The organism is Allobosea sp. 67-29, from assembly GCF_001898115.1.
Lineage (GTDB): Bacteria > Pseudomonadota > Alphaproteobacteria > Rhizobiales > Beijerinckiaceae > Allobosea.
The window spans coordinates 321308-373596 of the sequence record NZ_MKSQ01000008.1 but is presented as its reverse complement, the minus strand read 5'-3'; the positions used below and the strand labels follow the sequence as shown (position 1 = coordinate 373596).

Below are 52289 nucleotides of genomic sequence, written 5' to 3'. Positions count from 1 at the left end.
GTCGTCCGGTACCTCGCCGGGCATGAGTTGGCGTGGCCGGTTGAGCCGGATCAGCGGCCAGACCTGCCAGTAGGAGGCGGCGAGCAGGAGCAAGGCAAGAAGCCCGGCATTGGTCTGTCCCTGCTCGAAGGCGCGCAGCGCGAAGAACGCGATCATCGCCAGCGAGAGGAGTCCCACCAGCGTCATCGCGAGCCAGAGGGGACGCGGGCGCCCGCCGATGAAGCGGGCTCGTGGATTCGCGCGCATGATCGCTTGGGCCAGCGCCGAGACGAAGCGGTGGTAGCGGGCGTCGTCGCGCTCGAGATCGGTCAGAGAGCGCCAGGAGAGATTGCCGAAGGTGATGGTCCTGCCGTCACTGAGGCGCAACTGCGTCCGGTAGCCCTTCGCCGAGATGTTGCCCGGCGCGAACAGGAAGCGGACCTGCTCGACAGCACTCAGCCGGACGCGGTCGACAGCCCGGGTGCGGTCGATCTCGAGCGCCTCGCCGTCGAGCTTGTAGGTGATCTCGAAGCCGACGGGCTTCGGGCGCTGGCGCCAGCTCGGGGGAGGGACGTCGTCAGGGTCGTCGATCATGGCCGGCAGTTAGAGCAATCCGGTCATCGAAGGGAAGCGGGCCGATGGTCTTGCCTCGTCAGCGGGCGAGGATTTTCATCGCGCCGTCGAGGCCATCGAGCGTCAGCGGGAACATCCGCCCGCCCATCAGTGCGCCGATCTGCCGGATCGACTGCGTATAATTCCACAGATGCTGCTGGACGGGGTTGAGCCAGATCGATTTCGTGAACTTGCCGACCAGCCGCTCCAGCCAGACTTCGCCCGCCTCGTCGTTCCAGTGCTCGACCGAACCACCGGGCATCGCGATCTCGTAAGGGCTCATCGAGGCGTCGCCGACGAAGACGAGGCGGTAATCGGCGGGGTAGGTCCGCAGCACCTCCCAGGTCGGGATCTGCTGTTCGTGGCGACGGCGATTCTCCTTCCAGACGCGCTCATAGGGGCAGTTGTGGAAGTAGAAATGCTCGAAATGCTTGAACTCGGCCCGCGCCGCCGAGAACAGCTCCTCGGCGAGCTCGACATGCCAGTCCATCGAGCCGCCGACATCGAGGAAGAGCAGCACCTTGACCGCGTTGTGCCGTTCGGGACGAAGCTTGACGTCGAGATAGCCGTGCTTGGCGGTTTCCGAGATGGTGTTGTCGAGGTCGAGCTCATCGGCGGCGCCGGTGCGGGCGAAGCGGCGCAGGCGCCGAAGCGCGATCCGCAGATTGCGCACGCCGAGCTCGCGCGTGTCGTCGAAATCCTTGAACTCGCGCTTGTCCCAGACCTTCACCGCACGGAAGTTGCGATTCTTGTCCTGGCCGATGCGCACGCCTTCGGGATTGTAGCCATAGGCGCCGTAGGGCGAGGTGCCGGCGGTGCCGATCCATTTGCTGCCGCCCTGATGGCGGCCCTTCTGCTCGTCGAGCCGCTGCTTCAGCGTCTCCCAGAGCTTGTCCCAGCCGAGCGCCTCGATCTGGGCCTTCTCTTCGTCGGTGAGGAATTTCTCGGCGAGCTTGCGCAGCCATTCCTCGGGAATGCCGGCTTCCTCGATCGCCTGCTGCAGCGTCTCCAGACCCTTGAACACCTGGGCGAAGACCTGGTCGAACCTGTCGAGATGGCGCTCGTCCTTCACCAGCGTGGCGCGGGCGAGATAGTAGAACTCGTCGACCCGGTATTCGGCGAGATCGGCCTCCACACCTTCGAGCAGCGTCAGGTATTCGCGCAGGGTCACCGGGACCTTGGCGGCGCGCAGATCGGTGAAGAGGCGAAGAAACATGCCGCTACTGTGCGGGCATGGGGCGGGAGGTCAAGCGGCGTCCGCGAAGCTGCGCGAACGCCGCTCGGTCCCGAGGGTCGGCCTTACGCCACCGCGTCGGCGAGGTCCTTGGTGACCTTGAACTTCACGACGGTCTTGGCGGGCACCTTGATGGTGGCGCCGGTCGAGGGGTTGCGGGCCTCGCGGGCCTCGCGCTTGGCGGCGGAGAGCTTGCCGATACCGCCGAGCGTGACGTCGTCGCCAGCCTTCAGAGTCTTGGCGACGGTCGCACCGAGTGACGCCAGGATGGCCGAAACATCGGCCTTCGTCTTCCCGGTCTCGTCCGCGATCGCGGCGATCAGTTCGTTCTTGGTCATGAAATCCTCCTTGAGAAGGTGTGGTAGGCGTCGCGTACCGGACGGTCGTTCATGTCCGTTGCCGTCACGAGCGACCGCGGAAAACAGCTATTCGCGGCGCGCAACTCTGGCAGTTGCCATGGATATTGCGGAAAGACGATGCCCGTGGCGCTAGATACGCACAGGAAACGGCTTCGTTCCGTCGAGAAAAGCAGGAATTTTCGGGTTTTTCGCAGTTGCGGGAGCCGGGAAGCGGGTTCCGGCCCATGAAACTTCGCCGCGATTCGCCCGGGCGGCGGAGCCGGGAGCCAGCCGCCGCCCGGGAGGTTCTCAGGCTTGGATGCCGTCGACGTACCAGTCCATCTTCGAGAGCATCTCGTCGCTGGCGTGCTCGCCCGCCTTGACGCGCACCTCACCCTTCTGGTCCTTGAGCTCGCCGGTGAAGGGGTGGAGCTTGCCCGAGGCGATGCCCTCCTTGACGGCGTCCGCTGCCTTGCGGGCCTCCGGCGTCACCGCGTCGTTATAGGGGGCGAGCTTGACGAAGCCGTCCTTGATGCCGCCCCAGACCGCGCCGCTCTTCCAGGTGCCGTCCATCACGTCCTTGACGCGCTTGATGTAGTACCCCGACCAGTCGTCGACGATCGCGGTGAGATGGGCCTTCGGTGCGAAGGCCTTCATGTCGGAGGCCTGGCCGAAGGCGAAGACGCCGCGCTGCTCGGCCGCCTGCAGGGGAGCGGCGGAATCGGTATGCTGGGTGATCATGTCGGCGCCCTGGTCGATCAGCGCCTTGGCGGCATCGGCCTCCTTGGCGGGATCGTACCAGGTCGAGCACCAGATGACCTTGGTCTTGAAGTTCGGGTTCACCTTGCGGGCGGCGAGGTGGAAGGCGTTGATGCCCATCACCACCTCCGGGATCGGGAAGGAGGCGACATAGCCGGCCTGCCCTGTCTTCGACATGTGGCCGGCGATGGTGCCGATCACGGCGCGGCCCTCGTAAAAGCGCGCATCGTAGGTGGCGACGTTCTCGGCGCGCATGTAGCCGGTGGCGTGCTCGAACTTGATCTTCGGGAACTGCTTGGCGACCTGGATCGTCGGGTTCATGAAGCCGAAGGAGGTCGCGAAGATCAGCTGGTTGCCGGCCTGGGCGAGCTGACGCAGCGCGCGCGCCGTGTCCGGACCCTCGGCGACGTTCTCGATGAAGCTGGTCTTGACCTTGGCACCGTATTCCTTCTCCAGCGCGAGCCGGCCCTGGTCGTGCGTCCAGCTATAGCCATGGTCGCCGATCGGCCCGACATAGATGAAGCCGACGCCCAGCGGCGACTGCGCCGAAGCGCCGCGACCGAGGATCGGCAGCGTCGAGGCGGCGGCGGCGCCGAAGGTCAGCCTGCGGCGGGTGATGATGCTGGTCATGTCCGAAAACTCCCCGTTATGGGTTGCGGCGTCAGGGCGCCGAGAAGGGTTTGCCGAGGCAGGCAGGCGCGTCGAGCCGGCCGGTCCTCCGTCCTAGCGACATCATGGTCAGAACCGCAATGGTCGCAAGGTAGGGGGCCATCGCCAGCACCTCGGGCGCAAGCCAGTTCACGCCGGCCGCCTTGGCCTGCAGCTCCAGCGTCATCACCGCGCCGAAGAGATAGGCGCCAAGCAGCAGGCGTCCGGGCTTCCAGGCGGAGAAGACGACGAGCGCGAGCGCGATCCAGCCGCGCCCGGCGGTGAGCCGGTCGGCCCACATCGGCGTCAGCGCCAGCGAAAAATAGGCGCCGCCAAGTCCCGCCAGCGCTCCGCCGAAGGCCACGGCGGCATAGCGGATCGCGATCACCGGATAGCCGATCGCATGCGCCGAGGCGTCGTTCTCGCCGACGGCGCGCAGGATCAGACCGGCCCGCGTCCGGCGCAGGAAATAGGCCACGCACGCCACCAGCGCGAGCGAAAGATAGACCAGGATGTCCTGTCCGAAGACGAGGCGCAGGACGGGATGCTCTGACAGCGCGGCCGGGAAGATCGGCCCGAGCCGCTCTACGGTGCGGCCCACGAAACCCGCGCCGATCAGCGACGAGGCACCGGTGCCGAAGATGGTCAGCGCCAATCCGGTCGCGACCTGGTTGGCGCCGAGCGAGAGCGCCAGAACCCCGAAGATCATCGCGGCCGCCATGCCGGCGAGTGCGGCAGCGGCCAGCCCCAGCACGATGCTGCCGCTGGAAAAGGCGACGGCGAAGCCCGCGACCGCCCCGCACAGCATCATGCCCTCGACGCCGAGATTGAGCACGCCGGCCTTTTCCGCGACGAGTTCGCCGAGCGCCGCGAGGAGCAGCGGTGTCGAGGCGGCGATCAGCGTCATCAGGACGGAGACCGTGATTGCGCTGGTCATGCCGCCCTCCGCTTCCGGACGAGGCGCCATTTCACCAGCACATCGGTCGCCAGTAGAATGAACAGCAGCATGGCCTGGAACAGGCCGGTGGCCGCTTGCGGTAGCCGGACCGTCGACTGCGCGATCTCGCCGCCGACATAGGTCCCCGCCAGCACGATCCCGCCGAAGACGATGCCGAGCGGGTTGAGCCGCCCCAGGAAGGCGACGATAATCGCGGTGAAGCCGTAGCCGACCGGGAATTGCGGCGTGAGCTGGCCGAAGGGGCCGGCGGCCTCGAACAGCCCGGCGAGTCCCGCGAGCCCGCCGCCGAGCAGCATAGTCGCCCAAGTCGTGCGCGCCGCGCTGAAGCCGCCATGGCGCGCGGCGGCGGGCGCCAGACCCACCACTTTCACGGCATAGCCCGCCGTGGTCTTCTCCATCAGCAGCCAGGCGACGACGGCGATGACGAGCGCGGCGGGGATGCCGATATGGACGAGCGAGCCCTCCATCACGGCGGGCAGCGTCTGGTCGGCGGTGAACATCCGCGTCTGCGGGAAGTTGAAGCCGCCGGGGTCCTTCCACGGACCGCGCACGAGATAATAGAGCAGTTGCACCGCGACATAGGTCAGCATCAGGCTGGTCAGGATTTCGCTGACCTGCAGCTTCACCCGGAGCAGGGCGGGGATCGCCGCCCAGGCCATGCCGCCGAGGATGCCGGCCAGCGCCATGGCGGGCAGGATCCACCATCCTGTCATGTCGTAGGTCAGAAGCGCGACACCGGTGCCCGCGACGGCGCCCATGACGTATTGCCCCTCGGCGCCGATGTTCCAGACATTGGCGCGGAAGCCGATGGCGAGCCCGAGCGCGATCATCACCAGCGGCGCCGCCTTCACCCCGATATCGGCCCAGCGCTGCGACTCGACGAAGGGCGTGACGAAGATGCTGCCGACGGCATGGAAGCCGTCATAGCCCATCGCCGTGAAGACGAGCATGCCGGCGAGCATCGTCAGCCCGATCGCGATCAGCGGGCTCAGCCACAGCATCGCCATGCTCGGCTCGCGGCGGCGACGCCATTCAAGCATGGGCCGCCTCCGCGCCGTGCACCCCGCCCATCATCAGGCCGATCTCGTCGATGCCGAGGCTCGCGACCGGGCGTGGAGCGGACAGCCGGCCCTCGTTGATGACGCAGAGCCGATCGGCGAGCTCAAGCAATTCGTCGAGATCCTGCGAGATCACCACCACGGCCGAGCCCTTGGCGGCGAGGTCGACGAGCTCCTGCCGGATCGCGGCGGCAGCACCCGCATCGACGCCCCAGGTCGGTTGCGAGACGACGAGAACGGCCGGCTGCTGCCCGATCTCGCGACCCATGATGAATTTCTGCAGGTTGCCGCCGGAAAGCGAGCGGGCGAGCGCGGCATTGCCGGTGGTCCGGACGTCGAAGAGCTTGATGACACTGTCGGCGAAGCGCGTGACGCTGCTGCGGCTGATGATGCCGTGCGGCGCCAGCGGCAGGCGGTGGCGCGCGGTCAGGATGCCGTTCTCGGCCAGCGAGAAATCCGGTACGGCGGCATGGCCGTTGCGTTCTTCCGGCACGCAGGCGAGGCCGAACGCCCGGCGCGCGCCGGCGCCTTCGAGCCCGACCGCCTTGCCGTCGAGCCGAATCGCCTCGGCTTCGTTTGCGAGCTGCTCGCCCGAGAGAGCGGTCAGGAGCTCGGCTTGTCCGTTGCCCGCGACACCGGCGATGCCGAGGATCTCGCCCGCCCGCGCCTCGAACGAAACGCTCTCCAAATCGGTGCCGAAGGGTGGCTCGCCGGGCAGCGACAGACTTTTGACCTCCAGCCGGACGGCTCCTCCACCGGCCGCCTTGCCGTGCTCGATCTTGCGCAATTCCGCGCCGATCATCAGCTCGGCCATGCGCTTGGTCGTCTCGACCCTGGGATCGCAGGTCGCGACGACGCGCCCGCCGCGCAGGATGGTGGCGTTGTCGCAGAGCGCTTTGATCTCGTGCAACTTGTGCGAGATGTAGAGGATCGAGCAACCTTCGGCGGCAATCTGTCTGAGTGTCGCGAACAGGCGCTCGACCTCCTGCGGCGTCAGCACCGAAGTCGGCTCGTCCATGATCAGGAGCTTCGGCTTCTGGAGCAGGCAGCGGACGATCTCGATGCGCTGGCGCTCGCCGACCGAGAGCGTATGCACTTCGCGCTCCGGATCGAGCGGCAGCGAATAGGATTGCAGGATGGCGGCGACGCGCTGCTTCAGCTCCTCGCGATCGACAGCCTCATCGAGCCCGAGCGCGATGTTCTCGATCACCGTCATCGCGTCGAACAGCGAGAAATGCTGGAAGACCATGCCGATGCCGAGCTTGCGCGCCGCCTTGGGCGAGGGGACCGCAACCGGCGAGCCGTTCCAGGAGATGGTGCCCTCGTCGGCTTGCTGGACGCCGTAGATGATCTTCACCAGCGTCGACTTGCCGGCGCCGTTTTCGCCGAGGAGGGCGTGGATCTCGCCGGGGGCGACGCTCAGGCTGATGTCGTCATTGGCCTTCACGCCCGGAAAGCTCTTGGAGATATGGGCGAGCGCCAGCCGCGGCGGCACCTCCTGCTCACGCGGCTGATTCATGTCTCGCTTTTCTCCGTCGCGCCGGTTCCCGGCAGCCAAGCAAGCAACGCACCAGCTCGGCCGCCGTCAAGGCCGCGATCACCTCGGGGCGCTTGTCGTCCACATCCGAACCGCCGATCGGGCAGGTCAGGCGCGCAAGCGCCTCGCGTCGCCCGCCGCTGCGCAGGAAGCTCGCTTCGAAGCGGGCACGCTTGGTCGCCGAGCCGATCATGCCGACATAAGCCGCATCGCCCCGCGCCAATGTAGCCTCCGCCAAACGATAGTCGAGCGCATGGCTGTGCGAGAGCACGACGAAGGCGGCTTTCGCCGGCGCGTTCGCGACCGCATCGACGGGATCGGCCATGCGGATGCAGGTGACTGCCGCCGGCAGCCCGCTCATGACGTCGTCGCGGTCGTCGATCAGCGACACGGTGAACGGCAGGGGAGCCAATGCCTTCGCCAGCGCCCGGCCCGTATGGCCGGCGCCGAAGATCAGGACCGGTGGTCTCGTCGCGGCTTCCGCCTTCTCGCGGGCACTGAACACGGCGATCTCGCGCGCGCCGGCATGGCGCAGCGAGACGCGCACCCGCCCGCCGCAGCACTGTCCCATCTGCGGTCCGAGCGGGATGTCGAGCAATTGGTCTTCAGCGCCTTCGTTGAGCATGTGCCGGGCGAGGTCGATGCAATGGAATTCGAGCTGCCCACCGCCGATGGTTCCCGCGATGGCGTTTGGGCTGACCGCCATGCAGGCGCCGGCTTCGCGCGGGGTCGAGCCTTCTGCGGCTTCAATGCGGACGAGGACGATGCCGTCGCGCTGATGGACTGCGAGGAACGCGGCGAGGGTCATCGCGCGGCCTCCGCCCTGACGCGCTCGATCGCATCCAACACGCGCTCCGGCGTCGCGGGCGCGTCCAAACGCGGGCAGATGCGATGGTCGCCTACGCTCGCCACCGCATCCGACAGCGCATGCAGCACCGAGATCGCGAGCATTAGCGGCGGCTCGCCCACCGCCTTGGAGCGATGGATCGTCGGCTCGCGGTTCGGCGCGTTGTCCAGCAGATGCACGTTGAAGATGCGCGGGCGGTCGGAGGCGACGGGGATCTTGTAGGTCGAGGGGGCATGGGTCCAGAGCCGGCCCTTCCTGTCCCAGACCAGTTCCTCGGTTGTCAGCCAGCCCATGCCCTGCACGAAGCCGCCCTCGATCTGGCCCTTGTCGATCGCGGGGTTCAACGACTGCCCGCAATCATGCAGGATATCGACGCGCTCGACCTTGTACTCCCCGGTCAGCGTATCGATCGCGACCTCGGCCGCGGCGGCGCCATAAGCGAAATAGTAGAACGGGTGGCCGCGCCCGGCCTTGCGGTCCCAGTGGATTTTGGGCGTTGCGTAGAAGCCTGTCGCCGAGAGCTGGACGCGGGCCATATAGGCGGCCGCGACCAGGTCCCTGAAGGCGATCTCGCGGGCGCCGATCTTCACGCGGCCCGGCAGGAAGGCGATGTCCTCCGCCTCGACCTGCCAGTGTTTCGCGGCAAACTCCGCCAATCGCTTCTTGATCGTCTCGCAGGCATCGAGGGCGGCCATCCCATTGAGATCGGAGCCGGAGGATGCGGCGGTGGCGGAGGTATTCGGCACCTTGCCGGTGGTTGTCGCGGTGATCTTCACCTGATCGAGCCCGATGCCGAAGGCCTGCGCGACCACCTGCGCCACCTTGACGTAGAGCCCTTGCCCCATCTCGGTGCCACCATGGTTCAGCGCGACCGTGCCGTCGGTATAGACATGCACCAGCGCGCCGGCCTGGTTGAACCAGGTCGCGGTGAAGGAGATGCCGAACTTCACCGGCGTCAGCGCGATGCCGCGCTTGATGATGGGGCTCCTCCTGTTGGCCTCTCGGATCGCCGCCTTGCGCGCCTGATAGTCGCAGCGTCGCTCCAGCTCCGCGATGACTTCGCCCGCGATATTGTCCTCGACCGTCTGGTGATAGGGCGTCACGTCGCGGCCGGCGCCGCCATAGAGATTACGCCGGCGCACCTCCAGCGGATCGAGCCCGGTCGCGTAGGCGACTTCCTCGATGAAGCGCTCGGCGCCCACCATGCCTTGCGGGCCGCCGAAGCCGCGGAAAGCGGTGTTCGAGCAGGTGTTGGTAAAGAGCGGTTCCGAGCGGGCGCGCACCGCCGGGTAGAAATAGCAATTGTCCATGTGGAACAGGGCGCGGTCGGTCACCGGCCCCGACAGATCGGCGTTCCAGCCGCAGCGCGCCGCATAAACCGCGTCGAGCGCATGGATATGGCCGTCATCGTCGAAGCCGATCTCGTAATCGCAGACGAAGTCGTGGCGCTTGCCGGTGATCGCCATGTCGTCGTCGCGGTCGGGACGCAGCTTGACCGGTCGCCTGAGCTTGCGGGCGCAGAGCGCCGCGACGCAGGCAAAGAGATTGGCCTGCGTCTCTTTGCCGCCGAAGCCGCCGCCCATGCGCCGGACCTCGACGGTGACCGCATGCGAGCCGACGCCGAGCACGGCGGCGACCATGTGCTGGACTTCGCTGGGATGCTGGGTCGAGACCAGCACGGCCATATCCTCGTCCTCGCCGGGGATGGCGAGCGCGATCTGGCTTTCGAGGTAGAAATGCTCCTGCCCGCCGATCGCCATCGTGCCTTTGAGCCTGCGCGGGCTTGACGCCAGCGCTGCGGCGACATCGCCGCGTTCGAGCTTGAGCGGGGCGGTGACCAGCTTCCCACCGGCCTGGCGGGCGGTGGCGACATCGATCAGCGGCGCCTCCTCGGCGTAGCCGGCTTTCGCCAGCGTCGCGGCATGGCGCGCCTGCTCGCGGGTTCCGGCGACCACCGCAAAAATCGGCTGGCCGTGGAACAGGATGACATCGGTCGCGAAGACCGGCTCGTCATGCAGATGCGTCGAGGAGATGTCGTTGGCGCCCGGAATATCCGCCGCTGTCAGCACGGTGACGACGCCCGGCGCGGCGCGGACCGCATCAAGATCGAGCGAGAGCAGCCGGCCATGGGCGATGCTGCTTGTGCCGAGATAGGCGTGCAGCAGCCCTTCGGGCGCGGCGATGTCGTCGATATAGAGCGCTTCGCCCGCGACATGCTTGGGCGCGGAATCATGGATGCGGGAGCTGCCGACCGGGCCGCTCTCCAGTCCGATATCGAGCTTGCGGCGTGCGTCAGCCATGGGCGGCCTCCGCCAGCAGGCCGGCGACCCGCGTCTGTGTTTCAGCTTGCGTCGTCTCGATCAGGAAGCGGCGCAGCAGGTTGCCGGCGATCTTGAGCCGATACTGCGCCGAGGCGCGCATGTCGTCGAGCGGCGTGAAATCCTGCGGCAGGGCCGTGATTGCTGCTGTGACCGCAGCTTCGTTCCAGTGTTGACCAACCAGGGCCGCTTCGGCTGCCGCCGCGCGCTTCGGGATGCCGGCCATGCCGCCATAAGCGAGGCGGGCGTCGCTGATCCGCCCATCGCTGCCGAGCGTCAGTCGGAAAGCGCCGCAGACGGCTGAGATATCCTCGTCGAAGCGCTTCGAGACCTTGGAGGCGTGGAACAGCGCGCCGTCCGCCAGCTTCGGCACCAGCACGGCCTCGACGAATTCGCCGGGCCGCCGGTCCTGCTTGCGGTACGCGATGAAGAAGCTTTCGAGCGGGATGCTGCGGCGCTCCATTCCTGTCTCGGAACGCCTTGCCAGCACCAGCGTCGCATCGAGTGCGATCAGGGCCGGCGGCAGGTCGCCGATCGGCGAGCCGTTGGCGATATTGCCGCCGATCGTGCCGGCATTGCGCACCTGCTCGCCGCCGAAGCGCCGCATCAGCTCGTCGAGCTGCGGGGAGAGGTTGGCCAGCGCCGTGCGGACCTCGATATGACCAGCCATCGCGCCCAAGCGCAGATGGTCGCCCTCGTCGGTGATGGCGCGCAAAGCCTCGATCCGCCCGAGATAGATCACCGGGTCGAGCCGCTTCATCGCCTTGGTGACCCAAAGCCCGACATCGGTCGCGCCGGCGACCAGCGTCGCCTGCGGATGCGCCGCAACGAGTTCAGCCAGTGCTTCGACAGTCGCGGGCGCATAGAAGCTCCCGCCACCCCCTTGCAGGGCGAGCGTCTCGGCATCGCCCAGCGCTGCGAGCCGCGCGGCGACGGCTTCGCGCTCCGACAGGAAGCGATCCGCCTCGCGCGGCGCGATCTCGTCCATGCGGAGGCCGGCGGCGATGATCGGCTCGTAGCCGGTGCAGCGGCAGAGATTGCCGGCCAGCGCGTCCTCGATCCGTCCGACGCCCGGCTTCTCCTCGTTGAGCCTCAGCGCCAGCAGCGACATGACGAAGCCCGGCGTGCAGAAGCCGCATTGCGAGCCGTGGCATTCCACCATCGCCTGCTGCACCGGATGCAGGCTGCCATCAGCGGCCTTCAGATGCTCGACGGTGAGCAACTGGCAGCCGTCCAGCGTCGGCAGGAAGCGGATGCAGGCATTGGTCGCCTCGTAGCGCAGCCGGCCGCGATCCAGCCGCCCGACGACGACGGTGCAGGCACCGCAATCGCCCTCGGCGCAGCCTTCCTTGCTGCCGGTCATGCGCCGGTCGAGGCGCAGCCAGTCGAGCACGGTGAAGGTGGGGTCGCAGTGGTCGATCTCGACCAGCCTGTCGCCGAGCAGGAAGCGCAATGTCTCACGCATCGTGCCTGCTCCGCTCGCTTCGCCGTTTCATGCCGCCAGATTAGGCATGATCCGCGCTTGGCCGGAAGCTTCGATTTGGTGCAGATGTGATGTGGAATTGTGCCGGAGCCGCCGACCGTGACTGAATCCACCGCCCCGCGTGCCCTGCGCGGCCGTCTGCTCTGGTTTGTCGACGATCCGCAGATTGCCGGCGAAGCCGCGCATCGCTTCGTCGAGGACGGTTTGCTCATCATCGAGAACGGGCTGGTCAAGGCGGCCGGGGAGGCGCGCGAACTGCTGCGGACACTGCCGGCAAGCGCCGAGATCATTGACCATCGCCCGCATCTGATCATGCCGGGCTTCATCGACGCCCATATCCACATGCCGCAGACGCAGGTCGTCGCCTCCTATGGCGCCCAGCTCATGGAGTGGCTGAACAAATACACCTTCGTCGAGGAGCAAAAGCTCGCCCAGCAAGGCCATGCCGAGAAACTCTCACGCTTTTTCCTCGATGAGTTGCTGGCCAACGGCACGACCACGGCTGCGGTCTATTGTTCGGTCCACCCGCAATCGGCGGAAGCCTTCTTCGCGGAGTCGCAGCGCCGCAACACGCGCATGATCGCCGGCAAGGTGATGATGGACCGCAACGCGCCGGAAGCGCTGACCGACACGGCCGAGAGCAGCTATCGCGATTCGAAGGCGCTGATCGCCCGCTGGCACGGCAAGGGTCGGCAGCTCTATGCGATCACGCCGCGCTTCGCGATCACCTCGACGCCGGAGCAATTGGCGGCAGCCGGGAAGCTGGCAGCCGAGCATCCCGATTGCCACGTCCAAACGCATATCGACGAGAACCGGGCCGAGATCGCCTTCGCCCGCGAGCTTTACCCGGAAGCTGCTGACTACGCCGACATCTATCGCGGTTACGGTCTGCTCGGGCCGAGGAGCCTGATGGGTCATTGCATCCACATGACGCATAACGAGTGGCAGGCCTTCGCCGAGACCGGCGCGGTCGCGGTGTTCTGCCCGACCTCCAACCTGTTCCTGGGTTCAGGACTGTTCGACTGGGCCCATGCGCGGCAGCGCGGCGTGAAGGTCGCGGTCGCCACCGATATCGGCGGCGGCACCTCCTATTCGATGCTCCGGACGATGGCCGAGGCCTACAAGGTGCTGCAGCTTCAAGGGCAAAGCCTGCCGGCTTTCGAAGCCCTGCATGCGATCACGCGCGGCAATGCCGTGGCGCTCGGCCTCGATCATTGGATCGGCAGTTTCGAGCCCGGCCGCGAGGCGGATGTCGTCGTGCTCGATACGGGCGCGACGCGGGCGATGGCGCATCGCCTGGAAACGGTGCGCGACCTCGCAGAGGAACTCTTCGTGCTCGTCACGCTCGGCGACGAGCGGAATGTCGTCGCGACCTATGTGATGGGGGAGCGGGTGGGACTCCCGGAAGGAGCCATCTGACGCAACCCGTCATGGTCGGGCTTGTCCCGACCATCCACGTCTTTGCTTGGTTGATCGCGCGTGGTGTTCAAGACGTGGATGCTCGCCGCGAAGGCGAGCATGACGCCAAGGTCACAGCGGCCTATCTCAGCCCAGGACGCCGCCCTTGCGGGCGTAGTCGATATAGATCTCGCGCAGGCGTTGCGCGGTCGGGCCGGGCGCGCCGTTATGGATCGTGTGGCCGTCGATCGTCGTCACCGGCATGACGAGGCTCGTCGCGGAGGTGATGAAGGCCTCCTCGGCGTCGAGCGCTTCTTCCAGCGTGAATTCGCGCTCCTCGAAGCTGAAACCGGATTCCGCGAGATAGGCCAGCACGGCCTTGCGGGTGATGCCCGGCAGCACCTTGTTGGAGAGCGGGCGCGAGATCAGCGTCTTGCCCTTGACGATCCAGGCGGTGGAGGAGGCACCCTCGGTCACCACGCCGTCCTCGGTGAGCCAGGCCTCCTGCGCACCGCTTTCCAGCGCGAACTGCTTGGCGAGCACGGGAGCGAGCAGGTTGACGCTCTTGATGTCGCGGCGGGCCCAGCGCAGGTCCGGAGTCGAGACGACCTTGATGCCGGTCTTCGCCGCCGGCGCGTTCACGAAATTGCGGGCCTGGGTGAACATCACCAGCGTGGGCGCGACATCCTTCGGGAAGGGGAAGTCGCGATCGGCCGCGCCGCGCGAGACCTGCAGGTAGATGCCGCCCTCGTCGAGGTTGTTGCGCTTGATCAGCTCCTCATGAACAGCGACGAGCTCGGCCTTCGACCAGGGCAGGGCAAGGCGGATTTCGCCGCATGACCGCTCGAGGCGGGCCAGGTGCGCCTCGCAATCGACCAGCTTGCCGCCGATGACAGCCGAAACCTCATAGATGCCGTCGCCGAAGATGAAGCCGCGGTCGAAAACGGAAATCTTGGCCTCTTCCTCCGGGAGGTAGGCGCCGTTGACGTAGACGATGCGACTCATGGATGCGGACTCTGCTGTGGGAGGTAAGACCGGCTTCTTCCTAGCGAAGCTTGGCAATGCTTGCGAGCGCGAAGCCGGGAAATCGGCCCGGCGTCTGGCGCAGGGCGACCGGGTTCGCCGCGGAGCCGCGGCCTTCGCGCCGCCAGCACCCGATCAGGTTGCAAGGCTGAGGAAACGTGTCGGAACCACTCCGCGCAGGTTCTGCTCGAAGCCCGATAGCCTCGGCGAAACCAGGTTCTTGGTCGAATAGTGAAGCACCGGAATCCAGGGCTGCTCGGTGGTGACGATGCTGTCGGCCTCGCGCAGGATCGCGGCGCGCTTCGCGATGTCGAGTTCGTCGGCGGCGAGCTTCATCAGCGCATCGAAACGGGGATTGGCGTATTTGCCGATGTTGAAGCCGGGATTGTCGCTCTGGAACAGGAATAGAAAATTCTGCGGGTCGGAATAGTCGCCGATCCAGCCGTAGCGCGCGACGTCGAAATCCCCGCCGCTGCGCAGATAGGCGAAGTGCGCGCGGTAGTCCGTCTCGACGAAGCGCGTCTCGACGCCGATCGCGCGCCACTGCTCGGCGATGGCGGCGGCGGTGCGGCGATTGTTGTCGGTGGTGTTGAAGCGGAACTCGATGTCGAGCGGCATGCCGCTGCCGAAGCCGGCTGCGCCGAGGAGCTGCCTGGCCTCGTCCTCGCGTTCGAGCCCGGATTCATAGCGGAAATCCATTTCCGCCCGTTCGCCATAGTTGCCGATATGCGGCGGGATCACGCCATAGGCCGGCAACATCGTGCCGCCCCATATCGCATCGGCGATGAAATCCCGGTCGATCTGGAGCGACAGCGCGCGGCGCACCCGCGGGTCGTCGAAGGGTTGCTTCGAGGTGTTGAGGATCAGGAAATACGTGGCCAGATAAGGCCCGATCTGGACCTGGTCGCCGAGCTTGCGCCTGAGCTCCTTGACCTGATCGGCGGGAATATCGGTGGTCAATTGCAACTCGCCGGCCAGGAAGCGCTGCGCCGCGGCGGCGAGGTCGGGCGCGGGATAGAAGATGACGGTGTCGATCTTCACCTGGCTTGCGTCGTGAAAGTGCGGGTTGCGGTCCAGCCGGATATGCGAATTCGGCACGAACTCGCTGAGGCTGTAGGCGCCGTTGGTGATCCAGCTGCCTGTGCTGGTCGGGGCGAGGCTGGCTTTCGCGGCGCTGGCCGGATGAACCGGCAGGGCGCTCTGATGCGTCAGAAGTTCGAGCAGATAGGGCGTGGGGCGCTCCAGTTCGATCTCGAGCGTCCGATCGTCAGGCGCACGCACGCCGAGATCCTCCAGCGCGGAGCCCGTCGCGGCCTTGTGGATCGCCTCGGCATTGCGGATCGGGAACAGCAGGTTGGCGTATTTGGCGCCGGTCTCTGGATTGATGATCCGCCGGAAGGAGTGGACGAAGTCGCTCGCCCTCAACGGCTCTCCGTTCGACCATTTGGCATCGGAGCGCAAACTGAAGCGCCAGAGCCTGCCGTCGTCGCTGGTCGTCCAGCTTTCGGCGACGCCGGCAACGACCTCGCCCTTCACGTTGTTGATGACCAGCCCTTCGCGGAGGTCCCGCAGCAGATGCGCTTCGGCCACGGTAGAGGTCCGGTGCGGGTCGAGCGTCTCCGGATCGCCGTCGTTGCCGCGGTGGAAGATCGTCGCTCCGTTCGCCGCGGCACCGCGCAATGTCGCCAGCAGGGCGGCGAACGCCAGAGGGGCGCGGCGGCGCGTGACGTCGAGCATGGCAACCACTCCTTGCGCCGGGCACCGGCGCGAGCGTGGCCCGACTCGCAGAAGTAGAGACCGGCCAGGCCATTCTGCCAAGCCGGAAAAAGCGTGTGCCGACTAAGGTTTCGCGGGTGGCGCTGTCAGGAGCTGGCGGCAGGCTATCTGCCCGCCGCCGCAGCAGCGCTCTCCTGCGCCTCGACCACCGCGACCGCCGTCATGTTGACGACGCCGCGTGCTGTCACGGAGCCGGTGAGGATATGGGCGGGCTTGGCCGTGCCGATCAGGATCGGGCCGACGGGCAGGGCATCGGCCAGCACCTTGGCGAACTGGTAGGAGATGTTGGCCGCGTCGAGATTGGGAAAGATCAGGACGTTCGCCATGTCCTTCAGCGTCGAGGAGGGCAGGACGCGCTCGCGGATCAGCGGCACCAGCGCGGTGTCGGCTTCCATCTCGCCATCGCATTCCAGATTAGGCGCGCGTTCGCGGATCAGCTTCAGGGCATTGCGCATCTTGAGCGAGCTCGGCGTGTCGGCGGCGCCGAAATCCGAATGCGAGAGCAGCGCGATCTTCGGTTCCAGGCCGAAACGCTGGACATGGCTTGCCGCCAGCACGGTCATGTCGGCGATCTCCTCGGCGGTGGGATCGGGCTTCACATGAGTGTCGCCGAGGAAGAAGGCGCCCTTGTTGGTAATGATCAGCGTCATCGCCGCGATGTCGCAGACGCCCGGCGCCAGGCCGATGATGTCCTTGATGTGTCGCAGCCGCGACATGAAGCGGCCTTCCAGGCCGGTGATCATCGCGTCGGCTTCGCCTCGCGCCACCGCGAGCGCCGCGATCACGGTGTTGTTGGTGCGCACCAGCGAGCGGGCGGCTTCGGGCGTGATGCCGCGCCGGCCGGCGATGTCGAGATAGGTCTGGACGTAATCGCGGTAGCGCGGGTCGTCCTCGGGATTCACCACCTCGAAATCGACGCCGGGCTTGAGCGTCAGGCCGAAGCGCTGGATGCGGGTCTCGATCACGCTGGGGCGGCCGATCAGGATCGGAACGGCGAGCCCTTCCTCCAGCGCGACCTGGGCGGCGCGCAGCACCCGCTCATCCTCGCCTTCGGCATAGATCACCCGCTTGGGATCGGCCTTGGCCTGCTGGAACAGCGGCTTCATCAGGAAGCCGGAGCGGAAGACGAAGCGGGAAAGCTGTTCGCGATAGGCCTCGACATCGACCAGCGGCTTGCGGGCGACGCCCGTGGCCATGGCGGCTTCCGCCACCGCCGGCGCGATGCGCATGATCAGCCGCGGATCGAACGGATTCGGGATCAGCGAGGTCTTGCCGAAGGTCGAGGCCTCGCCGCCATAGGCGCGCGCCGCCACATCCGACGTCGCTTCGCGGGCGAGCGACGCGATGGCGCGCACGGCGGCGAGCTTCATCGCCTCGTTGATCGTCGTCGCCTGCACGTCGAGCGCGCCCCGGAAGATGTAGGGGAAGCACAGGACATTGTTGACCTGGTTCGGGTAGTCCGAGCGGCCGGTGCAGATCATCGCGTCGGGGCGGACGGCCAGCGCATCCTCCGGCGTGATCTCGGGGCTGGGGTTGGCGAGCGCCAGAATCAGGGGCTTCGGCGCCATGCGCCCGGCCATTTCCGGCTTCAGCACGCCAGCCGCGGAGAGGCCGAGGAAGATGTCGGCATCGCCGATCACGTCGTTCAGCGTGCGGGCCTCGGTCTGCTGCGCATAGACCTCCTTCCAGCGATCCATCAGGGCGGTGCGGCCCTTGTAGACCACGCCTTCGAGGTCGGTGATCCAGATGTTCCGGCGCTGCGCGCCGAGCTCGACCAGCAGGTTGGTGCAGGCCAGCGCCGCGGCGCCGGCGCCGGAGACGACGATCTTGACGTCGGCGATCTTCTTGCCGGCGAGGTCGAGCCCGTTCAGGACGGCGGCGCCGACGATGATCGCGGTGCCGTGCTGGTCATCATGGAAGACCGGGATCTTCATCCGGGCCTTGAGCTGCTCCTCGATCTCGAAGCACTCCGGGCCCTTGATGTCCTCGAGATTGATGCCGCCGAAGGTCGGCTCCAGCGCCGCGACGACCTCCACGAATTTGGCGATGTCCTTCTGCTCGACCTCGATGTCGAAGCAGTCGATACCGGCGAATTTCTTGAACAGGACCGCCTTGCCTTCCATCACCGGCTTCGAGGCCAGCGGGCCGATGTCGCCGAGGCCGAGCACGGCGGTGCCGTTGGTGACGACGGCGACGAGGTTCTGGCGGGAGGTGAGTTCGGCCGCTTCCGCCGGATCGTCGACGATCGCCTCGCAGGCGGCGGCGACGCCGGGCGAGTAGGCGAGAGCCAGGTCGCGCTGGTTGCCGAGCGGCTTCGTCGCCTGGATCTCGAGCTTACCGGGGCGCGGCTGCCGGTGATAGACGAGGGCGCCCGAGCGCAGATCGGTGGAGAGCGTGCTTTTCATGGCGCGAGGGTCCCTGCAGTCCGAAGGATGCTGGTCGCGCGAAAGGCCCCATGCCGTCAAGCCGTCGCAAGGCGGCCGGGTGCCTTGCTGACGCGCAAAGACATGCTGCCTGGGACGCGGTTCTCCCGGGCTTTCGACCTCCAGCGCAGCTCCGCTCGCGGCGCGGGACCGTCAGGACTTGAATCACTTTGGCAAGTCATTGAATCGGCATGAGAGGCCTCGCAGCCAAGTCACGGAAATGACTCGGGAAAGCGACGAAAGCCCGGAAAGGGCGGGACCGCGCTTTCGAAAAGCCGCCTTACGAGGAGGCGGCTCGCGACTGGGCTCGGAGACGCGAAGGGCTGCTCAGAACGCCTTGAAGGTGATGATGGTGTGCGTGTCGGCGATCTCGGGGATCGACTGCACCTTCTGGGCGACGAAATGGCCGATATCCACATCCGCCGCGACATGGAACTTCGCCAGGATGTCGTAGTTGCCGGCCGTCGAGTAGATCTCGGAAGCGATCTCGCGGTCGGCCAGTTCGCTGGCGACCTCGTAGGTCTTGCCGAGCTTGCATTTGATCTCGACGAAGAAGGTCTGCATCGCGCGCTCCGAAACTCTGATGGGTCTGGATAGAACCCCCGGCGCCCGAAGATCAAGCGCCTGCGAGAGCCGCAATCCGCCGCGTCATCGGATTCTCCGGGTCGGCCAGGCCGGCGATCACCGTGAAATGGTTCGCGCCCTCGATTTCCTCGTAGCGCGTCTGCACGCCCTCCAGCCCCCAGACATCGACGAGGCGGCGGCTCTGCTTGTGATACTCGTCGCTCTCGGCGCCGCCTACGACGGCGTCCATCGTCAGGCGCGAGGGCGCAGGCCAGAACAGCGGGCTCTCCCGTTCCGCCGCCGCCATGTCGAGGCCCAGCGCCGTGTTGATGCTCGTCTCGGTCAGAGGCTTGAGGTTGTAGAGCCCCGAGATGCCATAGGCCGCCGGGACGAGCCGGTCGGGCAGGTCGGGGTCGACATTGTGCCAGTTGGTCGCCAGCGTGCAGGCGGACAGATGGCCGCCGGCCGAATGCCCGCTCGCGACCACCGGCAGACCATAGCGGCGCCACAGCGCAGCGGCGGCCTGCTGGAGTTCCCATACGATATGGCCGAGATGGACCTGGGGGCAGAGGTCGTAGCCGACGACCGCGACGGGCAGCCCCAGCCGGTTCAGCCCGCGGGCCATGTGCGAGAAGAAGCTGCGGTCTAGCGCCTGCCAGTAGCCGCCATGGATGAACATGACCAGGGCGTTGCCGCGCGCCGCCTCGGGCTTGAACAGGTCGTAGCTCTGGCGCTCGCCCTCGCCATAGGGAATGCCGAGCTCGCACGGCGCCGTGGCGCGATAGGCTGCGGCGTCGGCCTGCCAGCCAGCGATGATTCCCGGGTGCTCCGGCACGCGGGCCCGATTGTTGTACTCGGCCTCGTAATCGGGGGCGGTCGTCGTCTGATCCATGGGCGGCACCGTGGCAGCAGTTGCGGCTTTCCGCCACCGCTTTTGACAGCTTGCGTCGCCGGCGGCAAAAGCGGCGCATCTGCCGGTCGGGCAGCGGAGGTCGCCATGGAAAACCCAGTCCTCGCCGAAGTCACGCGCGGCAATGCCGTCGAATCGCGCCATCGCGGCGCGGCGGTCGTCATCGACGCCGATGGCGGCGTGGTGTTCTCCGCAGGCGACGTCGCGCGCCCCGTCTTTCCGCGTTCCGCCGTCAAGGCGATCCAGGGGCTGCCGCTGATCGAGAGCGGCGCCGCCGACCGTTACGGGCTGACCGATGCGGAGATCGCGCTCGCCGTTTCCTCGCATTCGGGCGAGCCGCGCCATGCCGAGACGTCGCTCGCCATGCTGAAGAAGGCCGGGCGCGATATCGGCTGTCTCGAATGCGGCGCGCACTGGCCGATGAACGAGGTGGCGGCGCGCGCTCTCGCGCGGTCCGGCGCCGAGCCCAGCGCGCTGAACAACAACTGCTCGGGCAAGCATGCCGGCTTCGTCTGCCTGTCTTGCGCGCTCGACGAGGATCCCGCCGGCTATGTCAGGCAGGGCCACGCCGTCCAGCAGGCGGTGCGGGGCGCGCTGGAGGAGGTCACCGGCGCGGAGCATTCCAGCGAGCGCATGGGCATCGACGGCTGCTCGATTCCCTCCTATGCTGTGCCGCTGACGGCGCTAGCGCTCGGTTTCGCCCGGTTCGGCACGGGCCATGGCTTCGGACCGGAGCGCGCCAGGGCGGCCGCCCGCATCCGGGCCGCCGCCGCGGCGCATCCCTTCATGGTCGCCGGCACCGATCGTTTCGACACGAAGCTGATGGGCCTGCTCGGCGCCCGTGCCTTCACCAAGACCGGCGCGGAGGGCGTCTACTGCGCCGCTCTGCCTGAATTGGGCTATGGCATCGCGCTCAAATGCGATGACGGCGCCGGTCGTGCCGCCGAGGTTGCGCTGGCGGCCCTGATCGGCCGCTTCCTGCCCATGGACGAGCCGACGCAGGCCGCCTTCGCTCCGCTGCGCGAGGCGGTGCTGAAGAACTGGAACGGCATCGAGGTCGGGCGCGTGAGAGCACCGGCTGACGGCTGACGGGTGACGGCCGGCGCTGTCTGTTGCCTTGCCGCACGACCGGGCCGCGTCAGCGGCCTCTGATCGCCAGTTCGCGTCCGATGGCCGCCAGCGCCCTCGCGAGCTGGCCGATTCCGGGCCGGAAACCGGCGACGCGCGCGGCGGGACGCGCGCCGGCTGCCGGTCGCGGCCACGGCACATGCACGAAGAGCACCGGCCGTCCTGCCGTGGCGGGGTGGCGGAGCGCCGCCGCATAGCTAGCGTCGCAGAGGTAGCGCCCCGCCGAAGGCGAAAGACGGCTGACGACCGCGTGGCGGCGCAGCTGCGCCAGAGCGACCGGCGCACGGCCTCTCGTGCGGCTGGGCAGGCCGGCGCTCCCTCTCGCACCGATCTTCGCAGGGGTCCGCCCGCTCGCATCCGGATGCAGGATGCTGGAGCGGCCCCGCGCGAAGAGTTCGACCCGGACGTGACGGGCACGGGCGGCGATGCCGAGCATCAAAAGCGCGCGCGGCCTGCTTGTTTCGATGTCTCGGATCAGCTGGGGCAGTCCGGTGCCGTAGCTGGTTTCCAGAACGAGGCTGCGCACGCTGAGGCCGGACCGGCGCAGCCGTTGGGCCACCGCATGCGCAAGCACGGTGGTCGGATTGACCCTCACTCGCGGAAACGGGCCGAAGCCGGTGACGAGCAGATCGGTATGCATCACGTCCTCACAGGCCCAGCGCCCGGGCGATCTCGTCGGCGGCGAGCGTCGGCGCCAGGGTGCCGGCAGCGACCGCCGCCTCCAGCGCGGGTGTCCGCGCCTTCAGCTCCGGGTCGCTTCGGAGCCTGGCCTGCAGCCGGTCCTGCACCATCGCCCACATCCATTTCACGTCCTGCCGGCGCCGCTTCTGCGTGATGAGGCCCTTCGCCTCGAAGCGGTGGCGGTGCGCCTCGATCTTCGACCAGAGCGCCTCGAGCCCTTCTCCCGTCAGGCCGGAAATCGTGACGACGGGCGTCGACCACAGCGGTGAGGCCGGGGCCAGGATATGCAGCGCCGCCTTGTATTGCGCTGCGGCGGCGCGCGCCGCGGTCGCTCCGGCCCCGTCGGCCTTGTTGACCGCGATCATGTCGGCCAGCTCGATGATGCCCTTCTTGATGCCCTGCAGTTCGTCGCCGGCATTCGGCAGCATCAACACGAGGAAGAAGTCGGTCAGGTCGGCGACCGCGGTCTCCGACTGGCCGACGCCGACCGTCTCGACCAAGATGACGTCGAACCCTGCGGCCTCGCACAGCAGCATGGTCTCGCGTGTCTTGGCGGCGACGCCGCCCAGCGTCCCGGACGAAGGCGAGGGCCGGATATAGGCGTGCGGATCGACGGCGAGCCGCGCCATCCGCGTCTTGTCGCCGAGGATGGAGCCGCCGGTCCGGGTCGAGGAGGGGTCGACCGCGAGAACCGCAACCTTATGCCCTTTTGCGGTCAGGTGGCTGCCGAGCGCGTCGATCGTGGTCGACTTGCCGACACCCGGAACGCCGGTGATCCCGACTCGGATCGCGCCGCCGGTATGGGGCAGCAGCTGCTGGACCAGCGACCGCGCCTGCTCGCGATGGTCGGCGCGGCGCGACTCCGCAAGTGTGATCGCGCGCGCCAGCGCCGCGCGATCACCCGCCAGGATGGCACGAGCCAGCGATTCTGTGCGGGAGATGGCTTCGACCATGGCGGTCAGTTAGCAAGCCGATGGAGCCGGCGGCAAGGCGCGGCGACCGCGCCTCCGTCGCGCGCCTGTCGTAATGTCATCTTGAACATTGGCCGCTTCGGTGAGACGAGAGCATCATGATCGGCGTGGCGGTGCGGTTCCGGGTCCTCCTTCTGGCGTTGGTCGCGCCTCTGCTGCTGGCCGCCTGCGGAACCCCGCGCGTCCTCGATATCAGCGAGGCGTCCAGGCAGGAAATCGCCGGCAAGGTCGAGATTTATGTCGCGACGACGCGCGAGACCTCGCCGCCGCCGGTCTACTTCGATGGCGAGCGCGCCTCGAAGCTGGCCTTCGCCAAGCTCGAGATCACGGTGCCGCGGATCCACAAGCCGGGGCAGCTCGAATTGCCCGCATCGGGCCCCGGCGACCCCGCGAAGCATTTCGCTGCGATCAACATCCAGCGGCTCGACCTTGCCCCGGTCGTTGCCGACGTCCGGCGGGAGATCCTGCGCCGCCCGGCAGGCGAGCGGGACGTGCTGGTCTTCGTCCATGGCTACAACACGAATTTCGCCGACGCGGTGTATCGCTTTGCCCAGATCGTCTACGATTCCGGCTTCAAGGGCGTGCCGGTGCTGTTTTCCTGGCCTTCCCGCGGCCAGTTGCTCGCCTACCCCTACGACCGCGAAAGCGCCTACTACTCGCGCGATTTCCTCGAGGCCAACCTGCGGGGCATCGCGCGCGACATCGGACCCGGCCGCATGGACATCCTCGCCCATTCCATGGGCACGATCCTGACGCTGGAAACCTTGCGCCAGGCGGCAATTCGCGGAGACGGCACCTTCGGCGGCAAGCTGCGCGACGTGATGCTCGCCGCACCCGACGTCGACCTCGACGTCTTCAAGACACTGATGCACGTCATCCGGCGGCCGGTGACCGTCTTCGTCTCGGCGGACGACCGCGCACTCGACTTCTCGCGCCGCTTCGCCGGCGACAAGACCCGTCTTGGAGCCGTCTCGGCCAAGGACACCGAGACGATCGCCGAGCTCGAGAAGCTCGGGGCGCATATCATCGACCTCTCGGAGGTCTCGTCGGGCGATGGCCTGAATCACGCCAAATTCGCCTCGTCGCCAAAGGTGGTGCAGCTCATCGGTAACAGGCTGAGGCAGGACCGGGGCATCGGCTTCGCCGGTCCGCAGCTGGGCGACCGGCTGGGCGACATTGCCGGCGGCGTCGTCGGTACGGTCGGTTCTACGGTCGGGCTGGTGGTCTCGCCGGTCACGATCATCTCGGGCGCGCAATGATGTGATCCCGGCGGCACGGCTCGGCTGCTTTTGATCAAGGCGCGGGCTTTGCCGCATTCTGGCCGCCTTGGCCTGCCCTTAAGGCCGGATCGCCCCGAACCGTTCTCTCGCCTGATCCGGATGTCTGCTCCCATGCCTGTCACAAGGCGCGACTTTTCACGGGCCTCGCTGGCTCTCGCCTCGTTGTTGCCGCTGGGGCTTTCGGCCTGTGCTCAGAGCGAGGCGACCGTCTCGCCCTTTTCCGAGCCCGAGCGGTCGGACCTTTCGGCGCTCGGCAAGGACCCGCGCCTGCTGGTGATGACGACGCGCCGATCGGTCGGCAACGCCGCCCCCTTTTTCGGGAGCGATCGCGGACCTTTGACCTTTGCCGAGGTCAGGCTGTCGCCTCCCGGCCGCGGCATTGCCGGGCGGGTCTCCTCGGCGGTGGCAGGCGACTGGGCGATCCTCGGCATCGAGCGCGAGACCGCGACGGACGCCCCACGGGTGTTCTCGAACGCCGCCAACGGCCGTGACGTGCTGCTTTATGTCCATGGCTACAATGAAAGCTTCGAGTCCGCCGTCCGCAGTGCGGGCCAATTGTCGCATTCGCTGCGCTTCCAGGGGCGCACGGCGCTGTTCACCTGGCCCTCGGGTGGCAAGCTGCTCGACTATGCCTATGATCGCGAGAGCGCGCTGTGGTCCCGCGATGGTTTCGTCGAAAGCCTGCGAGCTCTCGTCGCCAACCCCACCATCGGACGCATCCATATCGTCGCCCATTCGATGGGGACCTTCCTGACGCTGGAGGGGCTGCGCGAACTGCGCGATTCGCCGGACGTCTATGCGCGTATCGGTTCCGTCGTCCTGGCCTCGCCCGATGTCGATATCGACGCCTTCGAGCAGACCGTGAAGAAGATCGCGCCGCTGGCGCGGCGCATCACGGTCATCATCGATCCGGACGACCGCGCCCTGGCCGTTTCGGCCCGTATCGCCGGGGGCGTGGCGAGGGCGGGAGCGGCCGACCGGGCCCGCCTCGACGCGCTCGGTATCCGTGTCGCCGATACGGCCGGCCGCGGCTGGAGCCTGTTGCGGCATGATCTCTTCCTCTCGGACAGCGAAGTGACGCAGGTCGTGCGCCGCGCCATGGATCGCGGAGAGAATTGAGGACGGTCCGGCATCGCGGACAGGTCAGATCGGTGGCAGGCCCGAGCGCTTCTTGATCGTCGCGAGCGCGAAGTTGGATTCGACCGACTGGATGCATTTCAGCCGCGTCACCTTCTGCTTCAGGAAGCGCTCATAGCCCTCGATGCCGTCGGTAACGATGCGCAGCAGGTAGTCCTGCGAGCCGGTCATCAGGTAGCACTCCGCCACCTCGCTCCAGCTCTCGATCGCCTTCTCGAATTCGGCGATATGTTCCTGATTTTGCTGGATCAGCCGCACCGAGACGAAGACGCTGAAGGGCAGGCCATAGGCCTTCGGGTCGACGACGGCCGTATAGCCCTGGATGACGCCGGTCTCTTCCAGCCGCTTCAGGCGGCGCAGGCACGGCGTCGGCGAAAGGCCGACCTTCTGCGAGAGTTCCTGGTTGGTGATGCGCCCGTCCTCGCGCAGCAGGGCGAGAATGCGGCGGTCGATCGTATCGAGCATCATATGCTCCATTTTGGCTCAGTGTGAGCAGAAACATGCAGATGAAGCCATAACGCGAGTGTGATCGACCAAGCAATCGCGTCCATGCAGGATTATCCTGACCGCAGGACAAAGATGCGCCGGACCGCGGGAGGACAACCATGAGCAACGACGGCTATCACAAGGACCGGATCGCCAACCGCAAGCTGCACCCCGAGACGCTGATGATGGGCTTCGGCTATTCGCCGGCCATGTCGGAAGGCTCGCTCAAGCCGCCGGTCTTCCTCACATCGACCTTCGTCTTCGAGAACGCCCAGCAGGGCAAGGATTTCTTCGATCTCACGGCCGGACGCCGCCAGCTCAAGCCCGGCGAGAAATCCGGCCTGGTCTATTCGCGCTTCAACCATCCCAACATGGAAATCCTCGAGGATCGCCTGGCGATCTGGGACGAGGCCGAGAAATGCGCCGTCTTCGCCTCGGGCATGGCCGCGATCGCGACGACCTGCTTCGCTTTCCTGCGCCCGGGCGACACGATCATCCATTCGCGCCCGCTCTATGGCGGCACCGAGACCCTGCTGAAGAACCAGATGGGGGCTTTCGGCGTCACGCCGTTCGGCTTCACCGATGGGCTCGATGTCGCTCAGATGCGCCAGGTCGCGAAGGAAGCGGCTGCCAAAGGCCGCGTCGCGATGATCCTGGTGGAGACACCGGCCAACCCGACCAACGGCCTCGTCGATCTCGCCGCCTGCAAGATGATCGCCGACGAGCTGGAGACCTCGCAGGGACACCGCCCGCCCGTCGTCGTCGACAACACCATGCTCGGCCCGAAATACCAGAAGCCGCTGAAGCAGGGCGCCGATCTCTCGCTGCTCTCGCTGACCAAATATGTCGGTGGCCATTCCGACCTCGTCGGTGGCTCGATCAGCGGCTCCGAGGCTTTGGTCCGGCAGGTGAAGAGCTGGCGCGGCTCGCTCGGCACGCAGCTCGATCCCAATTCCTGCTGGATGCTGATGCGCTCGCTCGAGACGCTCGATATCCGCATGAGCCGCGCCAACGAGAACGCCAAGCTCGTCGCCGAATATCTGGAGAGCCATCCGAAGGTGGCGAAGGTCCATTATCTCGGCAATCTCAAGGACGGCGATCCGCGCAAGGCGGTCTTCGACCGGCAGTGCACGGCGGCGGGCTCGACCTTCGCCTTCGACGTCAAGGGCGGCGAGAAGGAAGCTTTCGCCGTGCTCGACAATCTCCAGATCATGAAGCTCGCGGTCAGCCTTGGCGGCACCGAGACGCTGGTCTCGCATCCGGCGGCGATGACCCATTCCGGCGTCGCCCGCGAATTGCGCGAGGAGATCGGCCTGACCGACGCGCTGATCCGCATCTCGGTCGGCATCGAGAACATTGAGGACCTGATCTCGGATCTGGCGCAGGCCTTCGAAGCGGTTTGAGGAGGCTCAGACCCCGACCCGCCCCCAGCCCGGCAGCTTCAGCGCCGGGCTGCGCAGATCGAGCCCGGCCACCAGCCCGAGGATGTTGACCTCGATGCCCTCGACCCAGCCGACCGTGACGCCGGCCAGCCCGTAGAGCGAAGCCTGAAATCCGGTGCGGCTCGGCGTGAACCCGGCGAACAGGCCGCTCTCGCGCCAGTCTTTACCGATGGCGGTTGGCGGCAGGGCCTGACGCAGTTCCGGTACTTCGGTCAGCACATGCTGGACGAAGCTGTTGGAGTTCGGACCCGGCCATGCAAGGTAGCTGCCGGGTTGCGAATAGGCATAGCTGGCCACCGCGGCGCGGATGCGCGGGATCAGGCGCTCCGCCTCTTCGCCTCGAATCTCGGCCACGAGTTCCGGTGTATTGCCGAACCAGCGTCCGTCTGCCTCGCGATGGTTGACGCGCACCGGCATGCCCCAGCCGACGACGTCGAAGCGCGTATAGCCGGAGGCATTGGCCTCCTTCACCACGACCCAGGAATGATGCGCGAAGATGCCGCGCCAGCGGCCGACGCGGGCCGCGAAGATGTGCACGCTCGCGTCGGGTTCGATCGCGGCGGCTGGCAGGAGCCTGACGCTGGTCCAATCGGCCTGACGCCAGTCCGGCGCGTGGGTCTGCCAGAGCCACCAGCCGGCATGGCTCGCGACCGGCAGCAGGAAGACGAGGGCGAAGACCAGCAGGAAACGGCGGAGAAAGCGCATCGGGCACGGTATGTGCAAGGTCATGCAGGCCGGCAAGCACGGGGCCGATCACGCTTGCGTCAGTCTCCGGAGGCTTTCCCTGGCCGCTTGTCTGTGTGCAGGCGAGCGGTCGTCCCCGCTGGCGGTTGATGGCCGGGGGAAAGCTGGTAGCGTGCGCCGGAATGCGATGGAGGGGCAGATTGAGCAGGACGAAGAAACGTTTGGCCGGGATTATCGCGGCCTGTGCGATCGGACTGGGACTTCTCTCGGCGCCGGCCGCGGCGCAGGACAAGCAACTCCGGATCTTCAACTGGTCCGACTATGTCGATCCCGAGGTGCTCGACGCCTTCAAGAAGGAAACCGGGATCACGGTCGTCTACGATACCTTTGACCAGATGGAGACGGTCGAGACCAAGCTGCTGGCCGGCAAGACCGGTTATGACCTGATCGTCGTCACGGCCTCCTTCCTGCCGCGCCACATCCCGCTCGGCCTCTACCAGCCGGTCGACAAGGCCAAGATACCGAACCTCAAGAACATCTGGCCCGAGATCCAGACGCGGCTGGCCAAATACGACCCCGGCAACACCTACGCCGTGAACTACATGTGGGGCACCACGGGGATCGGCTACAACCTCGCGAAGATCAAGGAACGCCTCGGCCCCGATGCGGTGGTCGACAGCTGGAAGATCGTCTTCGAGCCGGAACAGCTCAAGAAGCTCTCCAATTGCGGCGTCCATGTGCTGGATGCAACCGAGGAGATGTTTCCCGCGGCGCTGCGCTATCTCGGGCTCGACCCGGATTCGAAGAAGGAAGCCGATCTCAACAAGGCCGGCGAATTGCTGCGCAAGATCCGGCCCTATATCCAGAAATTCCACTCGTCGGAGTACATCAACGCGCTGGCCAACGGCGATATCTGCCTGGCGGTCGGCTATTCCGGCGACATCCTGCAGGCCAAGAAGCGGGCCGAGGAGGCCAAGAACGGCGTCCAGATCGGCTATTCCATCCCGAAGGAAGGCGCGCTGATGTGGTTCGATTCCTTCGTGGTCCCGAAGGATGCGGCCAATGTCGATGCCGCGCTGAAGTTCATCGACTTCGTCAACAAGCCCGAGATGGCGGCGAAGAACTCGGACTTCATCCAGTACGCCAACGGCAACATCGCCTCGAAGCCGCTCCTCTCGGCGGCCCTGCGCGACAACCCCGGCGTCTATCCGCCGGACGAGGTGATGGGGCGGCTCTACACCATCACGCCCTATGACCAGAAGTCGCAGCGGCTGGTCAACCGGCTCTGGACGCGCATCAAGACCGGCAAGTGATCGCTTCCGGACAGGGCGCGGCCGTCATGAAGAAGACCTCGCCCGGCAGCGTGCGCCGGGCCTTCCAGCCCTGGAACGACCCGGCCGCAAAGCCGCTGGTCGAATTCCGGGGAGTGACCCGGCGCTTCGGCAACGTCACCGCCGTCGGCGATCTCTCGCTCTCGCTCTACCCGCGCGAGTTCTTCGCGCTGCTGGGCCCGTCCGGCTGCGGCAAGACCACGCTGATGCGCATGCTCGCCGGCTTCGAGAGGCCGGACGAGGGTGCGATCCTGCTCGATGGGCAGGACGTCACCGCCGTGCCGCCGCATCTGCGGCCGGTCAACATGATGTTCCAGTCCTATGCGCTGTTCCCGCATCTCAGTGTCGCCGGCAACATCGCCTACGGCTTGAAGCGCGAGGGCTTGCCGCGCGCCGAAATCGCCCGCCGCGTCGAGGAGATGCTGGGGCTGGTGAAGCTCTCCGGCCTTGGAGGGCGCAAGCCGCATCAGCTCTCCGGCGGCCAGCGCCAGCGCGTCGCGCTCGCCCGCTCGCTCGCCAAGCGGCCGAAGCTCCTGCTGCTCGACGAGCCGATGGCGGCGCTCGACCGCAAGCTGCGCGAGCAGACCCAGTTCGAGCTGATGGACCTGCAGAGCGAGCTCGGTCTGACCTTCATGGTCGTCACCCACGACCAGGACGAGGCGATGACCATGGCCGACCGCATGGCGGTGATGGACCATGGCAAGCTCGTCCAGATCGGCCCGCCCGACGTGATCTACGAGGCGCCGGCCAATCGCCATGTCGCGGAGTTCGTCGGTGACATCAATATCTTCGAGGGTAAGATCGCGGCCGTCGAGGGCGAGCTGGTCCGGGCCGAGGTTCCGCATGTCGGCACCGTCGAACTCGACGAGGAGGCGCGGGCGCTGAAGCCGGGCGAGGTGCTCGTCATCGGCATCCGGCCCGAGAAGATCGAGATCGCTCATGACGAGCCGGGCCAGGGCGTCAACAAGGTCGCGGGCGAGATCTGGGATATCGGCTATCTCGGCGACTTCACCATGATCCAGGTGATGCTGGGTGGGCAGGATGAACAGGGAAAAGGTGGCCAGCTCGTCAAGGTTGCGCTCGCCAACCGCACGCGCCGGATGGCTAGGCCCTTCGCCTGGGACGACAAGGTCTGGCTCTCCTGGGATGTTGAGGCCGGCGTGGTTCTGCCGCCATGAGCGCGGTCGCCTCGCTGCAGCGGCTGCGCCGGCTGGTCGTGGCCGTGCCGTATCTCTGGCTCGCGCTGTTCTTCCTCGCGCCCTTCGCCATCGTGCTGCGCATGGCCTTCTCGCAGGCCGCGACGGCGCTGCCGCCCTATGCGCCGCATTGGGAGGGTTTGGCCCAACTCGGCGATTTCCTGTCGCAGCTCGGCCTCGACAATTTTCAGTTGCTGACCGACGATCCGCTCTACTGGCAGAGCTATCTCTATTCGCTGCGGCTGGCGGCGATGACGACGCTCGTCGCGCTCGCGATCGGCTATCCGCTGGCCTATGCCATGGCCTCCGCACCGCCTCGCTGGCGCGGCGCGCTGCTTGTCCTCGTCATCCTGCCGTTCTGGACCTCCTTCCTGATCCGCGTCTATGCCTGGATCGGCATCCTGAGGCCCGAAGGGCTGCTCGATGCGGCGCTTGGGCTGCTCGGTCTGGAAGGGGAGCCGCTGCGCCTGCTCAACACCGAGACGGCCGTGCTGATCGGCATGGTCTATTCCTATCTGCCCTTCATGGTGCTGCCGCTCTTCGCCACGCTGGAGAAGCTCGATCGCGGCCTGCTCGAAGCGGCGGCCGATCTCGGCGCGACGCCGCTGACGGCCTTTTTCACCGTGACGCTGCCGTTGTCGCTGCCCGGCATTCTCGCCGGATCGGCGCTCGTCTTCGTCCCTGCCGTGGGCGAATTCGTCATCCCCGACCTGCTCGGCGGCCCCGATACGGTGATGATCGGCAAGGTGCTCTGGAGCGAGTTCTTCTCGAATCGTGACTGGCCTTTGGCCTCGGCGGTGGCGGTGGTGCTGCTCGTCGTGTTGGTCCTGCCGCTGGTGCTGCTGCAGCGCGCCCGGTTGAAGCGGGAGTTGGCGGCATGAAGCGCCTCGGCCCCGGCCTCATCCTGGCGCTGATCCTCGGCTTCGCCTTCCTCTACCTCCCGATCGTCACGCTGATCGCCTATTCCTTCAACGCCTCGCGCCTCGTCACGGTCTGGGGCGGCTTCTCGACGCATTGGTACGGCGCCCTGATGGCAAACGAGCCGCTGCTCGACGCTGCTTGGCTCTCGATCCGCCTCGGCATCGTCTCGGCGACGCTGGCGACGGCGCTCGGCACGCTGGCGGCGCTGGCGTTGACGCGTCATGGGCGCTTCCTCGGGCGGACGCTGTTTTCCGGCATGGTGCTGGCGCCGCTGGTCATGCCCGAGGTGGTGACGGGTCTTTCGCTGCTGCTGCTTTTCGTGGCTGTCGATGTCGAGCGCGGCTTCTGGACCGTGACCGTCGCGCACGCCACTTTCAGCCTGGGCTTTGCCTGCATCGTCGTGCAATCGCGACTGGCCGGCTTCGATCGTTCGCTCGAGGAGGCCGCGCAGGATCTCGGCGCCACGCCTTTCGTCACCTTCTGGACCGTGACCCTGCCGCTGATCTGGCCGGCGGTGGCGGCGGCATGGATGCTCTCCTTCACGCTCTCGCTCGACGATCTCGTCGTGGCGAGCTTCACCACCGGCCCCGGCGCGACCACGCTGCCGATGCGGCTCTATTCGGCGGTGAAGCTCGGCGTCTCGCCCGAGATCAATGCCGCCTGCACGATCATGATCGCCGCCGTGGCGGTCGTCGTGGTTGCCGCTTCGGTCCTGCTCAAGCGCGAACAGCTCTCCGCCAGTTAAACACGGGCTGAACGGCGCCCTCAAAACCCGTTCAGCGATGACCTGCGAATGTCCGATCCGTGGCGGGGATTTGCCCCGCCGGAACAGGACATCGACCATGCTTGGCCATCGCGCCCGGATCGGCTTTACCGCCCTTGCTCTCGGCGGCGTCGCGCTCGCCTTCTCTGCTTTCGTTGGAGCGGGCACCGCCCAGGCCTTCGGCGGCCGCTACGAGCGCGGCTATGAGCGCCCGGCTTACGACTACGGCTGGCGCCCGACGCCGCCCGCTGTCCATGGCTTCTGGGGCCAGCGCCGCTGGCATCGCTATTCTGACGGTTTCGACATGCGGCCGCCTCCGCCGCGCTACGGCTATGGTTACGGCTGGCGGTAAGTGTCGCCACGCCGGTCGTAATCATGGGGCGGGCGCGGCCTTCGGGCAGCGCCCGCCTTTCTTTTCATGCTATTCCGCCGCCGTCCGCTGCACATAGCCCAGCCGCTCGTTGAGCTCCTGCAGCAGCTTTTCGGCGGCGTCAGCTATGACGGTGCCGGGCGGGAAGATCGCCGAGGCGCCGGCCGCGATCAGCGCATCGAAATCCTGCGGCGGGACGACGCCGCCGACGACGATCATGATGTCGGGCCGGCCGGCCTTGGCGAGCGCGGCCTTCAATTCCGGCACCAGCGTCAGATGCCCTGCCGCGAGCGAGGAGACGCCGACGATATGGACGTCGTTCTCGACTGCCTGGCGCGCCGCCTCTTCGGGAGTGGCGAAGAGGGGGCCGATATCGACGTCGAAGCCGAGATCGGCGAAGGCCGAGGCGATAACCTTCTGGCCGCGATCGTGCCCGTCCTGCCCCATCTTGGCGACGAGGATGCGCGGGCGGCGCCCATCGGCCTCCTCGAACGCCTCGCACATCAACTGGACGCGCGTGACGGCTGGGTTCATCTCGCCGACCTCCCGCTTGTAGACCCCCGATATCGCCTTGATCTCGGCCCGGTGGCGCCCGAACACCTTCTCCATCGCCAGTGAGATCTCGCCGACGGTGGCCTTGGCCCGCGCCGCCTTGACCGCGAGTTCGAGCAGGTTGCCGTTGCCGGCCGCGCCATTGGTCAGCGCCGTCAGGGCGGCCTCGACCTCGGTCTCGTTGCGCTCGGCCTTGAGACGTTTGAGCTTGTCGAGCTGCTGGGCGCGCACCGAGGCATTGTCGACCTTCAGCACTTCGATGGCAGCTTCATTGTCCGGCTTGTAGCAGTTGACGCCGATGATCGCCTGCTGGCCGGCATCGATGCGAGCCTGCGTCTTGGCGGCGGCCTCCTCGATGCGCAGCTTCGGGATGCCGGCCTCGATCGCCTTGGCCATGCCCCCGAGCTTCTCGACCTCCTGGATATGGCCCCAGGCCTTCTCGGCCAGTTCGGCAGTGAGCCGCTCGACATAATAGGAGCCGCCCCAGGGATCGATGATCCGGGTCGTGCCGCTCTCCTGCTGCAGCAGGATCTGGGTGTTACGGGCGATGCGGGCCGAGAAGTCGGTCGGCAGGGCCAAGGCCTCGTCGAGCGCGTTGGTGTGCAGCGACTGGGTGTGACCCTGCGTCGCCGCCATCGCCTCGATCATCGTGCGCGGCACGTTGTTGAACACGTCCTGCGCCGTCAGCGACCAGCCCGAGGTCTGGCTATGCGTGCGCAGCGGCAGGGACTTCTCGTTGGTAGGGCCGAAATCCTTGACGAGCTTGGCCCAGAGCAACCGGGCGGCGCGCATCTTGGCGACTTCCATGAAGAAGTTCATCCCGATGGCCCAGAAGAAGGACAGGCGCGGCGCGAAGGCATCCACGGAGAGGCCTGCCCGTTGCCCGGCGCGGATATATTCGACGCCGTCGGCGAGCGTGTAGCCGAGCTCGAGGTCCTGCGTCGCCCCCGCTTCCTGCATGTGGTAGCCGGAGATCGAGATCGAGTTGAACTTCGGCATGTTCGCCGAGGTGAAGGCGAAGATGTCACCGATGATCCGCATCGAGGGCGAGGGCGGGTAGATATAGGTATTCCGGACCATGAACTCCTTGAGGATGTCGTTCTGGATCGTCCCCGAGAGCCTGGCCTGCGGCACGCCCTGTTCTTCCGCCGCGACGATGTAGAGCGCCAGAACCGGCAGCACGGCGCCGTTCATCGTCATCGACACGCTCATCTGGTCGAGCGGGATGCCGGAGAACAGCGTGCGCATGTCGTAGATCGAATCGATCGCGACGCCAGCCATGCCGACATCGCCGGCGACGCGCGGGTGGTCGGAATCGTAGCCGCGATGGGTGGCGAGGTCGAAGGCGACCGAAAGCCCCTTCTGCCCTGCCGCGAGGTTGCGCCGGTAGAAGGCGTTGGAATCCTCGGCCGTGGAGAAGCCGGCATATTGCCGGATCGTCCAGGGCTGGTTGACATACATGGTCGGGTAGGGGCCCCGCAGATAGGGCGGCAGGCCTGGCAGGCTGTCGACAAAGGGCAGGCCGGCGCGGTCCTCCGGCCCGTAGGCCGGCTTCACCGGAATCTCCTCCGGCGTCAGCCAGGCTTCGCCGGTGGGCACCGGGGCCGATACGGGCGCCTTGCCGCTGGCGAAGGCGAGCTTCGTGAAGTCCGGGATCGCGGTCATGGCTTGCTCCCGCTCTTGCCCCACCAATGGTGGAAATGATGCACCGGTCCGTGGCCATGGCCAACCGCAACCTGATCGGCGGCGGCAATGGCGGCCGAAATATAGCTCTTGGCGTTGCCGACCGCCTCCGGCAGCGTCTGCCCCTTGGCGAGGTTCGCGGCGATCGCCGATGAGAGGGTGCAGCCGGTGCCATGCGTGTTGCGGGTTTCGACGCGCGGCGCATTGAAGCGCTGGCGCGATCCGCCCGCCAGCCGCAGCAGGTCGCTGCTGACGTCGCCGCCACCATGGCCGCCCTTGATCAGCACATTGGCGGCGCCGAGCGCCGCCAGCCGATCCGCCTGATCCTCGACGGCCTCGTCGGTCGCGGCGGCGCTGGAACCGAGCAGGGCGGCAGCTTCCGGCAGGTTCGGCGTGATGAGCGTGGCGAGCGGGAACAGATGCTTGCGGATCGCCTCGACCGCGGAGGCTTCGAGAAGCCGCGCGCCCGAGGCGGCGATCATCACCGGGTCGAGCACGACATTCCTCGCGCCATGGCGCTGCAGCCCCGCCGCGACGGTCTCGATCAGTTCGGCCGTCGCCAGCATGCCGATCTTGACCGCGCCGACGTCGAGATCCTCGAACACGGCCTGCATCTGCTTCGCGACGAAATCGCGCGGCACAGCATGGATGGCGCTGACACCCTTCGTATTTTGCGCCGTCAGCGCGACGATGACGCTGGCGCCATAGACCTGATGCGCCGCAAAGGTCTTGAGGTCGGCCTGGATGCCGGCGCCGCCGCTGGAATCAGAGCCGGCGATGGTCAGGGCGATGGCGGTCACTGCATCTCTCCGGTCAGGCGCTGGCGAGAGCCTGCGCGCGTTCGAGCGTTTCGACCACGTCGCAGCCCGTGAAGATGAACGAGGACACGCCGGCCTTGTTCAATGTCGCTTCGCTATCGCCCGGTCGGCCGGCGAGCCAGACGGTCGCGCCGGCCTCGGTGAGGAGCTCGGCCGCGGCGGCACCTTCCTCGGCATAGGCGGCATCGGAGCCGCAAAGGCAGGCAAGCTTCGCTCCCGAGCCGCGGAAAGCCCCGACCAGCGCGTCGAGATCCGTCGCGCCTCGTTGTGCGAAGCCGTCGCCGCTCGGGGCAGCGAGGCCGCCGGCTTCGAACAGGTTGCGAGCGAAGCCGGCGCGTGCGGTGAAATCCGCAATCTCGCCCAGCGTTGCCAGGAAGACGACAGGGCGGGTCGGCTGGGCATCGGCCCTGTCGCGCAGCGCCTCGAACGGTTCCGCGAGACGATGCGAGGGCAGCGCCTCGATGGCGAGCGCCTGATGTGGCGCAATCAGAGCTTCTGCACGTTGCGCCCCGTCGAGGAGCGATTTGATGATCTCGCCCGGATTGCGTTCGGCCGTGCTGCCGGACGGGCGCGACGTGGTTTTTCCCACTGGGGCGATATCCAGGACCGAGACGGCGCTCTCGCGGATATTCGGATATTCGCTCGTCCCGGTGAGCGGGGTGCGCCGGGTCGTTACGCCCTTTGCCGCAGCGTCTCGCTCGCGGGCGAGCCCTTGCTGAACATGGCCGTTGGCGAGTGCGGCGAGCATGCCCTGCAAATCCCCGGCGCGCTGGTGCTCGAGATCCTGGAAGCGACTCCATCCCTGCTCGCAGAGCGCCTGGGTCAGCGCCTCGAAACCGCCCGCGCCGGCGGCCGGATCGGCAACGCGCCAGAGGTTGGATTCCTCGAGCAGGATCAGCTGCGTATTGCGGGCGACACGACGGGCGAAGGCGTCGGGCAGGCCGAGCGCCGCGGTGAAGGGCAGCACGGTCAACGAGTCGGCACCGCCGACGCCCGCCGAGAAGGCGGCCACCGTGCCACGCAGCAGATTGACCCATGGGTCCCGCCGGGTCAGCGAACGCCAGGCGGTTTCCGCATGAATGGTCGCCGGCTTGGGGCTCAGCCCGCAGGCTTCCTGCACGCGGCTCCAGAGGAGGCGGGCCGCACGGAACTTGGCGACCGTCATGAACTCGTCGGTATCGGCGACCAGCGTGAAGGCGATGGCGTCGCGAGCCTCCGCGAGCGGCAGGCCTTGCGCCTCCAGCGCGCGCAGATACGCGACGGCCGTCGCCAGCGCAGCGCCGAGCTCCTGCGCTTCGCTGGCGCCGGCCTCGTGATAGGGGCGGGTATCGGCAGTGATGAAGGGGCCCGGGAAGCCGCGCTGCTTCAGCGCCGCGATGACGGTTGCGATCCGACGCCCCACCTCCGGCCAAGGTGCCGCGAGCGAGCCCTGGCCGGCGAGGACGCCGATCGGGTCGAGGCCGAACTCGATCGACAGATCCGCCGGCGCATGGCCACGCTTCTCGATGAGGGCGGCGAGCATCAGCGCGTTGACCCGGCCCTGCGGCGCCGGATCCAGCCGCAGCCGGATCAGATCGAGCATCACTCCGCCGAGCGTCCGGTCGAGCGTGGCGACGTCGTCGGCCACCAGGCCGTAGCCGCGAGCCGCGCTCGCGCCGGCCGGCGTGAGCGTCAGCGTATCGGCGCCGCCTTCGAGATCGGCGATGGCGAGAGCCTGCGCTGCCTGCTCTTGCGGATGGTCCAGCCGTGCCGCGACATGCCAGCGCCCAGTCTGTGAGCGGAAGGCGCGTGCGCCCGATGCTGCGGCGTAGAGCGGCTCGATGCGAATCCCGTCGGCGGTGCGGGCGACCAGCTTCTTCTCGAAATCGGCGCCCTTCAGCACCTTGTCGACGGCAGCGCGCCACGCTTCACGCGAGGGCCCTGGAAACGCATCGAGATAGGGCAGGTCGGATGAGGCGGCCGTGTTCATGCGCACCGAGGCTCCTTTCCGCACAATGTGCCGTGGCGACAAGCTCATTGCCATGAGCGGCCGCGCACGACCATCCCTACTTCGTCGGAGCTTCGGTGCGCAAACGCGGGGCCGGTCTGGCGGAAACAAGAACACCGCCCGAAGGCGGTGTCTCGGATGCGGCGGCCTGCCGGTCGTCGATCAGACGAACTGGCCGAGCCCCGGAATCGCACCGACGATGGCGCCCATCGCATCTTCGCCGGCCCTTTCACGGCCGACCGCGAACATCTCCTTGGAGACGGCCTGGATCTGCGGCATCGACAGGCCAGCGCCCATCAGCTGGCCGCCGAGCGCCATCACGCCGCCGCCGCCGCCCATCAATCCGCCGATCGCGCCGAGCATGCCGCCCTTTGCGCCGCCTTCCGCATTCGCGAGATCCTGTGCGCCCGGCAGTGCAGCCATCAGCTGGCCAATCTCGGCCGGCGGCCCCTCCTTCTGCAGGAAGGCGAGGATGATCCCGACCGCCTTGCGGGCGAGCCCTTCGTCGATTCCGGCCGCCGCAGCGACGCGCGTAAGCAATTCTTCCATGGTGCAGAACCCCTCGCCAGCGGCTTCGTCGCGAAGCCCTTCGAAAAATAGTTTACATATTTACGATCTCTTTCCAACCGTCCCGGGCTTCCGCCTTCCGCGGCGTTTGGTTACATCCTAGCTCTGACAATTCCGAACCCGATAGGCGGATGCGATGGCGGATGACGGTACGATTCTGATCGGCAAGAGCGGCAAGCCGGAGAATCTCCTGCTGAAACTGGCCAACCGTCACGGGCTCGTCACGGGCGCGACCGGCACCGGCAAGACGGTGACGCTGCAGGTCATGGCGGAAGGCTTCGCCCGCAACGGCGTGCCGGTCTTCGCCGCGGACATCAAGGGCGACCTCTCCGGCATCGTCGCCCCGGGCGACGGCAAGCCGGCCTTCGTCAATCGGGCCAAGGAACTCGGGCTCAAATACGAGCCCGACCAGTTCACGACGGTATTCTGGGACGTGTTCGGCGAGCAGGGCCACCCGGTGCGCGCCACGATTTCCGAGATGGGGCCGCTCCTGCTGTCCCGCCTGCTCGATCTGAACGATACCGCGGAGGGCGTGCTCAACATCGCCTTCCGTATCGCCGACGAGCAGAAGCTGCTCCTGCTCGATCTCAAGGATCTGCGCGCGATCCTGACCTTCATCGCCGAGAACGCCTCCGACCTCACCACGAAATACGGCAATGTCAGCACTGCGACGGTCGGCACCATCCAACGCGCGCTGCTGGTGCTGGAGAACCAGAAGGGCGACCTGTTCTTCGGCGAGCCGGCGCTCGACATCAACGACCTGATGAAGACGGATCGGGACGGCCGGGGCATCGTCAACATCCTCGCCGCCGACAAGCTGATGAACAACCCGCGGCTCTACGCTACATTCCTGCTCTGGCTGCTCTCCGAGCTCTTCGAGCAGCTCCCGGAGGTCGGCGACCTCGACAAGCCGAAGCTCGTCTTCTTCTTCGACGAGGCGCATCTGCTGTTCAACGGTGCACCCAAGGCGCTGCTGACGGCGGTGGAGCAGGTCGTCCGTCTGATCCGCTCCAAGGGCGTCGGAGTCTATTTCGTTACGCAGAATCCGCTCGACGTGCCCGATACGGTACTGGCCCAGCTCGGCAACCGGGTTCAGCACGCGCTGCGCGCCTTCACCCCGCGGGACCAGAAGGCCGTGCGCGCCGCCGCCGAGACCTTCCGCCAGAACCCGAAGATCAACACCGAGCAGGCGATCATGCAGCTCGGCGTTGGCGAGGCCCTGGTCTCGATGCTGGAAGGCAAGGGGTCGCCGGAGATGGTCGAGCGGGCGCTGATCGCGCCTCCCATGGCTCAGGTCGGCCCCTGCACGCCGCAGGAGCGCCAGCAGGCGATCGACAGCTCTCCGGAGAAGGGCAAATACGACACGATGGTCGACCGCGAGTCCGCCTACGAGGTGCTGATGAAGCGCAAGGGGCTGAACGCGGATGGCTCGGCGGTCGAAGCCTCGGCCGATGGCGGCGGCGGCATCCTCGACACCATCGGCGGCTGGCTCGGCGGCGGCGCTCCGCAGCAGCGTCCGAAGACGGGTCCGGGTTCGCGCGGCGGTCCGCTGCCGCAGAGCATGGCCGAGAAGATCATCACCTCGGCAGCCCGTTCGGCCGCGACCTCGATCGGCCGGCAGGTGGGGACTGCGATCCTGCGCGGCATTCTGGGTTCGATGTCGGGACGGCGGTAGCTTCGGCTCGCTGGGGGACACGCTCCGACGCGCATGTCGCCGACGGCGACGAAGCCGTGACGGGGGCTCACGCCCCTGTCGCGACGTCGAAGATGAGCTTCAGGTTCAGGACGATGATGATGGCGGCGATGACGGCGGCGACCAGCGTCAGCCAGCGCGGCGCCACAAGCTCGCCCATCCTGGCCTTCGAGGCGGTGAGCATGACCAGCGGCACCACCGCGAAGGGGAGTTGCAGGCTGAGCACCACCTGGCTGAGGATCAGCAGCTTGGCCGTCTGCCCCTCGCCGTAGATCAGCGTCACGGCGATTGCCGGCACGATCGCGACGAGGCGGGTCACGAGCCGGCGCAGCCATGCCGCCAGCCTCAGGCGCAGGAAGCCTTCCATCACGATCTGGCCGGCCATCGTCGCCGTCACCGTCGAGTTCAGGCCGCAGCAGAGCAGGGCGATCGCGAAGAGCGAGGGGGCGATCGAGGCGCCCAGCAGCGGCTGAAGCAGTTCCTGGGCCTTGCCGAGCTCCGCGACATCGGTGTGGCCGGCCTTGTGGAAGGTTGCGGCGGCCAGGATGAGGATCGCGGCGTTGATCATCAGGGCAAAGGTCAGGGCGACGGTGGAATCGAGCGTCGCGTATTTCAGCGCTTCGCGCTTTTCCGGTAGCGTATGGCCGTAGGCGCGGGTCTGCACGATGCCCGAGTGCAGATAGAGGTTATGCGGCATCACCGTCGCGCCGATGATGCCGAGCGCGATGTAGAGCATGTTGGGATTGGTCACGACCTGCGTCGTCGGAGCGAAGCCGCGGATGACCTCGCCCCAGTCCGGGTCGGCCATCGCGATCTGGATCGCGAAGCAGAGCGCGATCACGCCGAGCAGGGTGATGATGAAGGCTTCGACCCAGCGGAAGCCCTTGGTCTGCAGCCAGAGGATGATGAAGACGTCGAGCCCGGTGATCAGCACGCCGATCTCGAGCGGGATGCCGAAAAGCAGGTTGAGGCCGATCGCCGTGCCGATCACCTCGGCCAGGTCCGTGGCGCAGATCGCGAGCTCCGCCAGGAGCCAGAGCGGCCAGGCCATATAGGGCGGATAGGCGTCGCGGCAGGCCTGGGCAAGGTCGCGCCCGGTCGCGACCGCCAGCCGTGCGCAGAGCGACTGCAGGACCACCGCCATGATGTTGGAGACGAGCGCGACGACGAGCAGCGTGTAGCCGAACTGCGCACCGCCGGCGAGCGAGGTCGCCCAGTTGCCCGGGTCCATATAGCCGACGGCGACGAGATAGCCCGGGCCGAGGAAGGTCAGGAATTTCCGCCACGTCGAGGAGGAGGGCGCTACCGAAACCGAACGAAAGACATCGGCGAGCGAGGGCTCGCCGCGCGATCTGAGCCAGATCGAGGGGGACTCCTGAGAACCTTGGGACATGTCCGACCTTGCTGCAACTTGTTTGCAATAGGAGGTATAGCGCGTCTCGATCTCTGTCAATGCAGTTGCGAAGCGTTTTCAAATAATGCGAAGCTCGGCGGGCTGCGATGTGCGATTGTGGGCTGACGCCCGGATCGAGCCTTGCCATGATGCCGTCATCTGAATCGCATCCGATGGCCGCCATGTCTCAACTTCCCGCAATCCTTGCCCGTCTCGACAGCGGGCTCGACGCCTCGCTCGAGCGCCTGTCCTCCTGGCTCGAGATCCCGTCGATCGGCACCGATCCCGCCTTCAACGCCCAAACGCGCGAGGCCGCGGAATGGCTCCGCGCCGATCTCGAAGGGCTCGGATTCAAGGCCGAACTGCGCGAGACCGGCGGACATCCGGTGGTGCTGGCGCACCGGCCGAAGCCCGGAGCATCCCATGCGCTGTTCTACGGCCACTACGACGTGCAGCCGGTCGATCCGCTCAGCCTCTGGGACACCGATCCGTTCAAGCCGGTCGTCCGCGAGATCGAGCCTGGCCGCCAGGTCATCTCGGCGCGCGGCGCCTGCGACGACAAGGGCCAGGTGATGACCTTCATCGAGGCCGTGCGCGCGACGCTGGCCGAGACCGGCGACCTGCCGATCGGGCTGACCATCCTGGTCGAAGGTGAGGAGGAATCCGGCTCGGTCAACCTGCCGGGCTACATCAAGGCGAACGCTGCCGAGCTCAAGGCCGACTACGCCTTGATCTGCGACACGGGCATGTGGGATCGCGAGACGCCGCTGATCACCTCGACGCTGCGCGGCATGGTCTATCAGGAGGTGACGCTGACGGCCGCCGACCGCGACCTGCATTCGGGCCTGTTCGGCGGCGCCGCCGCCAACCCGATCCATATCCTCGCGAAGATCCTCGGCGAGCTCCACGACGAGAACGGTCGCATCACCGTTCCCGGCTTCTATGACGGCGTGCACGAGCCGACCAACGCCCAGAAGGCGGAATGGGCCGATCTCGACCTGAAGGAGCAGGATTTCCTCGGCCAGGTCGGGCTGAAGCATTCCATCGGCGAGAAGGGGCGTATGCTGATCGAACAGATTCAGTCGCGCCCGACCTGCGACGTCAACGGGATCTGGGGCGGCTATACAGGCGAGGGCAGCAAGACCGTCATTCCCGGCAAGGCCTCGGCCAAGGTCTCCTTCCGGCTCGTCGGCGACCAGGATCCGGCGAAGATCGCCGCCGCCTTCCAGCAATTCATCCGCGATCGCCTGCCGGAGGACGTCACGGCCGAGTTCATCAGCCATTCCGGCTCGCCAGCGCTGGCGGTGCCGCCGGATTCGCCGGTGCTCCAGAAGGCGCGCCAGGCGCTCGCCGACGAATGGGGCGGGCGTGTCGTCTCGATCGGCAGCGGCGGCTCGATCCCCGTCGGCGGCGACTTCAAGCGCACGCTCGGCATCGACACGCTCTTCGTCGGCTTCGGCCTCGACGACGATCGCGTCCATTCGCCGAACGAGAAATACGACCTGTCTTCCTTCCATAAGGGCCAGCGTTCCTGGGCCCGCATCTTGCAAGCGCTCGGTTCATGAAATCGGTCTGTGTCTTCTGCGGCTCCAATCCCGGCAATGATCCGGTCTATGCGGCGGGCGCCCGCGCCATGGGCGCCGAGATCGCCCGGCGCGGCCTGACCCTTGTCTATGGCGGCGGTGCCGTTGGGCTGATGGGTGTCGTCGCCAATGCCGCGATGGAAGCCGGCGGCGAAGTCCATGGAGTCATCCCCAAGGCGTTGCGCGACCGCGAGGTCGGCCATGTCGGCCTGACCCGCCTCGAGGTCGTCGACACCATGCACACGCGCAAGGCGCGCATGGCCGAGCTGTCGAACGGCTTCATCGCCATGCCCGGCGGCATCGGCACCTTCGAGGAGCTGTTCGAGATCTGGACCTGGGGCCAACTCGGCATTCACGCCAAGCCGCTCGGCCTGCTGAACATCGCCGGCTTCTATGATCCGCTCGCGATATTCCTCGACCAGACCGTCGAGGCGGGATTCCTGAAGCAGAGCCATCGCGCCATGGCGATGACGGATACGGAGCCGGCGACGCTGCTGGACCGGATGGAGGCTTATGTCCCGGCCGCGACCTATAAATGGGTTGAGAAGGAAGACGTCTGACTTGTCCCCGCCGATCGCCCTCTGGTTGTAGGAATATTATCTTGACATCGTGACGCTGATCCGGTAGAGATCAGAAACGCTCACGAACTATGCCTTGAACGAAGCCGCCGCGCTCTCCAGCCGGCGGCTTTTTCGTGGCTCCCATCCGGAGATGGAAACCATGGCCGAAGACGACAGTAAGGCATCGCCGCCGACGACCTCCGCGACCAGGCCGAAACAGCCGGTGCTGTCGCGCAAGCGGTTGGTCGGCCAGCTCTGGCGTGCAGCCAAGCGCCAGCTCGACTCCCACGAGCAGCATCTTGCCGATCTGCCGAAAGGTGCCGCGGCAAGCGAAGCCGACGCCAAGGCGCTGGCGACGCTGGCGCGGACCGTGCGGGAGCTGGTCGCGATCGAGGAGCCCCAGAGCGGGAAGAGGGACAAGCAGACGGATGAACTTTCTGCCGCCGACAGTCTGCGACATGTCGCACAGCTCCGTCAGGAGCTTGCTCGACGTCTTGAAGCGTTGGCCGCTCGGGATGCGGGTGAGGGTGCTCCGGGAGCTGATACCGACAGCGAGCCCGGATGATGTCGAGCTCATTCGGAATACCTGGGAAATCTGGGCGCGCCCCGATCAATTGCCGCCGGAGCCGCTGAAGCCGATCTGGCTGGTGCTGGGCGGGCGCGGCGCGGGTAAGACCCGCACTGGCGCCGAATGGGTCAAGGGCATGGCGCTGGGCCATCCGCCCTTTGCGGATATGCGGACAGAACGGATCGCCCTCGTCGGCGAGACGCAGGCTCAGGTTCGCGACGTGATGATCGAGGGCGTCTCCGGACTGCTCTCGATCCACACCCGCTGGGAGCGCCCGACCTGGCACCCTTCGCTGCGCCGCCTGCAATGGACGAACGGTGCGATCGCACAGGTCTTCACCGCCGAGGATCCCGAGGCGCTGCGCGGCCCGCAATTCGGCGCCGCCTGGTCCGACGAACTCGCGAAATGGCCGAACCTTCAGGAGTGCTGGGACATGCTGCAATTCGGCCTGCGCCTCGGCGATCATCCCCGCCAGGTGGTGACGACGACGCCGCGCCCGCTGCCCTTGGTCAAGCGCCTGCTGATCGAGCCGCATGTCGCGGTGAGCCGGGCGCGGACGCAGGACAACCATTACAATCTCGCCGCCGAGTTCGTCCGCACGGTCACGCAGACCTATGGCGGCACCCGGCTCGGCCGCCAGGAACTCGACGGCGAGATCGTCGAGGAGAGCCCGGATGCGCTCTGGACGCGGGCGATGATCGAGACGGCCCGCGAGCGCGAGAAGCCCGCGCTGGCCCGCATCGCGGTGGCGGTCGACCCGCCCGCCACCTCCTCGCAGCGGGCCGACCGCTGCGGGCTCGTCGTCGCCGGTGTTGACCATAACGGTATCGGCCATGTGCTGGAAGACGCGACATTGGCCGGCGCGAGACCTCACGAATGGGCGGAGAGGGCGGTCGCGCTCTATCGCCGCCATGAGGCGGATGCGCTGGTCGTCGAGGTCAACCAGGGCGGCGAGATGGTCGAAAGCATCATCCGCGAGGTCGATGCCGGTGTGCCCGTGATTTCCGTGCGGGCGACGCGCGGCAAGTATCTCCGCGCCGAGCCGGTTGCCGCGCTCTATGCGCAGGGTCGCGTCCGCCATGCAGGGGCCTTTCCGGAGCTGGAGGACGAGATGTGCGCCTTCGGGCCGCGCGGCCTCGAAACCGGCCGCTCGCCGGACCGGCTCGACGCGCTGGTCTGGGCGCTGACCCATCTGATGCTGGCACCGAAAGCCCGGCCGCGGGTGAGGGGCATCTAGCCCTTCGTTCCCTTACGCTCCAACAGCGAGACATCCATGTTCGATTTTCTTCGTAGCCTGCGCGGCCGAGCCGCGCCGGGCCAGAAGCGCTCGCGCGTCGGGCCGCTGATCGCACTGCACGAGGCAGGGCGCGCGGTCTGGACGCCGCGCGACTATGTCGCGCTCTCGCGAGAGGGCTATGAGCGCAATCCGGTCGTGCACCGCTGCATCCGCCTGATCGCGGAAGCGGCGGCGCAGACGCCGCTCGTCGCCAAGGTCGGCGCGCGCGAGATGCCGGAGCATCCGGCGCTTGCCCTGATCGAGCGCCCCAATCCGCGCCAGGGCGGCATCGCCTTCCGCGAGATGCTGGTCGGGCACCTGCTCGTCGCCGGAAACGCCTATGTCGAGGCGGTGAGTACCGGCCGCGAGCCGCGCGAACTCTATGCGCTGCGGCCCGACCGGATGCGCGTGGTGCCCGGCCGCGACGGCTGGCCCGAGGCCTATGACTATACGGTCGGCGGCGACACGGTGCGTTTCCGGCTGGGCGAGGGCGGGTTGCCGCCGATCCTGCATCTGACGCTGTTCCACCCCGTCGACGATCATTACGGGCTGTCGCCGATCGAGCCGGCGGCGGTCTCGCTCGACATCCACAACGCCGCCGGCAGCTGGCACAAGGCCTTGCTCGACAACGCCGCGCGCCCCTCCGGCGCCCTGGTCTATGACGGGCCGGAAGGCGCGACGCTGACCGAGGCGCAATTCGAGCGCCTCAAGCAGGAGCTGGAGGACTCGTTCCAGGGTGCCCGCAATGCCGGCCGCCCGCTGCTGCTCGAGGGCGGTCTCGACTGGAAGCCGCTCTCGCTGACCCCGGCCGAGCTCGATTTCGTCGCCGCCAAGGGCGTCGCTGCCCGCGAGATCGCGCTCGCCTTCGGCGTGCCGCCGCTGCTGCTCGGCCTGCCCGGCGACAACACCCACGCCAATTTCGCCGAGGCCAATCGCGCTCTCTGGCGCCAGACGGTCATTCCGCTGGTGCGCCGGACGGCGCAATCGCTGGCGCAGTGGCTTGGGCCCGCCTTTGGCGACGAACTCACGCTGGAGCCTGATCTCGACGCGATCGAGGCGCTGGCCGACGAGCGGGAATCGCTCTGGCGCCGGCTCGGCGCCGCGACCTTCCTCGACGAGGACGAGAAGCGCGAGGCGGTCGGCTATGGCCGGCGCGCCTCCAGAAAGGAGACCCCATGAACATGCTCGAACAGGTCGTCGCGGCCTTCGTCGGCCGTGCCGATGTCGGCCATCTCGGCCTGCTGCTCTGGGCGGCGAGCGCATCTGGGCTGGCCTGGCTCGTCCTGCGCGAGCTCACCGCCGCCAATCGCCGCTTCGACGATTTCGTCCGCGAACTCAACCGCTTCAACGCACGCCACGAGGGGGACCCGTCATGAAAGGCAGAAACGGCGCGGCCAAGCCGCCGCCCAAGGCGCCCGCCCCAGCCCGTGCGGGGAGGGTGTCGCGCAGCGGCGCGCCGGTCGAGACCTTCAGCCGCTTCGTCAGCCAGCTCGCGAAGCTCGAGACCGGGCGGACGAAGGGTGGCCGAGACGGCACGGAGGGCGAGCGATGAGGCGACCGAACCCGGCCCGAGCCTCGTTCGAATCCAAGCTGCTGCCGGTTCAGCCGGCACGGATCGGGCTGGACGGTCTGTTCGAAGGCTATGCCAGCCTCTTCCGCATTCCCGATCTCGGCAAGGACATCGTCGAGCCCGGAGCCTTCCGCGAGAGCCTGCAAAGGCGTGGGCCGGGCGGCGTGAGGATGCTCTGGCAGCATGATCCGGCCGAGCCGATCGGCCGCTGGTCGAGCCTGACCGAGGATAGCCGCGGGCTGTTCGTGCGCGGCCGGCTGTCGCTCGCCGTCGCCCGGGCCCGCGAAATCCATGCGCTGATGCTGGACGGTGCGATCGACGGGCTCTCGATCGGCTTTCGCCACGAGAAGGCCCGCACCGAGCCGCGGAGCGGCCTGCGCCGGCTCGAGCGCATCGATCTCTGGGAGGTGTCGGTCGTGACCTTCCCGATGTTGCCCCAGGCCCGGATCGCCGCCGTCAAGGCGACGCGGCCTTCAGCCTTCGTCTGACCCATCACCCCCGAGGAGAGACCATGAGCCATCTCAACACCGCGCCCGAGACCAAGGCTGCCGGCGGCGATCTCGCGCTGGCTTTCGAGGACCTGCGCTACACGCTCGAAAACTACCGTGACACCAACGAGGAACGCCTCGCGGGGCTCGAGGCGCGCCAGGGCGTCGATCCGCTGACCGAGGAAAAGCTGGTCCGCATGGACGCGGCGCTCGACGACACCATGCGCCGGATCGACCGGCTGACGCTGGAGCGCGCCCGCCCGGCGCTCGGCCAGGACGGTCCTCGCGATCCGCTGACCGCCGAGCACAAGGCCGCCTTCGGAGCTTACGTCCGCACCGGCGAGGCCGGCGGTCTGAAGCGGCTGGAAGCCAAGGCGCTCTCCGCCGGTTCCGGCCCGGATGGCGGCTATCTCGCTCCGGCGACCGTCGAGGGCGAGATCCTGCGCCGCCTGGCCAATGTCTCGCCGATCCGCTCGCTGGCCACGGTCCGCACGATCTCGTCCGGCACCTACAAGAAGGCCTTCTCGACCACCGGCCCGGCTTCCGGCTGGGTGGCCGAGACGGCGGCCCGGCCGCAAGGGGCTTCGCCGACGCTGGCCGAGCTCTCGTTCCCGGCCATGGAGCTCTACGCCATGCCAGCGGCGACCCAGACCCTGCTCGACGACGCCATCGTCGATATCGACCAGTGGATCGCGGAGGAGGTCGAGAGCGCCTTCGCAGAGCAGGAGGGTGCCGCCTTCGTCACCGGAGATGGTGTCGACAAGCCCAAGGGCTTCCTGGCCTATCCGACGGTCGCAGATGCCAGTTGGAGCTGGGGCAATATCGGCGTGCTCGATACCGGCGCCGCCGGGGCCTTCCCGGCCTCGAACCCTTCCGACGTGCTGGTCGATCTCGTCTATGCGCTGAAGGCCGGCTATCGCCAGAACGCTTCCTTCGTCATGAACCGGAAGACGCAAGGCGCGATCCGGAAGTTCAAGGACGCCAACGGCAACTATCTCTGGCAGCCGCCGGCCGCTGCGGGCGCGCCGGCGACCTTGCTCGGTTTCCCGCTGGTCGAGGCGGAGGACATGCCGGACATCGCCAACAACGCGGTCTCGATCGCCTTCGGCGATTTCCGGCGCGGGTATCTCGTGGTCGACAGGGCGGGCGTGCGCATCCTGCGCGATCCGTATTCCGCCAAGCCCTATGTGCTCTTCTACACCACCAAGCGCGTGGGCGGCGGCGTCCAGGACTTCGCCGCGATCAAGGGCCTCGCCTTCGCCGCCTGACAGGCATGGCCGCTGCATCCCGCCGGGATGGGGCGGCCATCCCGGCGGTCAGCGCGTGAACCACCAGCTCCAGCTGGCATTCGCCTGAGGCTGTACCGCTTCCTCGGAGCGATGTTCGGAACCCAACGCCAGCAACCGCGCGCTGCCGGCCGCGATCCAGTTGCGATATTCGCTGACCGGCGTGATCGCGGTGAACCCGCCGCAGATGCTGCGCGCGCGCGTTCTCAGCGGCCCGCTCGACCAGCTCACGATCCCGACGAGATCGCGGGAACGGGCCGAACCGCGCAGGACCGGTCCGCCGGAATCGCCGCGGCAGGCGCCGGCTCCCGGCGTTTCGCCGCGGGAATCGACATCGACGGCGACCTTCACCGTATTCTGGGTGGTGTAGTTGCCGGCGTTGACAAGCTGCGTTTCGCGCAGCCGCCGAGCCGTGCGGTTGTTGTTCTCGGCGGACAGGCCGTAGCCGGCCATGGTCACCGTCTCGCCCTGCGAGAGATGGCCGCCGAGGGCGAGGGGCTCGATATCACGCGGGAGCGGCTTTCCCAGTCGCAGCAACGCGAGATCGGTGCCCGGCTGCGTCCGCGGGGTGGTGCCTGGAACGAAACTCGGGTGAGGCAACACCGCGACGACGACCTGGCGGCGCGCCCGGAAGCGCGAATCGAGGCTGACGACGCTGATGGCGCCGCCATCGGCCAGGCAGTGCGCGGCAGTCAGGACGATCTCCGGAGCGATGACGGCGCCGGAGCAGAGTTCGCCGCGGCTGGTCTCGACTCTCACGGTGGACGCGCGAACGCCGCGCGAATCGCGCGAGTTCACGCCGCCGACAACGGCGAAGGCGGGGCCCGCGAGCGCTGCGAGGCCACAGGACAGGGACAGGATGGCGAAGCTGCGCGCGAACATTGACCACATCGAAGAAGATCGCAGGATAATCTAGGGTTTGCTGCGCCGCAGTCCAGCGATTCCGTCAGCGTCCGCCGGTCCACCGGGCAGTCTCGCCCCATTGTGCCAATGTTGCATCGATCCAGCCGCGCTGGGGTGCGACGAGGATGCCCTGGCTGAGAAGCCCGCAATTCCGCTTCGCCGGGCCGGTGGACCAGCTGCTTACGGCGACGACCGACGAGCCGCTGAAGATCGGGCCCCCGGAATCGCCCTGGCAGGCTCCTGCGCCTGGCCGTTTGCCGGCGCCGGTGGGATCGGCCGCCCAGAGCAGGACATGGCCCGGGCCGTACGGCTCGACGACGGACAGGGGGGCGGAACGGTAGCTGCCGGTCGTTCGAGCCTCGCCCTCTTGCGAGACGCCATAGCCGGCGAGCGTGACCGGGCTGCCTGCACGCGGCTGTGCGCCGTCATCGAGCGTTGCCGCGGCGAAGCGGGCCGGGAGCGGCTCCGCCATCCGGATCAAGGCGAGATCGATCGAGCGCCTGCGGTTGCTGACGGCCTTCGCGTTGAATTCGGGATGCAGGGTGACGGATGCCGGTGGCACCAGCATGGGCTCGCTTCCGGCGCGCCAGTGAATGCGGAGCTCCGTCCCGCCGGCCGCGCAGTGGGCGGCCGTGAGGACGGCACGAGGCGATAACACGATCCCGGTGCAGACGCCGCCCCGGGCGTTCAGGACCATCAGCGTCGCGGCTGCGGCAGGGCCGCCCTCATGTCCGCCGACCACCGCACGCGCCGGGCCGGGTGCGATCCCGCAGGCCAGGCCGAGGCCGAGAATCCAGTGTGCGATCCGCATCGGGCGCTCCTCTTCGGAGGCGCTGATAGCGCGTCGCTTTCCGCAATTGAACCCTTGAACGGAGCGATCATGACGCCCATCGCCCTGGAGCCGCCAGCCAGCGAGCCGGTCTCGCTCGCCGAGGCCCGACTGTTCCTGCGCCTCGACCAGAACGACGAGGATGATTTGCTGGCCACGCTGGTCACCGCGGCGCGCCTGATGATCGAGGCGGCGGCAGGCCGTTGCCTCGTCGATCAGCAGTGGCGGATCGTGCTCGATCGCTGGCCACCGTCCGGCGAGATCCGTCTGCCGCTCTCGCCCGTCAGCCAGATCCTCGCGGCCCGCGTCTACGACCTGCTCGGCCAGGCGCAGCCCGTCGCGGCGACGGCGCTGGCGCTCGATGGACAGGCCCATCCGCCCTCGATCCGCCTGGAAGGCGAGGTGCCGGAGGCAGGCCGCCCTCGCGGCGCCATCGAGATCGACGTCGTCGCTGGCTATGGCGCCACGCCGGATGCCGTGCCGGCGCCGCTGCGTCAGGCAGTTCTGCGCCTCGCTGCTCGCTGGTTCGAGCAGCGAGGCGACGTCGCCAGCCGCGATGCGCAGGCGCTGCCGGTCGAGATCATGGCGCTGACAGCGCCCTATCGCCGCGTGAGGCTTTGATCATGGCGGAGGAGAGGAACCCGGCTATCGGGCGGATGCGGCGCCGGCTCGCATTGGAAGCGCCAGTGGCGACGCCGGACGGCCTCGGCGGCGTGACACGGAGCTTCGTCACGGTTGGCGCGCTTTGGGCTGAGGTCGAATGGCTTTCGGGACTCGAGGAGTGGCGCGAGGGAAGGCCCGAGCAGATCGGGCGCTATCGCGTCACCATGCGCTGGCGCGGCGACGTCGATGCGGGAAAGCGCCTGCGCGACGGCGCGCGCCTCTTCGACATCCGCACCGCGGCGGATCCCGATGGATCGCGCCGCCGGCTGATCTGCATTGTCGAGGAGATCAGCCCATGAGCGATGCCGTTCTGGCCCTGCGCGCCGCGGTCCAGGCGCGGCTTGCTTCCGACGGTCCGCTGACCGGGCTGATCGGGGCGGAGCGCATCTTTGACGAGGCGCCCCGCGCCATGCGCGGCCTCTATGTCGTCCATGGCGAGGTGGAGGCGCGTGACTGGTCGGCGGGGGACGAGCGTGGTTGCGAGCAGGAGTTCGCGCTGGTCGTCTGGGCTGCGCAGAGCGGCTCTGGCCGGCAGGCTCTCGAGGCGGCCGGGCTGATCGTGACGGCGCTCGACGAAGCGGTTCTGGCGCTCGAAGGCCATCGGCTCGTCAATCTGCGCTGGCTGTCGAGCCGACTTGGCCGCGAGCCGCGCGCCGGACTGCCCAGCGTGACGGTCCGCTTTCGAGCGGCAACCGAAACGCTCTGACCAGTCGAACTCAGATTCACGAGCGAAGGAGGGCCGCATGTCGGCACAGAAGGGCAAGGATCTGCTGCTCAAGGCGGCGGATGGTGAGGGCGGCTTCACCACGGTTGCGGGCCTGCGCGCCCGTCAGATCGCGTTCAATGCGGAGACCGTGGATGTCACCCACGCCGAGTCCGCCGGGCGTTGGCGCGAATTGCTGGAGGGTGCAGGTGTTCGCCGCTCCAGCATCAGCGGTTCCGGTATCTTCAAGGATGTCGCTTCGGACATGCTGGTGCGCCAGCTGTTCTTCGACGGCGTCATCCGCGACTGGCAGGTCGTCGTGCCGGATTTCGGGACTGTCTCGGGGCCGTTCCAGATCACCAGCCTCGAATATCGCGGCGACCATGCGGCGGAGGTGACTTTCGACCTCTCACTGGAATCGGCTGGCGCGCTCGCCTTCGCCGCGCTCTGAGGAGGTCGCCATGGTCAATCGTCATCGCGGAGAAACCGCGCTCATGGTCGAAGGCGAGGCGCTGCCGATGCGCCTGACCCTCGGAGCGCTCGCGGAGCTCGAACATGCCTTCGCGGTCGACAGCCTGCCGGCGCTCGGCCAGCGTTTCGTCGCCGGTCATCTGTCGGCCCGCGACATCATCCGCATCATCGCTGCCGGCTTGCGCGGCGCGGGCAAGGCGATCCGCGACGAAGAGGTTGCGGGACTGCCATTCGATGGTGGCCTTGCCGGCGCGATCAGGGCCGCGATCTCCCTGCTCGAAGCCACCTTCGGCGACGGCGATCCCGCCCGCCCTCCGCAGCCGCCGGCAGGCTGACCCCGCCGGCGGCCTTTCCCTGGGACGAGGTCATGGCCTTCGGGCTCGGCCGCCTTCGCTGGGAGCCGGAAAGCTTCTGGGCGGCGACCCCGCGGGAGCTTGCCGC

At 67.4% G+C, this 52289-nt stretch carries 51 protein-coding genes (1 of these 51 cut by a window edge); 26 read left to right on the top strand and 25 right to left on the bottom strand.

Going from position 1 to position 52289, the window contains the following annotated elements; all coding sequences use genetic code 11:
- Positions 1–631: 631 nt before the first annotated feature.
- The 9 genes from BGO20_RS08390 to xdhA form a co-directional block, all read right to left on the bottom strand.
- Positions 632–1807 (bottom strand): vWA domain-containing protein, encoded by a 1176-nt coding sequence (locus BGO20_RS08390; protein WP_291661416.1) that lies wholly within the window; start codon positions 1805–1807, stop codon positions 632–634.
- Positions 1808–1890: 83 nt separating this feature from the next.
- Positions 1891–2250 (bottom strand): HU family DNA-binding protein, encoded by a 360-nt coding sequence (locus BGO20_RS08385; protein WP_291661722.1) that lies wholly within the window; start codon positions 2248–2250, stop codon positions 1891–1893.
- Between the two features lie 222 nt (positions 2251–2472).
- Positions 2473–3552: a BMP family ABC transporter substrate-binding protein gene (locus tag BGO20_RS08380; RefSeq protein ID WP_291661414.1), complete on the bottom strand. Its 1080-nt coding sequence runs from the start codon at positions 3550–3552 to the stop codon at positions 2473–2475.
- A 31-nt stretch (positions 3553–3583) separates the two neighbouring features.
- The gene (locus BGO20_RS08375; RefSeq protein WP_291661413.1) at positions 3584–4507 is read right to left on the bottom strand and encodes an ABC transporter permease; all 924 of its coding nucleotides are present in this window, start codon (positions 4505–4507) and stop codon (positions 3584–3586) included.
- Positions 4504–5568: an ABC transporter permease gene (locus BGO20_RS08370; protein ID WP_291661411.1), complete on the bottom strand. Its 1065-nt coding sequence runs from the start codon at positions 5566–5568 to the stop codon at positions 4504–4506. The genes BGO20_RS08375 and BGO20_RS08370 overlap by 4 nt, the downstream gene beginning before the upstream one ends.
- The gene (locus BGO20_RS08365) at positions 5561–7105 is read right to left on the bottom strand and encodes an ABC transporter ATP-binding protein (RefSeq protein ID WP_291661410.1); all 1545 of its coding nucleotides are present in this window, start codon (positions 7103–7105) and stop codon (positions 5561–5563) included. Before BGO20_RS08365 ends, BGO20_RS08370 begins: the two co-directional genes overlap by 8 nt.
- Positions 7089–7931 (bottom strand): xanthine dehydrogenase accessory protein XdhC, encoded by an 843-nt coding sequence (gene xdhC / locus BGO20_RS08360; RefSeq protein WP_291661409.1) that lies wholly within the window; start codon positions 7929–7931, stop codon positions 7089–7091. Before xdhC ends, BGO20_RS08365 begins: the two co-directional genes overlap by 17 nt.
- Positions 7928–10270, bottom strand: a complete 2343-nt coding sequence (gene xdhB / locus BGO20_RS08355; protein WP_291661407.1) for a xanthine dehydrogenase molybdopterin binding subunit — start codon at positions 10268–10270, stop codon at positions 7928–7930. The genes xdhC and xdhB overlap by 4 nt, the downstream gene beginning before the upstream one ends.
- Positions 10263–11753, bottom strand: coding sequence for a xanthine dehydrogenase small subunit (gene xdhA, locus BGO20_RS08350; protein ID WP_291661405.1), 1491 nt, complete (start codon positions 11751–11753; stop codon positions 10263–10265). The genes xdhB and xdhA overlap by 8 nt, the downstream gene beginning before the upstream one ends.
- A gap of 117 nt (positions 11754–11870) precedes the next feature.
- Here xdhA and guaD point away from each other — a divergent pair, with 117 nt between their 5' ends.
- On the top strand, positions 11871–13190 hold the full coding sequence (gene guaD, locus BGO20_RS08345) for a guanine deaminase (RefSeq protein ID WP_291661403.1): 1320 nt from the start codon (positions 11871–11873) through the stop codon (positions 13188–13190).
- A 126-nt stretch (positions 13191–13316) separates the two neighbouring features.
- On the opposite strand, the gene BGO20_RS08340 is transcribed toward guaD, so the two are convergent.
- From BGO20_RS08340 to BGO20_RS08320, 5 genes are all read right to left on the bottom strand, one after another.
- Positions 13317–14174 carry a D-amino-acid transaminase gene (locus tag BGO20_RS08340; protein ID WP_291661401.1) on the bottom strand — a complete coding sequence of 286 codons (858 nt, stop codon included), beginning with the start codon at positions 14172–14174 and terminating at the stop codon, positions 13317–13319.
- 153 nt (positions 14175–14327) lie between these two features.
- Positions 14328–15929, bottom strand: coding sequence for a peptide ABC transporter substrate-binding protein (locus BGO20_RS08335; RefSeq protein ID WP_291661399.1), 1602 nt, complete (start codon positions 15927–15929; stop codon positions 14328–14330).
- 143 nt (positions 15930–16072) lie between these two features.
- Positions 16073–18373, bottom strand: coding sequence for an NADP-dependent malic enzyme (locus BGO20_RS08330; protein ID WP_291661397.1), 2301 nt, complete (start codon positions 18371–18373; stop codon positions 16073–16075).
- A 345-nt stretch (positions 18374–18718) separates the two neighbouring features.
- A complete protein-coding gene (locus BGO20_RS08325) occupies positions 18719–18955 on the bottom strand; it encodes an Lrp/AsnC ligand binding domain-containing protein (RefSeq protein ID WP_038361355.1) in 237 nt (78 codons plus the stop codon).
- A gap of 52 nt (positions 18956–19007) precedes the next feature.
- A complete protein-coding gene (locus tag BGO20_RS08320; protein WP_291661395.1) occupies positions 19008–19847 on the bottom strand; it encodes an alpha/beta hydrolase in 840 nt (279 codons plus the stop codon).
- Positions 19848–19952: 105 nt separating this feature from the next.
- Here BGO20_RS08320 and BGO20_RS08315 point away from each other — a divergent pair, with 105 nt between their 5' ends.
- Complete coding sequence (locus BGO20_RS08315) at positions 19953–20954, top strand: asparaginase (RefSeq protein ID WP_291661394.1); 1002 nt, start codon at positions 19953–19955, stop codon at positions 20952–20954.
- A gap of 49 nt (positions 20955–21003) precedes the next feature.
- Here BGO20_RS08315 and BGO20_RS08310 read toward each other — a convergent pair whose 3' ends face one another.
- A complete protein-coding gene (locus BGO20_RS08310) occupies positions 21004–21633 on the bottom strand; it encodes a pyroglutamyl-peptidase I family protein (protein ID WP_291661392.1) in 630 nt (209 codons plus the stop codon).
- 7 nt (positions 21634–21640) lie between these two features.
- Complete coding sequence (meaB, locus tag BGO20_RS08305) at positions 21641–22627, bottom strand: methylmalonyl Co-A mutase-associated GTPase MeaB (protein ID WP_291661391.1); 987 nt, start codon at positions 22625–22627, stop codon at positions 21641–21643.
- Between the two features lie 116 nt (positions 22628–22743).
- Between meaB and BGO20_RS08300 the strand changes: the two genes are divergently transcribed.
- Positions 22744–23904 (top strand): alpha/beta hydrolase, encoded by a 1161-nt coding sequence (locus BGO20_RS08300; protein ID WP_291661389.1) that lies wholly within the window; start codon positions 22744–22746, stop codon positions 23902–23904.
- A gap of 132 nt (positions 23905–24036) precedes the next feature.
- Complete coding sequence (locus tag BGO20_RS08295) at positions 24037–25044, top strand: alpha/beta hydrolase (RefSeq protein ID WP_291661388.1); 1008 nt, start codon at positions 24037–24039, stop codon at positions 25042–25044.
- Positions 25045–25068: 24 nt separating this feature from the next.
- Here BGO20_RS08295 and BGO20_RS08290 read toward each other — a convergent pair whose 3' ends face one another.
- Positions 25069–25539, bottom strand: coding sequence for an Lrp/AsnC family transcriptional regulator (locus BGO20_RS08290; protein WP_465246011.1), 471 nt, complete (start codon positions 25537–25539; stop codon positions 25069–25071).
- Positions 25540–25667: 128 nt separating this feature from the next.
- Here BGO20_RS08290 and BGO20_RS08285 point away from each other — a divergent pair, with 128 nt between their 5' ends.
- Positions 25668–26951: a cystathionine gamma-synthase family protein gene (locus tag BGO20_RS08285; RefSeq protein ID WP_291661386.1), complete on the top strand. Its 1284-nt coding sequence runs from the start codon at positions 25668–25670 to the stop codon at positions 26949–26951.
- A gap of 6 nt (positions 26952–26957) precedes the next feature.
- Here BGO20_RS08285 and BGO20_RS08280 read toward each other — a convergent pair whose 3' ends face one another.
- On the bottom strand, positions 26958–27695 hold the full coding sequence (locus BGO20_RS08280; protein ID WP_291661385.1) for a DUF3750 domain-containing protein: 738 nt from the start codon (positions 27693–27695) through the stop codon (positions 26958–26960).
- 161 nt (positions 27696–27856) lie between these two features.
- Here BGO20_RS08280 and BGO20_RS08275 point away from each other — a divergent pair, with 161 nt between their 5' ends.
- The 5 genes from BGO20_RS08275 (at position 27857) to BGO20_RS08255 (ending at position 32237) form a co-directional block, all read left to right on the top strand.
- Positions 27857–28987: a polyamine ABC transporter substrate-binding protein gene (locus BGO20_RS08275; RefSeq protein WP_465246010.1), complete on the top strand. Its 1131-nt coding sequence runs from the start codon at positions 27857–27859 to the stop codon at positions 28985–28987.
- 26 nt (positions 28988–29013) lie between these two features.
- Entirely contained in the window at positions 29014–30183 is a 1170-nt protein-coding gene (locus tag BGO20_RS08270; RefSeq protein ID WP_291661720.1) for an ABC transporter ATP-binding protein, read from the top strand.
- Positions 30180–31082, top strand: a complete 903-nt coding sequence (locus tag BGO20_RS08265) for an ABC transporter permease subunit (protein ID WP_291661382.1) — start codon at positions 30180–30182, stop codon at positions 31080–31082. Before BGO20_RS08270 ends, BGO20_RS08265 begins: the two co-directional genes overlap by 4 nt.
- Complete coding sequence (locus tag BGO20_RS08260) at positions 31079–31867, top strand: ABC transporter permease (protein WP_291661381.1); 789 nt, start codon at positions 31079–31081, stop codon at positions 31865–31867. The genes BGO20_RS08265 and BGO20_RS08260 overlap by 4 nt, the downstream gene beginning before the upstream one ends.
- Positions 31868–31964: 97 nt before the next feature.
- Positions 31965–32237, top strand: coding sequence for a hypothetical protein (locus BGO20_RS08255; RefSeq protein WP_291661380.1), 273 nt, complete (start codon positions 31965–31967; stop codon positions 32235–32237).
- A 69-nt stretch (positions 32238–32306) separates the two neighbouring features.
- On the opposite strand, the gene scpA is transcribed toward BGO20_RS08255, so the two are convergent.
- The 4 genes from scpA to BGO20_RS08235 form a co-directional block, all read right to left on the bottom strand.
- Positions 32307–34472 (bottom strand): methylmalonyl-CoA mutase, encoded by a 2166-nt coding sequence (scpA, locus tag BGO20_RS08250; RefSeq protein ID WP_291661379.1) that lies wholly within the window; start codon positions 34470–34472, stop codon positions 32307–32309.
- Positions 34469–35290 (bottom strand): bifunctional hydroxymethylpyrimidine kinase/phosphomethylpyrimidine kinase, encoded by an 822-nt coding sequence (gene thiD, locus BGO20_RS08245; protein WP_291661378.1) that lies wholly within the window; start codon positions 35288–35290, stop codon positions 34469–34471. Before thiD ends, scpA begins: the two co-directional genes overlap by 4 nt.
- Before the next feature lie 13 nt (positions 35291–35303).
- Positions 35304–37277, bottom strand: a complete 1974-nt coding sequence (locus BGO20_RS08240; RefSeq protein ID WP_291661377.1) for a methylmalonyl-CoA mutase subunit beta — start codon at positions 37275–37277, stop codon at positions 35304–35306.
- 180 nt (positions 37278–37457) lie between these two features.
- Positions 37458–37844, bottom strand: a complete 387-nt coding sequence (locus tag BGO20_RS08235) for a DUF2267 domain-containing protein (protein ID WP_291661375.1) — start codon at positions 37842–37844, stop codon at positions 37458–37460.
- A gap of 154 nt (positions 37845–37998) precedes the next feature.
- Between BGO20_RS08235 and BGO20_RS08230 the strand changes: the two genes are divergently transcribed.
- On the top strand, positions 37999–39537 hold the full coding sequence (locus tag BGO20_RS08230; protein ID WP_291661373.1) for a helicase HerA-like domain-containing protein: 1539 nt from the start codon (positions 37999–38001) through the stop codon (positions 39535–39537).
- 67 nt (positions 39538–39604) lie between these two features.
- Here BGO20_RS08230 and BGO20_RS08225 read toward each other — a convergent pair whose 3' ends face one another.
- Entirely contained in the window at positions 39605–40948 is a 1344-nt protein-coding gene (locus BGO20_RS08225; protein ID WP_291661372.1) for an Nramp family divalent metal transporter, read from the bottom strand.
- Positions 40949–41130: 182 nt separating this feature from the next.
- Between BGO20_RS08225 and BGO20_RS08220 the strand changes: the two genes are divergently transcribed.
- The 9 genes from BGO20_RS08220 (at position 41131) to BGO20_RS08180 (ending at position 48261) form a co-directional block, all read left to right on the top strand.
- Positions 41131–42513, top strand: coding sequence for a M20/M25/M40 family metallo-hydrolase (locus BGO20_RS08220; RefSeq protein WP_291661370.1), 1383 nt, complete (start codon positions 41131–41133; stop codon positions 42511–42513).
- On the top strand, positions 42510–43091 hold the full coding sequence (locus BGO20_RS08215) for an LOG family protein (protein WP_291661369.1): 582 nt from the start codon (positions 42510–42512) through the stop codon (positions 43089–43091). The genes BGO20_RS08220 and BGO20_RS08215 overlap by 4 nt, the downstream gene beginning before the upstream one ends.
- 94 nt (positions 43092–43185) lie before the next feature.
- Complete coding sequence (locus tag BGO20_RS08210; RefSeq protein ID WP_291661367.1) at positions 43186–43656, top strand: hypothetical protein; 471 nt, start codon at positions 43186–43188, stop codon at positions 43654–43656.
- Positions 43607–44896, top strand: coding sequence for a DNA-packaging protein (locus BGO20_RS08205; protein ID WP_291661719.1), 1290 nt, complete (start codon positions 43607–43609; stop codon positions 44894–44896). Before BGO20_RS08210 ends, BGO20_RS08205 begins: the two co-directional genes overlap by 50 nt.
- Positions 44897–44932: 36 nt before the next feature.
- A complete protein-coding gene (locus tag BGO20_RS08200) occupies positions 44933–46114 on the top strand; it encodes a phage portal protein (protein ID WP_291661365.1) in 1182 nt (393 codons plus the stop codon).
- Positions 46111–46311: a hypothetical protein gene (locus tag BGO20_RS08195; RefSeq protein ID WP_170843290.1), complete on the top strand. Its 201-nt coding sequence runs from the start codon at positions 46111–46113 to the stop codon at positions 46309–46311. The genes BGO20_RS08200 and BGO20_RS08195 overlap by 4 nt, the downstream gene beginning before the upstream one ends.
- Positions 46308–46487 (top strand): hypothetical protein, encoded by a 180-nt coding sequence (locus BGO20_RS08190; protein WP_291661364.1) that lies wholly within the window; start codon positions 46308–46310, stop codon positions 46485–46487. Before BGO20_RS08195 ends, BGO20_RS08190 begins: the two co-directional genes overlap by 4 nt.
- Positions 46484–46993 carry an HK97 family phage prohead protease gene (locus BGO20_RS08185; RefSeq protein WP_362889309.1) on the top strand — a complete coding sequence of 170 codons (510 nt, stop codon included), beginning with the start codon at positions 46484–46486 and terminating at the stop codon, positions 46991–46993. The genes BGO20_RS08190 and BGO20_RS08185 overlap by 4 nt, the downstream gene beginning before the upstream one ends.
- A 23-nt stretch (positions 46994–47016) precedes the next feature.
- The gene (locus BGO20_RS08180; RefSeq protein ID WP_291661362.1) at positions 47017–48261 is read left to right on the top strand and encodes a phage major capsid protein; all 1245 of its coding nucleotides are present in this window, start codon (positions 47017–47019) and stop codon (positions 48259–48261) included.
- A gap of 48 nt (positions 48262–48309) precedes the next feature.
- On the opposite strand, the gene BGO20_RS08175 is transcribed toward BGO20_RS08180, so the two are convergent.
- Both BGO20_RS08175 and BGO20_RS08170 read right to left on the bottom strand, forming a co-directional pair.
- Positions 48310–49161 carry a S1 family peptidase gene (locus tag BGO20_RS08175; RefSeq protein ID WP_291661360.1) on the bottom strand — a complete coding sequence of 284 codons (852 nt, stop codon included), beginning with the start codon at positions 49159–49161 and terminating at the stop codon, positions 48310–48312.
- 64 nt (positions 49162–49225) lie between these two features.
- Positions 49226–49993 carry a S1 family peptidase gene (locus tag BGO20_RS08170; protein ID WP_291661358.1) on the bottom strand — a complete coding sequence of 256 codons (768 nt, stop codon included), beginning with the start codon at positions 49991–49993 and terminating at the stop codon, positions 49226–49228.
- A gap of 69 nt (positions 49994–50062) precedes the next feature.
- Here BGO20_RS08170 and BGO20_RS08165 point away from each other — a divergent pair, with 69 nt between their 5' ends.
- The 6 genes in view from BGO20_RS08165 to BGO20_RS08140 are tightly spaced (at most 37 nt apart) and all read left to right on the top strand, a layout consistent with a single transcriptional unit that may run on beyond the window.
- On the top strand, positions 50063–50632 hold the full coding sequence (locus BGO20_RS08165; protein ID WP_291661356.1) for a head-tail connector protein: 570 nt from the start codon (positions 50063–50065) through the stop codon (positions 50630–50632).
- Between the two features lie 2 nt (positions 50633–50634).
- On the top strand, positions 50635–50973 hold the full coding sequence (locus BGO20_RS08160) for a phage head closure protein (RefSeq protein ID WP_291661355.1): 339 nt from the start codon (positions 50635–50637) through the stop codon (positions 50971–50973).
- Positions 50970–51380, top strand: coding sequence for a DUF3168 domain-containing protein (locus BGO20_RS08155; RefSeq protein WP_291661354.1), 411 nt, complete (start codon positions 50970–50972; stop codon positions 51378–51380). The genes BGO20_RS08160 and BGO20_RS08155 overlap by 4 nt, the downstream gene beginning before the upstream one ends.
- Positions 51381–51417: 37 nt before the next feature.
- Positions 51418–51828 (top strand): phage major tail protein, TP901-1 family, encoded by a 411-nt coding sequence (locus BGO20_RS08150; protein WP_291661353.1) that lies wholly within the window; start codon positions 51418–51420, stop codon positions 51826–51828.
- A gap of 10 nt (positions 51829–51838) precedes the next feature.
- A complete protein-coding gene (locus BGO20_RS08145; RefSeq protein WP_291661352.1) occupies positions 51839–52183 on the top strand; it encodes a gene transfer agent family protein in 345 nt (114 codons plus the stop codon).
- On the top strand, positions 52078–52289 hold the 5' portion of the coding sequence (locus BGO20_RS08140) for a phage tail assembly chaperone (RefSeq protein WP_465246019.1). The gene runs 91 nt beyond the window's last position; the window shows 212 of its 303 coding nt (coding positions 1–212); its start codon is at positions 52078–52080; its stop codon lies off the right edge, out of view. The genes BGO20_RS08145 and BGO20_RS08140 overlap by 106 nt, the downstream gene beginning before the upstream one ends.

What these genes read in the sequence shown, in the direction of transcription:
- BGO20_RS08390 (WP_291661416.1), bottom strand. Translation starts at nt 1,807, where the DNA reads ATGTTTCTTCGCCTCTTCACCGATCTGCGCGCCGCCAAGGTCCCGGTG.
- BGO20_RS08260 (WP_291661381.1), top strand. Translation starts at nt 31,079, where the DNA reads ATGAAGCGCCTCGGCCCCGGCCTCATCCTGGCGCTGATCCTCGGCTTC.
- BGO20_RS08265 (WP_291661382.1), top strand. Translation starts at nt 30,180, where the DNA reads ATGAGCGCGGTCGCCTCGCTGCAGCGGCTGCGCCGGCTGGTCGTGGCC.
- BGO20_RS08290 (WP_465246011.1), bottom strand. Translation starts at nt 25,539, where the DNA reads ATGGAGCATATGATGCTCGATACGATCGACCGCCGCATTCTCGCCCTG.
- BGO20_RS08185 (WP_362889309.1), top strand. Translation starts at nt 46,484, where the DNA reads ATGAGGCGACCGAACCCGGCCCGAGCCTCGTTCGAATCCAAGCTGCTG.
- BGO20_RS08270 (WP_291661720.1), top strand. Translation starts at nt 29,014, where the DNA reads ATGAAGAAGACCTCGCCCGGCAGCGTGCGCCGGGCCTTCCAGCCCTGG.
- BGO20_RS08200 (WP_291661365.1), top strand. Translation starts at nt 44,933, where the DNA reads ATGTTCGATTTTCTTCGTAGCCTGCGCGGCCGAGCCGCGCCGGGCCAG.
- BGO20_RS08375 (WP_291661413.1), bottom strand. Translation starts at nt 4,507, where the DNA reads ATGACCAGCGCAATCACGGTCTCCGTCCTGATGACGCTGATCGCCGCC.
- BGO20_RS08205 (WP_291661719.1), top strand. Translation starts at nt 43,607, where the DNA reads ATGCGGGTGAGGGTGCTCCGGGAGCTGATACCGACAGCGAGCCCGGAT.
- BGO20_RS08380 (WP_291661414.1), bottom strand. Translation starts at nt 3,552, where the DNA reads ATGACCAGCATCATCACCCGCCGCAGGCTGACCTTCGGCGCCGCCGCC.
- BGO20_RS08220 (WP_291661370.1), top strand. Translation starts at nt 41,131, where the DNA reads ATGTCTCAACTTCCCGCAATCCTTGCCCGTCTCGACAGCGGGCTCGAC.
- xdhB (WP_291661407.1), bottom strand. Translation starts at nt 10,270, where the DNA reads ATGGCTGACGCACGCCGCAAGCTCGATATCGGACTGGAGAGCGGCCCG.
- BGO20_RS08150 (WP_291661353.1), top strand. Translation starts at nt 51,418, where the DNA reads ATGTCGGCACAGAAGGGCAAGGATCTGCTGCTCAAGGCGGCGGATGGT.
- BGO20_RS08370 (WP_291661411.1), bottom strand. Translation starts at nt 5,568, where the DNA reads ATGCTTGAATGGCGTCGCCGCCGCGAGCCGAGCATGGCGATGCTGTGG.
- BGO20_RS08175 (WP_291661360.1), bottom strand. Translation starts at nt 49,161, where the DNA reads ATGTTCGCGCGCAGCTTCGCCATCCTGTCCCTGTCCTGTGGCCTCGCA.
- BGO20_RS08230 (WP_291661373.1), top strand. Translation starts at nt 37,999, where the DNA reads ATGGCGGATGACGGTACGATTCTGATCGGCAAGAGCGGCAAGCCGGAG.
- xdhC (WP_291661409.1), bottom strand. Translation starts at nt 7,931, where the DNA reads ATGACCCTCGCCGCGTTCCTCGCAGTCCATCAGCGCGACGGCATCGTC.
- BGO20_RS08325 (WP_038361355.1), bottom strand. Translation starts at nt 18,955, where the DNA reads ATGCAGACCTTCTTCGTCGAGATCAAATGCAAGCTCGGCAAGACCTAC.
- BGO20_RS08195 (WP_170843290.1), top strand. Translation starts at nt 46,111, where the DNA reads ATGAACATGCTCGAACAGGTCGTCGCGGCCTTCGTCGGCCGTGCCGAT.
- BGO20_RS08280 (WP_291661385.1), bottom strand. Translation starts at nt 27,695, where the DNA reads ATGCGCTTTCTCCGCCGTTTCCTGCTGGTCTTCGCCCTCGTCTTCCTG.
- BGO20_RS08310 (WP_291661392.1), bottom strand. Translation starts at nt 21,633, where the DNA reads ATGCATACCGATCTGCTCGTCACCGGCTTCGGCCCGTTTCCGCGAGTG.
- BGO20_RS08315 (WP_291661394.1), top strand. Translation starts at nt 19,953, where the DNA reads ATGGAAAACCCAGTCCTCGCCGAAGTCACGCGCGGCAATGCCGTCGAA.
- BGO20_RS08240 (WP_291661377.1), bottom strand. Translation starts at nt 37,277, where the DNA reads ATGAACACGGCCGCCTCATCCGACCTGCCCTATCTCGATGCGTTTCCA.
- BGO20_RS08340 (WP_291661401.1), bottom strand. Translation starts at nt 14,174, where the DNA reads ATGAGTCGCATCGTCTACGTCAACGGCGCCTACCTCCCGGAGGAAGAG.
- meaB (WP_291661391.1), bottom strand. Translation starts at nt 22,627, where the DNA reads ATGGTCGAAGCCATCTCCCGCACAGAATCGCTGGCTCGTGCCATCCTG.
- scpA (WP_291661379.1), bottom strand. Translation starts at nt 34,472, where the DNA reads ATGACCGCGATCCCGGACTTCACGAAGCTCGCCTTCGCCAGCGGCAAG.
- BGO20_RS08335 (WP_291661399.1), bottom strand. Translation starts at nt 15,929, where the DNA reads ATGCTCGACGTCACGCGCCGCCGCGCCCCTCTGGCGTTCGCCGCCCTG.
- BGO20_RS08215 (WP_291661369.1), top strand. Translation starts at nt 42,510, where the DNA reads ATGAAATCGGTCTGTGTCTTCTGCGGCTCCAATCCCGGCAATGATCCG.
- BGO20_RS08255 (WP_291661380.1), top strand. Translation starts at nt 31,965, where the DNA reads ATGCTTGGCCATCGCGCCCGGATCGGCTTTACCGCCCTTGCTCTCGGC.
- xdhA (WP_291661405.1), bottom strand. Translation starts at nt 11,753, where the DNA reads ATGCGTGAGACATTGCGCTTCCTGCTCGGCGACAGGCTGGTCGAGATC.
- BGO20_RS08155 (WP_291661354.1), top strand. Translation starts at nt 50,970, where the DNA reads ATGAGCGATGCCGTTCTGGCCCTGCGCGCCGCGGTCCAGGCGCGGCTT.
- BGO20_RS08295 (WP_291661388.1), top strand. Translation starts at nt 24,037, where the DNA reads ATGCCTGTCACAAGGCGCGACTTTTCACGGGCCTCGCTGGCTCTCGCC.
- BGO20_RS08190 (WP_291661364.1), top strand. Translation starts at nt 46,308, where the DNA reads ATGAAAGGCAGAAACGGCGCGGCCAAGCCGCCGCCCAAGGCGCCCGCC.
- BGO20_RS08145 (WP_291661352.1), top strand. Translation starts at nt 51,839, where the DNA reads ATGGTCAATCGTCATCGCGGAGAAACCGCGCTCATGGTCGAAGGCGAG.
- BGO20_RS08160 (WP_291661355.1), top strand. Translation starts at nt 50,635, where the DNA reads ATGGCGGAGGAGAGGAACCCGGCTATCGGGCGGATGCGGCGCCGGCTC.
- BGO20_RS08235 (WP_291661375.1), bottom strand. Translation starts at nt 37,844, where the DNA reads ATGGAAGAATTGCTTACGCGCGTCGCTGCGGCGGCCGGAATCGACGAA.
- BGO20_RS08320 (WP_291661395.1), bottom strand. Translation starts at nt 19,847, where the DNA reads ATGGATCAGACGACGACCGCCCCCGATTACGAGGCCGAGTACAACAAT.
- BGO20_RS08165 (WP_291661356.1), top strand. Translation starts at nt 50,063, where the DNA reads ATGACGCCCATCGCCCTGGAGCCGCCAGCCAGCGAGCCGGTCTCGCTC.
- BGO20_RS08285 (WP_291661386.1), top strand. Translation starts at nt 25,668, where the DNA reads ATGAGCAACGACGGCTATCACAAGGACCGGATCGCCAACCGCAAGCTG.
- BGO20_RS08330 (WP_291661397.1), bottom strand. Translation starts at nt 18,373, where the DNA reads ATGAAAAGCACGCTCTCCACCGATCTGCGCTCGGGCGCCCTCGTCTAT.
- BGO20_RS08365 (WP_291661410.1), bottom strand. Translation starts at nt 7,105, where the DNA reads ATGAATCAGCCGCGTGAGCAGGAGGTGCCGCCGCGGCTGGCGCTCGCC.
- BGO20_RS08300 (WP_291661389.1), top strand. Translation starts at nt 22,744, where the DNA reads ATGATCGGCGTGGCGGTGCGGTTCCGGGTCCTCCTTCTGGCGTTGGTC.
- BGO20_RS08275 (WP_465246010.1), top strand. Translation starts at nt 27,857, where the DNA reads ATGCGATGGAGGGGCAGATTGAGCAGGACGAAGAAACGTTTGGCCGGG.
- BGO20_RS08225 (WP_291661372.1), bottom strand. Translation starts at nt 40,948, where the DNA reads ATGTCCCAAGGTTCTCAGGAGTCCCCCTCGATCTGGCTCAGATCGCGC.
- BGO20_RS08180 (WP_291661362.1), top strand. Translation starts at nt 47,017, where the DNA reads ATGAGCCATCTCAACACCGCGCCCGAGACCAAGGCTGCCGGCGGCGAT.
- BGO20_RS08170 (WP_291661358.1), bottom strand. Translation starts at nt 49,993, where the DNA reads ATGCGGATCGCACACTGGATTCTCGGCCTCGGCCTGGCCTGCGGGATC.